Raw genomic sequence first — 43570 nt, 5'->3', positions numbered from 1 at the left:
CGAAGACGAAGAAGTCCGGATCGGCGTCGTTGTCAGTGAAACCTCCGCCCGAGGCATTCCACTTGAGACTAAGAATGCCACCCGACTGCGAAGAGGCTAGACTCCCGGCCACACCAGTCAGGAGATCGTTGTCGATAGCCGCTCCCTGGTGGACGTCTGAAGCCGATGAGACGGTGCCGGTCGGGGCGACCGCCCCGACGGTGAGCGTCATGTTATTGGCACGGTTGTCCGCTGCCGCGTCCGCGATCACGCCTCCCGAGTAGGCGGTGCCTCCCACGGTTGCGGTGAGCAACTCGTTCGAACCCCCGAGAGTGACACTGTCGATCCCCACGACTCCGGCATGGGATGGGCCAAGGAGGGCCAGGTGGAGGGCCAAAAAGGGTGAAATATGCGAGGCCTTGAGGTTCATGATTGTTTGGGGTGGGCGGATTTTCCGGGGGCCACTGTTTCGCTTCAACTTCGACGCGAGTCGTAGGCCGTCGGTGAAGAGTGTTCCCGCTGGTCCCGAGTATCACATTTTTCGATTTGGCATTTTGGTGTGGTGATTTGCGTGGCTTGCTACACCAAGAGATTGGTGACCATGCACGACCAACAGGAACCACATCAGGACCCCGGAGGTCAGGAGGATCATTCCGAACCCTTTGGGGAGGTTGTGCGGGAGAACCAGATGTGGGTGCGCGGCTACTTCCGCAGCCGCCTCCGGGACTGGGCGAGCGCCGACGACCTGGCGCAGGATGTCTTCGTGACGGCCTACCTGAACTTCCGCACCTTCCGGGGGGATTCGAGCGTCCGGACTTGGCTCCGCGGCATCGCGCAAAACCACCTCCGCAATTTCATCCGCAAGCATCGCGAAGTGGCCGCCGGGGGCAGCACGGAATTGCAGGCCCTGCTGGAGCAGAGCTGCGCCCACTCGGAGGAGGTCCGACCGACGCATGAAAAGCTGGACGCCCTCCAGGAGTGCCTCCAACGGCTGCCGGACCAGGCAAGGAAACTGCTCGGTCATCGTTACGTGATGGGAAGCAGCGTGCGGGAGATCAGCGAGGAAACCGGCAAGGGCTATTCCGCCCTTAGCATGCAGTTCCACCGGCTGAGAGAATCGCTTGCCGAGTGCATACGGCGTGAACTCCAACGGAGCGAAGCATGAACCGTGGCGAACAACTGATCGCCCGGCTGCTGGCCGGACCACTTGAACCCGGCGAACTGGTCGAGCTCCGGCAATGCCTGGAACGGGAGCCAGTTCTAAGGCAGAAGCTGGCGGACCAAGCCTCGCTGCATGGCTTGCTGGGCGTCGCGATGGAAAAGGAGGCACCCCGGGAGGAATGGATCGACAGGTGCCTGGAAGCGTGTGCCGAGGCGGACCGGGAAAGTTTCGAGGCCGGTGTGCATCGGAAGATCCGGAAGGTTCGCTTCCGGAGGGCCACCCGGTGGGCCGCTGCCGCCGTGGTGATGCTGGCGGCCGGACTCTTGATGTGGAGTCGCATGCCTCGCCCGGTGGCGACCATTTCCAACGTCGTGGCTCTCGGAGAGAACGAAACCTTCGAAGTGGGAGATGGCCTCCTCCGGGGGGATTCGCTTCGCTTCGGGGCGGGCTTGCTGGAACTCGACCTCGCCGGGCGCGGACGCATGATCGCCGAGGGTCCGTTCGAGTTGGAATTCACCGGTGCGGACAGTGCGCGTCTCCTTCGCGGCCGGGTGGTTCTGCGGGTGACCGAGAAGGGCCAAGGCTACCGTCTGGAAACCCCCAAGGGCACCGTGGTGGATTTAGGCACGGAATTCGGCGTTTCCGTCGACGGGAAGACCGGAGAGGTTGAGACCCACGTGCTCGAGGGGGAGGTGGAAGCCCTGCCCAGCAACAGCAGCGAGCGGATTCACTTGGGGAAGAACCAGGCGCTCCGGCAATCAGGGCAGCTCAGCGTCAGGATTCCTATCGATCAGGGTTCCTTCTACTCCTCCCTGCCTCCGCAGCGCGGCAGGGATCTGGGGATGGCGCACTGGTCCTTCGAGCCCGGCAATGACGGGGTGATCCCCGGCCTGAGCCAGGGATTGGGCGAAGAGGGTGCCGATTTGGAATTGCGGTCCGGCACCCGTCTGGTGGACGGGCCCTTTGGCACCGCCATTCATTTTGACGGCGAAGGTGGCCATGGGGAAAGCAGCTATCGCGGCATCGGAGGCAACAGGCCCCGCACCGTGGCGCTCTGGGTGAGGGTTCCGCGGGACTTCGACCTCCAGCAGGGCTTCGCCATGATTTCCTGGGGTGAGTTTGACGAGGAGGACCCGGGGCGGGTCTGGCAGGTCTCCGCCAATCCACTGGAGAGGGACGGCTTGGTCGGCCGACTGCGGGTGGGCGCGCACGGGGGCATGGCGATCGGCACCACCGATTTGCGCGACGACCAGTGGCACCATGTCGCGGTGGTTCTCTATCCTGCTGCCGATCCGAGCTTCGGCCAGCACGTCCTGCTTTTCATCGACGGATCTCTGGAGCCGATTTCGAGACGGGTCCTAGGGGTGATCGACACCCAAGTCCAGGAGGCCTCTCACGGTGTCCTGCTGGGCAAGGACGTCACCTCGAATGCGCATGGGGTCCGATTCTTCCGCGGAGCCGTCGATGAAGTCTACATCTTCGATGCCGCCCTGTCCCAGGACGAGATCCGGGTGCTCATGGAGCGCAACGAGCCGCCGAGGTAGGGGATGTCGGAGGGCCGTCGAACCGACAGTGGAGCATCTTCTTGATCCAAGACCCTCGAACTGGCACCGTGCTGGCTTGCGGAAAGCGGGGTAGGGCTGGACGGGGTGGGCTTTCTGCCCGCAGTCTCCATTCGTGAAGATCAAATCTGCCGAGTTCGCCACCAGCGCGCCGGATCTCGAAAGCTGTCCGCCGGAGAGATTCCAGGAGTTCGCCTTCATCGGGCGATCGAATGTCGGCAAGTCGTCGCTGATCAACATGCTGGTCGGGCGGAAGGGGCTGGCCCGGGTGTCGTCGACCCCCGGGGCGACCCGGCTGATCAACTTTTTCACGATCAACAACGAGTGGTCGCTGGTCGACCTGCCGGGCTACGGCTACGCCAAGATTCCCGTAAAGATGCGCGAGGGCTTCCAACGCGCGGTCTCCGAGTATCTGGCGCAGCGGGAGGCCTTGTCCTGCGTCTTCGTCCTGATCGACGCCCGGCACACTCCGCAGCAGCTCGACCTCGACTTCTGCGACTGGCTGGCGGTCAACGGCATTCCCTTCGTCCTCGTCTTCACCAAGGCCGACAAGGTGAAGGCGGGTCGCCTGAAAAAGAACGTCGACGCGTTTCTCGCGGCCCTCGCCGAGCGGGTCGAGGGAGAGCCCCGGGTCCACGTGACTTCCATCACCGATGGGCGGGGCCGCGACGAGCTGCTCCGGTTCATCGGCGAGGCGCTCGAGTGATCCGGGCGTCGATTCTTGAAATGCCCGGCGGTTGTGGAATGTAATGCCGCTGATGAAGACACTTTGGCTGTTTTTCGCGGCGACCTTGATGGTCGAGGGTCGGACCTGGACCGAGGCCGATTCGGGCCGGACGGTCGAGGCGGAGTTCGTCGGCCGCTCCGGCGACCAGGTGAAGCTGCGACGCGCGGACGGGCGGGAATTCGAGATCGCCCTGTCCCAGCTGGTTCCCGACGACCGGGAATTTGTGGCAAATCAGGGATCCGCCGACTGGCCCTCTTGGCAGGGTCCCAACCGCGACAACCGTTCACCGGACACAGGACTCCTGAAGGAGTGGCCGGAGGGTGGACCGGAGTTGCTCTGGACTTTCGAGAACGGCGGCAAGGGCTACAGCTCGCCCTCGATCACCGGCGGGCGGATCTACTTCAGCGGCACGCGCGACGGCGAGGCCGAGATCATCTGCCTCGACGAAGCCACCGGCAAGGAGCTGTGGAGCACCCCGATCGGCGATGACGAGGGGCAGGGTTACAACACCGGTTGGGGCGGGGGGCCGCGTGGGGCACCGACGATTAGTGATGGAAGGCTCTACGTGATGTCCGCAAACGGCTCGGTGGCCTGCGTGGACATCAAGGATGGTTCCAAGCTCTGGGGTGTGGAGCTGGTGAAGGACTTCGGTGGCAAGGTCCCGGCCTGGGGCTACTCCGAGTCGCCGCTGGTGGATGGTGAGAAACTGATCGTCACGCCGGGCGGCAAGGGAGGTGCCATCGTCGCGCTGAACAAGGAGACCGGGGACGTGATCTGGAAAAGCGAGGGCCTCACCGACGACGCGCAGTATTCATCGGTCATCATCGCCGAGGCGGATGGCGGGAAGCAGTATGTCCAACTCTTCATGAAGCAGTTTGCCGGGGTCGATGCCGGGACCGGGAAACTGCTCTGGACCTCGGATTGGAAGCAGGGACGGACCGCGGTGATTCCGACACCGGTTTACCACGACGGCCACGTTTACATCACCGCCGGCTACGGCGCCGGCAGCAAGCTGGTGAAGATCGGCAAGGACTCCGCCGAGGAGGTCTGGGAGAACAAGGTGATGAAGAACCATCATGGCGGCGTGGTGCTGGTGGACGGGCACATTTACGGATTCTCCGACGGAGCCGGCCTGCTCTGTCAGGACTGGAAGACCGGCGAGCGTGTCTGGTCGGAGAAGGGCGAAGGCCTGCAGAAGGGAGCGGTCCACTACGCCGACGGCATGATCTACGGTCTCGACGAGCACGAGGGCTCCACCTTCCTCGCCGAAGCGACACCCGACGGCTACCGTGAGAAGGGCCGGTTCGACCTGCCGAAGAAGACCAAGCTGCGTGAGGGAACCAACGGCAAGGTCTGGACCCGGCCCGTGGTCATCGGCGGCCGGCTCTACCTGCGCGACCAGGACCTGCTTTTCTGCTACGATGTGAAGGGGTAGGGGCGGGCGCTTTTCAGTCGTCTTGATGAGAGCCGACGGCTTCCGTTCGTATCGGTCGGGTGCGATCAGGTCTGCAATGCGGCAGCCTGCCGAGGTGTGCGAGAGCCGGTCACTCGGTCTTCTCGTGTTGAGAGCGACCTCACCGATCGAGAAAAAGGGTCCCAGCGACACGGGAAGAGGGCTTGGGCGGTCGGGAAGGGTGCCGGAGCGTTTGGAAAAGGGGTTCGGCCGGTTTTGAAGGAGGTCCGGGCCGTTGGGAGCGCCTCTTACCTCCCGGGCCAGGGCGTTCACCCATTTTTAGAAGGCGCTTTGCGGGTTCGGTAGAAAGATTTCGGGATGGATTCTTTAATAAAGTTCCCAAATATGGAATTTTGGCTTGCTTAACTAATGGCAACCAGGGCATGTTCCGCTGCATGGTTTTAGTTGGAAAGACGAGCGCCCTGCTAGCCGACGCGCAACGTCATTGCGCACAGCCTTTTCGGGCCTGGGCCAACGAAGTCCGGAAGGCTCGATGGGAGGGAGTGGACGAGGTCCGGCGGCGCTATCCCCGATCATGGGTTCTGGAGGATGATAGCTTTCACGTTTCACTCACCGGGGCCGACATCGGCATCCGCTTCTCGGTTTCCTTCGAGGTCGGGACGGTTCGGGCGATTGCCATTGCTCCAGCTCCCGAGACCTATCGCTTTCCCCCGAATACCCCCCACGCCATGAACACAGCAACCCCATGACCACGCGAACCGAATATGAAACCGATCAACACTCCCAAACGGCACGAGGAGGCGCTGGAGCGCTTCGACGTGCTGGTGGCCCGCGGCGTTGAGCTGACGGAGCCCGAACGGGATGAGTTGGAGATCCTGAGCGTCCTGCTCGCCGACTACGAAGAAAAGCACCACCCCGTCCCGCCACCCGATCCCATCGAAGCCATCAAGTTCCGGATGATGCAGTGCGACTACAAAGCCAAGGACCTCGGCCGACTCGTCGGCGGGGCCAACCGCGCCTCGGAGATCCTCTCCGGGAAACGGGGGCTCACACCCGACATGATGCGCGCCTTGTACCGTGAGTGGGGAATCCCCACCGATTCGCTGCTGGGCGTCGCGGTGCCTGAACCCGAACCTGCTCCCGAGCGGGAATTCGACCCCGGGGACTACCCGATCAAGCAGATGTACGATCGCGGCTATTTCCCCGGTCGCGAGAGAAACTGGAAGCGGGACTCCAGGGACAAGCCCGACCTGCTGCGACGTTTTTTCACCGTCGGAACCGCCCCTCTGGTTCCCGCCCTGCCTCGGAAAGCCACGGGCAAGAAGGCGATCAACGTCCACGCACTCGAGGCTTGGGCGCACCGCGTGAGGACGCGGGTCGCGGAGGAGGAAGACCTCCCGAAATGGGATCGCAAGGCCTTTGACGGGGCCTTCGTCCACTGGCTGGCCAGCCTGAGCTACTTCGACGACGGCCTGGTCAAGGCCATCGACGAGCTTCGCGAGCGCGGCCTGCCGGTGGTCGTCGAGCCACGCCTCGATGGCACCCGGCTGGACGGCGCGGCGCTGCTCGCGGACGATGGCCGACCGATCATCGGGCTCACCCTGCGCCTCGACCGGCTCGACAACTTCTGGTTCACCCTCTTCCACGAGCTGGGCCACGTGCTCAACCACCTCGATCCCGGCGGGCGGCCACTGTTCGACTGCGATTTCGACTCCGCGCGCAGCGGCCGGGTCGAGCAGGAGGCCGACCGCTTCGCCCTCGACACCCTGATCCCGCCTCCGAAATGGGAGGTGGTCAGGACGCTGAAGCTTGCCGGCCAGATCCGCCGTGCCGCCCGCGACCTGCGCATCGGGGTAGCGGTGATCGCCGGCCGCCTTCGCCGCGAGGCCAACGACTACCGCAAACACCGCACCCTCGTCGGCCAGGGAATGGCCCGCGAGGCTCTCGGATTCACCGACGACCAATGGCCCAAGTAATCGATTTCCCAAGCGGAGGACCCCGCGCGGACCTCCGTTCCGGAAAAAGCCGGAGACCCAACCACGGCCCGCCCGCGAGTGCGGGGTCGGGACAACCAACGGCGGTCTCCACCCAACATTGAATCCAAGATGGATACCAATGCCACCACCACCAAACGGCGTCGGCCTGCCAGAAAGGCCGAAGACTTCCACTCGGCGTGGAAGGAGCTGGCCCCGGACGCGGCGTTCGGGGGATTGACCCTCGCGGAACTCGAGACGGCCATGGGGCCCCTTGAAGCCGCGCTGGACGAATTGCGGACGCTCACCGTGAGCCGCTCGGCGGCTCTCAAGGTGCGCAATCAGGAAGAGAAGGCGCTCAATGCCCTCCTCATCCGGGTCGCCCACGGCGTCCGCAGCCACCCGGACCACGGCGAGGACAGCCCGCTGTATCGCGCCATGGGCTTCGTGCCCAAGAGCGAGCGGGCCACCGGCCTCACCCGCCGGTCCGACGAAGAAAACGAGGAAGCCGCCGCTTGATCGATTCCTGCAAGAATCACGCGATCAAGACGACGGCTTCCGTCGAAGAGTGCCACCGGTCCGGAAGGGCCGGTGGCCATTTCTTGAGAAAGGAGAGCACTTCGCCAGCACCGGTGCAAGGCGGTAGTTTGGAATGCCAAACGATGAATCGACCACACAAGAGAGTGTTCGGGTGAACATTTCCTTGATTTGGTCAAGCTCCTTCATGCAAATTGGAATTCGGAGAGCGTCGACTGGTGGCGAGCGTAGCTTCTCCAATCCGCTGATCCGCAATTTCTTGAGCAATTATCCTCCAGCCATGAATTCCCATCCCGTTGCCCGCACCGGAGTACTCCTTCGCCGGCTGAAATCGGTCGAAACCCGCACGAAGCTCCAGAAGATCGTCCATATCCTCCAAGTCATGGGTGGTCCTTTCCCGGAGCGCTTCGACTTCCAGTACCGCGGCACCCATTCGGACGAGTTCGCGCGCGAAATCGAAGCCTTCATAGCTGAAGAACTTGTGGTCGAGACGGCTGGTAGTGTCGGCCGACCTTCGATCCTGCGGCCCACTGGAAACCTCCTGGATCTTCTGGAGCTGGATCCTTCGTTGGCCGAGGAGCCGGCGTGGCTCGCGTGGGCCGACGATTTGAATGCCCAGAGCGTTGGACGGCTGGATGGGGTCTCCGCGCTCCTGTATTTCCACCAGCACCGCTGGCCCCGAGCCGCCTGGAGAAAGAAGTTTTTCGAGGTGAAGCCGCAGCGGGCAGGGGATTTTGAGCCGTGCGAAGCACTGGCGCTGCAATTACTCGGGGGAGCCTCAGAGGTGTTGGCGTGACGGATGACTTCCAAGGCGCTCTCGCGTCCGATTTCCAGGTTGGCTCCCGATGCGGCCCCGGGCCACGGAGCCTGCTGCATTGACCTTGCACCGCCTTTGCAAGCATCCTGTGCCCCGTTAGGCAGACCGACCCGTCATCCCTCTCACCATTGCATCGCCCATGTCGTTCAAACTCGAAGATCTTCCCTACCAGCGGCAGGCGATCGAGGCTGCCGTGCGGATCTTCGAGGGCCAGCAGCGGAGCTACTTCAGCCTGGAGTTCGAGGGCGACTGCTACCCGAACCGTCTCGACCTGGCCCCGCGGGAAATCGTCCGCAACGTCGAGGCGATCGCCGCCGACAACGGCATCGGCCCGGGGGAGGCGAATTTCAATATCGAGCCCGACTACTGCATCGAGATGGAGACCGGAACGGGCAAGACGCTCGTTTACCTCCGGACCATCTACGAGCTGTGCCGCGAATACGGCTTTACCAAGTTCATCATCCTCGTCCCCTCCGTGCCCATCCGCGAGGGCGTGCTCGACACCATCGAGTCCTTCCGTCCCCAGCTCGAGCGCCTCTACAACATCCCGCTCCACGCCTTCGAATACAACAGCAAGCGCCTCACCAAGGTGAAGCGCTTCATCGAGGGCACCGACCTCCAGGTCATGATCATGACCACCCACTCGTTCAGCGCGGACGACAACATCATCAACCGCGGCGGTGAGAAGCTGGAGGACGCGCCCGATGGCGGCACCTACTGGCAGGCCCTCGCCAAGGTCCGGCCCATCGTCATTATGGACGAGCCGCAGGAGGGCATGGACACCGACAACCTGCGCCCCCGGCTCCTCGAGCTGAATCCCGTCGCCCGCCTGCGCTACTCCGCCACCCACAAGGTCGTCCGCAACCTCCTCTACCGGCTCTCGCCCTTCGATGCCTACAACCAGCGGCTCGTGAAGAAAATCGAGGTGCTTTCCGTCGCGGAAATCAACGACGAGGCCACGCTCAAGCTCGAACTCCTCGAAATCCAAACCGGGAAGGGAAGACCCAAGGCCAAGTTCAAGGCCTGGCGGCAGATGGCGGGCGGCTTCAAGTCCGCGCCCACCAAATGGCTCAAGGACGGCGACTCCCTGGAGGATGCCACCAACAATCTCTCCTACCGCGGCTTCCGCATCGAGCACATCCGTGCCCAGGGCCTGCGCGGTGGCGGGGCCATGGTGAAATTCAGCAACGGCATCGAGCTGTCTCCGAACGCCGCCACCGGCGACGTGAGGGGCATCTTCCGCCAGCAACTCTACTGGCTCTGCTACCGGCACTTCGAGAAGGTCGAGAAGCTCAAGCCCCTCGGAATCAAGCCGCTCGCCCTCGTCTTCATCGACCGCGTCGCCAATTACATGGCCGACGACGGCAAGATCAAGACGCTCTTCGTCGAGGAATTCCCGAAAGCCTACCGCGATCACTACAAGGAAGACCCGCCCGACGGCATGGTCCACGAGGTCCAGGCCTATTATTTCGCGAAGACCAACGCCGGGGAGTTCACCGACAACGAGAACTCCATGGCCAAGCAGCGCGAGATCTACGACGAGATCCTGCGCGACAAGGAGGCCCTGCTCGCCTTCGACAACCCCCGGCAGTTCATCTTCTCCCACTCCGCCCTCGGCGTCGGCTGGGACAATCCGAACGTCTTCACCATCGCCACGCTCAACGAGACCTACTCCGACATCAAGAAGCGCCAGGAGATCGGCCGGGGTCTCCGCATCTGCCGCAACCAGGCGGGCCAGCGGGTGTATGACGAGGACTCCACGCCCGAGGGCGAGGAAATCAACCTCCTCACCGTCATCCCCAACGAAACCTACGAAACCTTCGTCACCCAGTACCAGGACGAGCTGCACCAGCGGGTGCCGGTCCGTCACAGCCCCAAGGGCAGGCGGAAGGGAATGAAGAAGGTCCGCCTCAACCGCGACCTCTTCGACAGCGCGCCCTTCCGCCGCTTCTGGGAGCGGCTTTCCCGCCGCACCGACTACGCCGTGACCTTCGACGAGGCCGACCTGGTGGCGAAGTGCGCCGAAAAGCTCAACGCCATCGATCTCCAGCGCTACGAGGCCGAGGTTTCGCTCACTCGCATCGACGCGCTTTCCGCCGATGAGGGCGCCCGCTCCGCCGACCTGGGGCGGGAAACGGTGGTGCTCGCCGCCGATTTCGCCGCCATCGACCTGATCGAGGAGCTGTCCGAAAACACCGCGCTCGCCTACGGCACGGTGATCCGGATCGTGAAGGAGATCACCAACTTCGATCAGCTCGTCCGGAACCCGCCGCGCTACCTTCACCTCGCCACCGAGCACATCAACCGGCTCGCCGTCGATGAGATGGTCCGCACGATCAGCTACACGCCCACCGGCGAGAAGTGGGAGCGGGAGGAGTTCGAGGAAGTCATCGAAACCTACCGCGCCACCGAGGCCACGCCGAACCACGGCATCTACGACCACGTCATCATCGATTCCGATTCGGGGCCGGAGATCCGCTTCGCCAAGGAGGCCGACGCTCATCCGCGCGTCCTCGCCCTGCTCAAGCTCCCGGATTTCTACAAGATCCCCGTGCCCTCGTTGAAGGGCGGCACCAGCACCTACACGCCCGACTTCGGCGTCGTCGTCTCCCACAAGGCGCTGCGGGAGGATGAGGAAATCGAACTCCACCTCGTGGTCGAAACCAAATCGACCGACAACATCGACCAGCTCACGCCCGAGGAGCAGGTGAAGATCAAGTGCGCCATCAAGCACTTCGCCGCCCTCGGCATCACCGCCAACACCACCCTTCTCTACAAGGCACCCGTCACCCGCTTCGATCCGAACGTGCGGGAGGACGAGGTCGAGTACGGTGCGAAGCAGCCCGCCGGCTTCTTCGCGCCGCGCCAGAACTTCGGGGCCACCCTGCAGGCCGCCACCGCCACACCCGACACCCACCCGTCCTGTGACTCCGAATCTCGGGCCTGAATCGACGCCGGCTTCCTTTAATATGATTGAAAAACGTCAAATTTCTGACATTTTCGATCGGTCATGATCATTCGCTACACCTTCAGGAATTTCTACTCGTTCGCGGAAGAGACCGAGGTGGACTTCACCGTCGGTCTTCGCGCCGGCGACCGTCCAGGAATCGTGGAGACTGAAGCTGGCTACCGCGTGAACCATGTGACCGGGGTTTTCGGGGCCAATGCCTCGGGCAAGACCAACCTCCTCAAGCCGCTGGGTTTCCTCGCCTGGTTCGTCCTCGATTCAGCGCGGGCCAAGCCCGGTTCCGAAATCCTTTTCGAGGCTTTTGCGTTCGGTGATGGCGACGGCGAGCGGCCGACCGAAATTGCCGTCGAGTTCGAGTTCGGCGGAGGTCACTATCTGTATGAGGCGACCTTCCGCCGGGACCGGGTGCTGAGCGAGTCGCTTCACCGCAAGAAGACCCGCTTTTCCTACCTTTTCGAGCGGATTTGGGACGAAGAGGCAGGTGAATATGAATTCAAGGCTCAGGATATCGGCCCCGCTGCCCAGGTGCCCCTGCGGGCCAATGCCTCTTGGTTGTCCTCCGCGCTCCTCCAGGAGCACGAACTGGCCCTGCGCCTGCACCCGTTCTTTCTCTCGCTGCACGGCAACCTCGGGCCGGACGGTCGCACCCCGCTCCACGACGCGGAGTTCACCAATCTCGTGAGCGCCGCCGAGTTTTTCGACGCTGACCCCGAGACCCTACGCCGTGCTTCATCCTTGATGGCGGGCTTTGACCTCGGGCTGACCAAGGTACGGACCGAACGGATCAAGAACACCGGGCCGGATGGCAAGGAATACGAGTTTACTTTCCCGGTCGCCGAGCATCAGGTCGCCGGTCGGAACCATCTCCGCGCCTTGATGCAGGAATCTCGTGGCACTCAGGCGCTGTTCGTCTTGCTCCGCTACCTGCTTCCCGTTCTGGAGTCCGGCGGAGTCGCCTTTATCGACGAGTTCGAGTCCGGGCTCCACCCCCACATGGTCCGCGCCATTGTCGATCTGTTCTTCAACCCCGCCACCAATCCGAAGGACGCGCAGCTGATCGCCACCTTCCACACCGACTTTCTGCTCCGTGATACCCTCCACAAATACCAGGTCTACTTGGTCGAAAAGGGCGATGACCTCGTCTCACGAGCCTACCGTTTGGACTCCTTCCGCAAAGCAAAAGGAGGGAAGGCGCCGCGCAATGTCGAAAACCTCTTCGAGAAATACCACGCCGGCAGCTACGGCGGGGTTCCCGAGTTTTCCTGAGATTCGACGACAATGTCCCGCAGCCAACCTCAGAAACGAAAGCCGCGATGCGCACGGCGCACGGCGCAGATCGTGGTTGAGGGCTTTACCGAGGAAGCCTTCTGCAAACATCTGAAGGCTCTCTACGCACGGGACTGCGGCGTGCGGGTGGAGATTCACAATGCCCGGGGCGGATCGCCACAGGATGTCATCAGATCCGCCATCAAACGCCGGGGCTTCGACCGCACGCTGGTTTTGTTCGACACCGACCGGCCTCTTCCGGCGGTTTGGCACCGCAAGGCCTTGGCGAACGGGTATCAACTGGTTACCCCGTCGCCCTGTATCGAGGCCTTTTTGCTCGAACTGCTGGGCCATCCGCTACCCGGCGACACAGCGGCCTGCAAGCGCGCGTTCGATGCCGTCCTGCCCCCGCCCGGAAAGTATCTGCCGGAGCCCTACGCCGAGCATTTCCCCGATACACTCCTCCGCCACGCCCAATCCCCGCTCCTCAAGCAACTCCTCTCCGCCTTCCGACCATGAGCGACGACACCACCGACTCCGTCACGCTGGATGACCTGCTGCCCACCACGCCCGACCTCCGCGCGGAGCGCCTGGCGGAACTCAAGCGCCTCTTCCCCGACCTCTTCACCAACGAGGGCCGGCTGAATCCCGACGAACTCAAGCGCCTCGTCGAGCCCAACGAGGTCCACGAGACCGAGCGCTACGAGTTCAAGTGGTACGGCAAGGCCGCCTCCAAGCGGGAAGCGTTCACGCCGACGACCGCGACCCTGGTCTATGACGAGGAGCGCTCCGTGAATCCGGACAAAGCGGACGGGAACATGATCATCGAGGGAGAGAACCTCGAGACGCTCAAGCTGCTGCTGAATGCCTACAGGGAGCAGGTGAAGTGCATTTACATCGACCCGCCCTACAACACCGGAAGTGACTTCATCTACAAAGACGACTACGCCCGAGAAGTCGCCCGATATTGGGAAGATACAGGTGAAACGGCAGGCGGCGTAAAACTAACGTCAAACCCGGATACTTCGGGTCGCTATCATTCCGACTGGCTTTCAATGATCCACACTAGGCTCCTCGTAGCACGGAGTCTCCTGAGTGAGGCTGGCGCAATTTTCATCAGTATTGACGATCACGAAGTGGCAAATCTCCGAAGGGTCGCTGACGAAGTGTTCGGGCGCGAAAATTTCGTTGCCCAGTTCATTTGGCAGAAGATGGATAGCCCGAGTCGAAACGAGGAGGATCGCTTTCATTCAAACTATCACGAGTATTTGCTGGTGTATCAGCGGACGGAAAAATGCCATTTCTCGCGAATGGCTAAGGAAAAGATCCTTGATGCCTATCCGCTTACGCTTGCGGACGGACGGAAGGCTCGCAGACGCCAACTTAGAAAGAATGGAAAAAATGCGCGCCGAAAGGATCGCCCCACCATGTGGTATGCGTTGGAATCTCCCGATAAAGAGGAAATCTGGCCAATTCACCCTAAGGAGGGGTGGGAGGGCCGCTGGGTACTGAGCAAAGGCGAGTGGAAGAATCGAAGCGATGCGGGGCTCACGGAGTGGATCAAACGCGATTACGGCTGGGCTCCATATTACATTGAGATTGCACCGCAGGAACCGACGATTCCATGGCCGTCGATCATGGACTATGTCGAGCAGAACCGGCAGGCCAAGGCGGAATTCACTGAGATTATGGGGTCATCGATAGAGTTCGAGACTCCCAAGCCTGCCTCCTTACTAAAGGCCATTATCGAGATGGCCTCGAACGATGACGATCTGGTTATGGATTTTTTTGCCGGCAGCGGAACATTCGCCCAAGCGGTTCTACAGCGCCCAGACGATCTCCTTAGGCGGAAGTTTATTGTCGTCCAAGTTCCGGACTCTATTCCAGCTGACGATCCTATTCACGATCTCGGCTTCAAGGCGATCTCTTCAATTACCATCGAGCGCATCAAACGCGTAATCGAAGGCTACGGCGATGATCCGCAGCCGATTCCCGACGCCGGGTTCAAGGTCTATCGGCTGGCCAAATCGAACTTCCCGCGCTGCGAGTTCAAGCCCGATCCCGAAGCCACCGACGAAGAGAACGTGGAATCGCTCCGTCGCTACATTGAGGAGAAGGAGGCGGCGTTCTTCCTGACGCTCGACGAGGCGGGCGAGCGGGCGGTGTTCGACGAGGTGCTGCTCAAGAACGGTTTCCAGCTCCACTACAGCCGCGAGCGCCGCGACGACTTCGCCGACAACACCGTCTGGGAAATCGCCGACCCGCGCCGCAAGGCGCTCGTCTGCCTCGCCTGGAGCGAGAACATCCAGGACGCCACCATCGCCCGCCTCCGCGAGCTGGCCGAGACCGGCGACAAGCCCTTCTTCATCTGCCTCGAACGCTCTCTCTCCACCACCGCCAAGTGGAACCTCAAGCACCTCCTCGGCAACCACTTCAACGCGTTCTAGGATGCACCATCCGGCATTCGAGAAATCCCAACGTCATCCACAGGCAGGGTTCGCGACAGCAGCCACGAGCCCGCCCGCCAAGCCATGAATCCACTCGACCAACTCACCATCCGGGGATTCAAGTCGATCCGGGAACTGGAAGATTTCAAACTTCGATCCCTCAATCTCTTCATCGGTGCGAATGGAGCGGGTAAGAGTAATCTGATCGGCTTCTTTCGCCTCCTGAACGCCTTCATGGACGGTCGTTTGAACGATTTCGTGATCGATAGCGGAGGGGTGAGCGACCTTCTCTTCAACGGGCGGAAGGTCACCGGGGAGATGTATTTTGAAACCCGGTTTGGGGATCGGGGTCACCGCTTCACCTTGAAGCCCGGACCCGATGAGGAGCCCGCCATCGTCGATGAAGCTCGCTACTACCGCCATTCGCAGAGTGGCTGGTGGGAGATGGGCGACAATTTGCAGGGTCGCTCCAAGGTCGCGGCGGAAGCACAAGGAGACAGCGAGGATTCCGCGTACAGCAGGCCGGTCGTCAATGCGATCCGTTCCTGGCAGATCTACCACTTCCACGACACCAGCCGCAGCGCCCGGATGCGTCTCTATGAGATTGTCGAGGATGACGATGAACTGCGCACGGATGGGGCCAACCTCGCTCCGTTTCTGAAACGGCTCCGGGATCGGGAAAAGCCCTGTTACACGGCGATCCTCGATGCCGTGAGGTTGGTTTCCCCATTCTTCGACGATTTCGTACTCGAACCCAGGGCGATGGGGGCGGCGAAGAAGATCAATCTTTCATGGCGACAGAAAGGCTCGGATTATCCGATGCAGCCCTACCACCTTTCCGATGGGACGATCCGCTTCATCGCGCTCGCGACCGCGCTGCTGCAGCCGGAGCCGCCGTCCTCGATCATCATCGACGAGCCGGAACTGGGCCTGCATCCGCACGCACTTTCGATTTTGGCCGAACTGATCCAGGACGCCGCCAAGCGCACCCAGTTGATCATTGCGACCCAGTCGGCCACCTTGCTTGACCAGTTCGGGGTCGAGGACATCGTGGTGGTCAAGAGGGAGGACGGCGCCTCGACCTTCAGCCGGTTGGAAGAGAAGGACTACAAGGCCTGGCTGGAGTCCTACACGGTCGGCGAACTCTGGACGAAGAACGTGATCGCGGGAGGCCCGAGCCATGAGTGAGCCGGTTTACGTCGCCGTGATCTGCGAGGGTCCCACGGAGCGGATGTTTGTCGAGGAGATCCTTGCACCCCATTTCCAGACGCTTGGCATTTACATGACGCCGACGATCCTCACGAAGAAGGGCGAAAACGGGGGTGATGTGAAGTACAGTCGCCTTTATCACGATCTTCAAACCCACCTCCGTCAGGGTCACAATCGATGCGTCACCACGCTTCTTGATTTCTATGGGCTGAAGGATCATTGGCCAGGCTACGAGGAGGCGAAGCGGGAAACCGCTCCGAGTGCGAAGCAGACGATGCTTTCGGATGCGGTGAAGGAGACGGCGAACAGGACTCTCGAGGAGTGGCGTTCGTTCGAGCGATTCCTGCCCCACTTCGTGATGCACGAGATCGAGGCCCTGTATTTCAGCTGCCCGGAGACCTTGGCCGACAAGCTCGGTGTCGAACCCGGAGTGGTGCAGGCGATTGTTACGGAATGTGGGGAGCCCGAGGCGATCAATCATGAGCGGGACACATCGCCGAGCCATCGTCTGGATGGCCTGGCCAGCGGGCACTTCCGGAAGACTTCGACCGGCATCGCCATCGCCAAGGAAATCGGGCTGTCCAAGATGCGGGAGGTCTGCCCATTGTTCAACCAGTGGGTCACAACCATCGAGGGATTGGCATGAGGGCCGGGTATCTACCTGACACCGATAGCCGAGCTGGAGTAGAGACCCCCGGTTGGAGATGAGTGCAAGTGAAGCGATTGAAGCGGCCTACAGCGCCGGCCTTCAGGTCTTCGATGGTGAGATCCGGAAGAAGGAGGCTCTTGAAAGCCTCAGTCGCGCGGCTTTGGCACCGAGTTCCGCGTCGAGCCTGGTGTGGATCGTCGGCAAGATGCTCAAGGGGGAGAAATACACCCGGGCGCTGAACATCCGGGACACCGACTCATATCTGACATGGATTCGGCGAGACAAGGGGGACGCGGGTCTTCGGCTGGCGCTTGAGGCGCTGCGGAAGCACATCGCCTACTACGAGAAGGTGAGGGGCACGACCCGAACCGGATTGCGCGAGGTGCTCGAAAAGCACAAGAAGTTCCTCGGAGCGGCTGGCGCGGGCGGCATCCTGCTGGAGTATCTGGATCGCGAGTCGCGGGGCTTCGTGGATCTCCTGCCCTTGGAGTGGTTCGCGGAGGAGGGGACGACGCGGGGGCTGGTGCATGAGGTTCGTGGGTGCAAGGGTGGGGTCTTTCAGGCGAAGTGCGATGTCACGGTGACCGGCGACCGGGCGGATCTTGATTACACGCGATACCCCCGCTTCAACCGGGCACAGGGCATGTGGCTTGGCATTGCGCGGATCGAGTTCGGGGATTTGGATCGGACCTCGGTCGCCGGACTTTCGTGGCAGGGTGAGGGAGAAAAGGATTTCCAGAAGGTGCCCTTCCGGACCGGCGGCTTCGAAGTCCCTCCGGTCGGCAGCTATCAACCGCCAACGGGTCGAGGAAAGAAGGTCATCCGCGAGGTTCGGGAGCGCGAAGGCCAGGGCAAGTTCCGGCGTAGCCTGCGGGCGATCTACGACAACCGCTGCTGCATCACCGGCTGCCGGGTCGTGCAGGTTCTGGAGAGTGCCCACATCGATCCGTATCAAAGTGAGGAATCCAATCACGTGGCGAACGGCCTGTTGCTGCGGGCGGATCTCCACACGCTTTTTGACAACCATTTGATCGCGGTGAAGCCCGGAACCTTGGTCGTGTATCTGGCCAAGGAACTTCGCGAGGATCCGAGCTATGCGGAGTTGCACGGGAAGCGGCTCGAACTGCCCAAGGAGCCGTCCCATCACCCGGACCGAGGAGCCTTGGAAAGGCGCTGGTGCGAGTTTTGTTCCGCAGGCTTGTCGAACTGATCATGGTGGCACTGGTTAAGGACGGGAATGGTGCGCTCGCCGTCATCGGAGTCGTGGCGGCGACCTGGTTGGTGGGAGGCGGAATGCTTTGGGGGCTGCGAAGGTCTCGGGACTGGTGGCGGAAGCGGTATCGGGAGCCGTTCCACCAAGGTATCCTGCGACCGCCGGGATGGGGGTGCTTGGAGCGGCGGCAGGATGCGCTGTTTGATTTCGCCTCGCTGGTGGGTGTCCTGCCGGTATTTGCGGCGGGTCTGGCGTATGTCGCGATCACGGCTTCGTGGGAGGTAAAGCTCGGATGCGCGCTGACGGGAGTCCCGTTGGGGGTGATTGGCGTGAGGCACCTCCTTCAGTCGTATCGGTCGGCTCGAATCGCACGGCTTGGCTTCCTAGGCGAGTGCGCGGTGGCGGAGGCGCTGCTTCCGCTGGCGGCGAAGGGGTGGCGGGTATTCCACGATTTGCCGATGGAGGTGGAGGGGCGGGTAATCGACGAGGCGGCCGTGGAGAAGGTCGCCGCGAAGCTGGAGGAATGGTGCCGCGTCCTAAGGTTTGAGCAGGAGGATGAAGATGCGGGCTGAAGCCCGCGGTCCGTCCCGCGCAGCCGCTTGGAATGGCACTTCAGCAGAACTTGTCGTGGAGGATGTGGAGGCCGAGGAGGTGGTTGAGCAGCGCGTCCTTGCGGACGAGTGAGGTGGGGTCGGTGTCGGCGTCGTAGTCGCGCAGGAAACCCTCGACCCGGTCGGGCGAGAGGATGCCGCAGCGACTCACGGCGTCGCGGTTGAGGAAGGAGTGGATGAGTTCCCGGACGCGGGCCTTCTTCTTCTCGTCGGTGTGCGCGGGAGGGGCCATGAAGGCGAACTTCTCCCGCTTGTAGAGAACCTCGGGCAGCACGCCCTTCACCGCTTCGCGCAGCACGTATTTCTCGATGTTGCCCTTGATCCGGTAATGCGGCGGCACCTTGAAGGCGGCCTCGGCGAGGTGGTGGTCGAGGAAGGCCGGGCGGCTTTCCATCGAGTTGGCCATGTCGACGCGGTCGCCGCCCCAGTTGAGGATCTGGCCTTCGAGCTGGCACTTGGCCCAGGTGTACTGGGCGCGGTCGAGCGGGTGGCGGCCGGCCATCATCGAGCCGTCGATGCGCGAGGCGATCTCCTCGATCGGGTCGTAGTCCGCCAGTTCCCGGGCAACGTCGTCGGCGAGCAGGGGACGGGCAAGGTCGAGGGTTTCCATCCACGGCTGGAGCCATGAGGGGGTGAATCCGCAGATGGCGTCGAAGGCCGGGTGATGGCGCTCGTTCTCGGAAAGGATCGCCCCCTTGAAGAGCTGGTTGGTCTTCTCCAGCGCGGCCTGGTATTCGGCCCGGATGTGTTCGGGTTCATGGTCGATGCCGTGGAGGAACATGTCGCGCTTGAAACCCGGGTAGCCGGCAAAGATCTCATCGGAGCCCTCGCCGGTGACCACGCAACGGTAGCCACAGTCCCAGACGCGCTTCGACATCAGGTTCTTCGCCACGCCGAGGGTGTTGTAGAAGGTGCGTTCGGCGTGCCACACTGTGTCGATGTAGTTCTGGCCGTAGAGGTCGTCCGCCGCGAGGGTGATCATCTCCTGGTCGGCATTCATCGACGCCGCCATTTCCTTCGCGATGCTGCTTTCGTCGTAGTCGACGTTGTCGAAGGCGATGGTGAAGGCCTTGACCGGTGACTGCATGGCACCCGTGGCGAGGCCGAGAATGCAGCAGGAATCGATGCCTCCGGAGAGGTAGCAGCCGACCGGGACGTCGGCCTCGAGGCGGTGGACGACGGCGCGGGTGAGTTCCTCGCGGACGCGTTCGACATGGTGGTTCTCGTCGTCGGGGTGGTCGTGGCCGCCCTCCTCCGGGAAATCGAGGTCCCAGTAGCGGATCTTCTCGATCGAGAGCCGGTCACCGTTCTTGCGGATGCGCAGCAGGTGGCCGGGCGAGAGCGATTCGATGTTCCGGAAGGCGCTCATGCCGGGCGCGATGGTTTGCATGAGCTGGTGCAGGGCAGCCTTTTCGTCGAGTTCCGCGGGGATGTCCGGGTGGGCGAGCAGGGCCTTCACTTCCGAACCCCAGTGGATCGTATGATCGTCCTGAACGTGGATGAAGAGCGGCCGGATGCCCCAGCGGTCGCGTATCAGAAGCAGTTCATCCTTTTCCTGGTCGTAGAGCGAAAAGGCGAACTCGCCCCGGAGGTATCGGGTGAAGTCGAGTCCGTGCTTGCGATAGAGTCCGAGCGCGATTTCGGAGTCCGACTTGGTGCGGAAGCGCTGGCCCTCGGCCATGAGGACCGAGCGGTGGAACTTGAAGTCGTAGAACTCGCCGTTGACGGTCGAGACAAAGCGGTCGTCGTGGGACCGGATGGGCTGCACGCCTCCCTCGAGGTCGTTGATCGACAACCGGGTGTGCCCGAAGGCGACGCCCTTGTTTCTTTCGAGCCAGGTCGTCTGGGCATCCGGTCCGCGGTGGAGGATGGCCTGCAGTTGTTCGTGGAGGATGGGTTCCCGGTTGTCGGGAAGAGGTCGGGCTGAGAAGGATCCGGCGATTCCGCACATGGTACAAGTTCAGAGTTCAGAGTTTTGAGTTCAGGTGGATGGGGCGGGTTGCTCGATGAATTTCGTATGGATGAGAGGACAAGGGCTTTGAGGGAGAGGTTGATGCGGTTCTCGCTGAGGTGTCTGAAACTGTTCCGGGCTTTGCCGAGGGTCGACGAGGCGCGGGTGTATGGAAGGCAGTTGCTCCGGAGCAGTTCTTCGGTGGGCGCAAATCATCGGGAAGCTTGTCGGTCGAGGTCGAAGGTCGAGTTCCGAGCGAAGCTGGGAGATTCCCTGAAGGAGATGGATGAAACCTGTTATTGGCTGGAGTTGATTCGCAAAGCGGAGCTGATGGATCCGGACAAGATGGCCGATCTGGAAAAGGAGGCCGACCAGTTGACCGGGATTCTCGTAACCATTCTCAAAAACTCTAAACTCTAAACTCTGAACTCTAAACTCTGAACTCCGAACTCTGAACTCTGAACTCTGAACTCACAACTCGGGCAGCCGGTCGAGGCGGCCGAGGACGGCGAGGAGGAGGGCCTGGCGGATGAAGACGGCGCCGTGGGCCTGGGAGAAATAGAGGTTGTGGGGGGTCTTGTCCAAGGAGGTGTCGAGCTCGTCGAGACGCGCGAGCGGGTGGAGGATGACCGCGTCCTGTTTCAGCGGGCTGTCGGCGTCGAGCTTGTAGCGCGAGTCGAGCGCCTTGTAGGAGTCGCCGAGGAAGGCGATGGAATTCATGTAGATGATGTCGAGCTGGGGAAGGCTTTCGCGGATGTCGTTGGTGACTTCGTAGTCGATGTCGGCCTGATTGAGGCTTTCGATCACGTCCGGACCGAAAGGATCGGCCATCTCGGAAATGACGGTGACCTTGCTGATATGCTCGTGGAAGAGCAGCGACATCAGGAGGAATGACTTCACCGCACGCATCGAGCCGGGGGTGCCGAGGATGCCGAGTTTCAGCTTCTGGTCACCGGTTTCGAACGGGGCGGCGAGGCGCGGTTTCCATTTGAGCAGCGCGTACCAGTCGGCGAGGGCCTGGGTGGGGTGCTCGCCGGATCCGTTGCCGGCATTGATCAGCGGGATCCGCAGGTTCTCCAGGATTTCCTTGGGTGCGCTGGTCTCGGTGTGCCGCATGACCACGCAATCGCAGTAGGCATTGAACATCTCGCCGATGTCCTGGATCGATTCGCCCTTCTTGGCACCGGTGATGGATCCATCGGGGATCGAGATCACCCGTCCGCCGAGGCGGTGGGCGGCACTCTCGAAGCTGGTGCGGGTGCGGGTGGATGCCTCGAAGAAGGCGGTGGTGATGATCTTGCCGTCGAGGGGGTGGTAGGGCCAGATCTCGATCTCCTCGAGGACCGCCGCGAGTTTGCAGAGTTCGGCGACGAGTTCGAAGCTGAACTGCCGGGCGTAGAGCACGTTCTGGCCGCTGAGTTGGGCGAGCACGTCGAGGTTCGGCGGGGCGGACTCGAAGAGGTTCAGGGGCTCGGGCCGGGTGGCCTTGGATCCCTCGGGAGGTTCCAGGTAGGCGGCGGCGGGATTCGGTTCGGGCTGATCGGACATGGCTCGGGGCGGGTGTCTTGCGTTTACCAGAGTTGGCCTCGCTTCCAGTCGACGACCAGCAGCACGGTGAGTGCGATCGCCGCCAGGGCGGTCCACGACAGGCCGCCGAGGATCAGGAGCTTGAGGAAGACGGGGCTGAACATGGTTCAGGAGGCGGGAGGGAGGGGGTCGGCCATGATCCACCGGGCGGCGATGGTTGCAACCATGGAAACGGCGGCGCCGACGAGCGAGGCGGTGAACCAGCCGAAGTCGGGGTGGTAGTAGGCGATCACCCCGAGGACCGATCCGGCGACGATTCCGGCGATGACCAGCGGGCGATTGAGCTTGCGCCAGTAAAGGCCGGCGACCACCGGCCAGATCAGCGAGGCGACCAGGGGGCCGGAGGAATAGAGGACGTTGACGATGGGCAGGCGCTTGATGGCGATGCTCCAGGCGATGATGCCGATCCCGATGATCACCACCGCGGCGATGCGGCGGAAGTTGGCCTCCGAAGGGTGGCGCTTGAAGATGCGGTTGGCGGCGTCGTTGAGCACCAGGTCGGAGGTCGCGGCGAGCAGGGAGTCGATCGAGGAGGCGATCGAGCAGAACAGCACGATGAGGATCAGGTAGCCGGACACCGGGCCGAGCCAGGTGCCGGCGAGGACGAACTCGGCGACGGCGGGGCCGGTCTGGTTGGGGTCGGTGATGTTGACCCCGAGCGGGCCGGCGGCGAGGGCCGCGAAGCCGGCGGCGATCGGAATGGGAAACCAGAACAAGCCGGAAAGGAGGAAGGCCTTCGGGGCGACCTTTTCTTTCATGGCGAAGGCGCGGGACCACCAGACGTTGTTGTGGAAGACCTCGCCGAAGCCGAACAGCATGATGTTGAAGAACGAAAGCAGGGCCACGGGCATCAGCGGGTTGAGCAGCTCCGGCTGCACCTCGGCGATCTGGCGATGCGCGGTCTCGAAGTCGAGACGGGTGAGGACCAGTACCCCGATGAGGACGATCCCGACGAGGATGATGAGGCTCTGGATGAAGTCGGTACCGACCACCGCGTAGAGACCGCCGAAGAGGGTGTAGAGGACGCAGACGACCAGGATCAGTGTCATGCCCCGGCCGTATTCGATGCCGGTGAGGACGTTGAGAAGCTCCCCGCCGGCGATCGCCATGGTGACCAGCCAGGCAAGCGAGTAGACCATGGTGATGATGAAGAAGACGACCCATCCGCTCTGGCCGAAGCGGTGGTGGAAGAAGTCGCCGGCAGTGACGCCCTTCGGCAGCAAGTGGCGGATGCGGATGGCCAGCGGAGCGAAAAGCATGAGCCCGAAGGCGGCGGTGGAGTAGCCGATCATGCCCCAGATGCCCTGGGTGAAGGCCAGCTTGGGCGCGACCATGACGGTGTTTGAAGTGACCCATGTGGCCATGGCGGTGGCGGATCCGAGGGCGAGGCCGATGTTGCGGCCGGCGAGCATGAAACCTTCCGAGCCCTGGGCGCGACGTCCCCACCAGACACCGAGGCCCACCCAGACCACGCCGAGGACCAGCACGACGGCCCAGGCGCTTTGCTGACTCATGGACACGGCGAGCGTCATCGGGCGGGGTTGCGTTGGTGGGTGAAGTGGCCGTGGAGGATGACCACCACCGTGGAGGTCACGACCAGTGCCCCGAGGATCAACAGCAGGCGAACCTTGCCGGCGTCCATGTAGGTCACCTCCAGTGCGAGGGGAGGAGACCAGGGGCCAGCTTCGCCGTCTTCGTTCGTGGCGCGCACCCGGAACCGGTGCCGCCCTGCGCCGAGCCCGCTGCGCACCGAGGAGGCTTGCGTGCCGTCGTAGCGCACCTGCGGCGTCGACCCGGGGGGCTGATGCTCGAGTTCGAAACGGGTGCCCCCGGCCCGGGTCCACTCGAGGTCGACCACTCCGTCGGACGATTGATGGATGCCGTCGGTCTCGGGGAGCGTCGATTTCAGCTCCGGAGCGGAAGGTGTTGCCGTGCCGAGGCTGACAACTGTGCCCCAAAGTATCCCGGCGATGACCGATGGACGGAGTGGGGAATTGGAGCGGTGAAAGCGGATGTCTCCGGCGGGTTGAATCGATATTACTGCCCGGCTGACAGGTCTGAAATGGCGGACAAAGGGTTGGTGAAGAGGGCGGCGATTGCAAATTCTTTCTGGCCGATGGCGGCGTCCGGCCCTTGGGTGGGGCCGATGCCTACGACCGAAGAAAACGTTTCCATCGACCGGATCAGCAGTGACCTCAAGGAGCTGGCGAAGATCGGGCGGGCCGAGGATGGCGGGGTTTACCGGATGGCTTTCAACGAGGCCGACATGCGCGGCAAGGATTGGCTGGAGCAGAAAATGCGCGAAGCCGGTCTGGAAACCCGCCGCGACGGCGCCTGCAACCTGATCGGGCGTCTCCCGGGTCGCGATCCGGAGGCGCCGGCGTTGTTGATCGGATCCCACATCGATACGGTGCCGTGCGCCGGGATTCTCGATGGCACCCTGGGCGTCCTGACCGGCCTCGAGTGCCTGCGGGTGATGAAGGAAAGCGGTCGCCAGCCGGTTCAGGACGTCGAGCTGTTCGCCTTTTCCGACGAGGAGGGTCGCTTCGGGGGCATGTTCGGCTCCCAGGCATTGGCGGGCCTGATCACCCCCGACACCATTCACAGCGCCACGGACCCGGGCGGCGAGCGGCTGGAGGATGTGATGAAGGCCGCGGGCCTGGACCCATGGGAGGCGCTGCAGGCCCGGCGTGATCCGACGACCATCGGCGGCTACCTCGAGTTGCACATCGAGCAGGGCCCGGTGCTCAGTGCGGACGATCTGCAGGTGGGGGTGGTCGAGGCCATCACCGGGCTTTTCAAGTGGAGCGTCACTCTCAGCGGTGAGCCCAACCATGCCGGAACCACGCCCATGATCATGCGCCGGGACGCCTTCATGGGGGTGGCGGACTTCGCCCACGAAGTGCCGCGCATCCTCGACGAGAATGGTTCCGAGCGGTCGCGGGCGACCATCGGGCGGGTTGAATTGTCGCCCGGTTCACCAAATACCGTGCCGGGCGAGGCGATGTTCACCATCGACGTCCGCGATACCGACGAGACCGTGATGAACGAGCTGGCGCAGGCGACCCGCAGGGCGCTGGAGGCGATCGCCCGGCGTCGCGGATTGCGCTTCAGCTACCATGTCGACAGCTGGATCAAGCCGGTCACCTGCGATCCGGAGTTGGTTTGGTGCGTCGAGAATGCGGCGGAGGAGGAGGGCCTGCGCTATCGCCGGATGGAGTCCGGCGCGGCGCACGATGCCCAGATCATCGCCTCGATCTGTCCCGTGGGGATGATCTTCGTTCCCTCGTTGAACGGGAAATCGCACTCGCCAGCCGAGTGGACCGCGTGGGATGACATCGAGGCCGGTGCCAAGGTCATGCTCGGTGCCATCGATCGACTGGCATTCCGCTCGTGAACGAGGGTTGCCCGGCGTGGCCGGTGCCCGTAGCTTCCTGCCCGATGGACGTGACGCCGATTCAGGACCCGCTGCGCAACACGTATCGCGAGGCGTTCATCACGAACCCCTCCCGGAGCGCCCATCTCGCCGACGGCAAGGTCGCGCTGATGTGCATTGATGTTCAGTATCTCGATGCGGCCGAGGGCTACGGGGTGTTCTCCGATCCCGAAAAGAGCGGCGTGCCCGAGAAGGGCCGGCGATACTATTTCGATCGCCTCGAAACGACGGTCCTGCCGGGGATCCGGCAGCTCCAGGATGCCTTCCGTGGGAGCGGACTGGAAGTGATCCACTGCCGCATCTGCGCGCTCACCAAGGACGGGCGCGACCGGGGGGCGGGCCATCGCCGGCTGGGACTTCTGGCGGCCAAGGGAAGCAAGGAGGCGGAGTTCATCGAGCAGGTGGCCCCGGTCGGCGACGAGATCATCATCGACAAGACGGCGAGCGGCGTTTTCTCGTCGACCAACCTGCACTACATCCTGGGGAATCTCGGCATCCGCTCGCTTTACTTGTGCGGGGTGTACACCAACGAGTGCGTCGAGACGGCGGCCCGGGACGCCTGCGACCTCGGGTATTTCGTGACCGTGGTCGACAACGCCTGCGCCACCGTCACGCCGCGGCTTCACGAGGCCTCGCTGGCGACCCTGCGCGATCGCTACGCGCGAATCTGCACGGTCAACGAGGTCTTCCGCGACCTCGACGAACTGCGTGACAGCAGCACCGCCGGCATCATCACCCAACACAGTTGAAAATTCACCGACCACTCGCCGAGGCATGTGTCACCCTCCTGAATTCCGTGCTGGAGGATGGCCGGGTGCTGGATCACGAGGTGGCGGCGGCCTTCCGGGCCAACCGGCGCTGGGGCAAGCGTGACCGCCATTTCATCGCCGACTCGGTGTGGGAGGTCGTGCGCTGGCGCCGGGCGCTGGCTCATGTCGCCGGTTCCGATGAGGTCGAGAAACTGCTCGCCGTCGTCTGGCGGAGGAATGGCTACGCGATCCCCGAATGGTGGGCGACGCTCGATGAGGATGTGGGTGAGCACGAGGCTACCCTCGAAGCCCAGCCCGTTGCGGTGCGCCAGTCCGTGCCGGACTGGCTCGATGCCCGGGGGCGGGAAGAACTCGGGGAGGACTGGTTGCCCATTCTCGAGGCCCTGAACCAGCGGGCACCGGTCTTTCTGCGCGTGAATCGTCTGAAGTCGAACCGTGACACGGTCCTTGCATGGCTGGAGTCGGAGGATGTCGCCGCCTCGGCGGTCGATGGAGTGCCGGATGCAATCCGCCTCGAAGGCATGCTGCCCAAGCGGCTGTCTTACGATTCTCGAATCGAGATTCAGGATGGAGGCAGCCAGATGATCGCGCCCTTCCTCCAGGTCGAGCCGGGAATGAAGGTCATCGATGCCTGCGCGGGGGCCGGGGGCAAGACCCTCCATCTGGCGGCGCTGATGCAGGGGCAGGGGGAAGTGGTGGCGCTCGACGTCAGTCAGCGGCGGCTCGACGAATTGTGGAAGCGGGCGAAGCGGGCCGGGTTGCGGAATCTGAAGATCGAGAGATGGGATGACCAAAGCCTGGCCAAGTGGCGTGGCTGGGCGGATCGGGTGCTCATCGATGCCCCTTGCTCCGGACTGGGAACGCTTCGCCGGCAACCGGATCTGAAGTGGAGTCTGACCGAAGCACGCCTGGCCAAGGTGATCCGAACCCAGCGCCGCCTGCTCGACCACTATCCGGAGATGCTGCGCGAAGGCGGGAAGTTCGTCTATGCGACCTGCTCGGTCCTGCCGTCGGAGAACCGGGGTCAGGTCGAGGCGCTGCGGGAGCGCGACCCCCGGTGGGAGATGGAGGACGACCATGCCGTCGATCCGGGCACCACCGGTTTCGACGGCTTCTACATGGCGCGCTTGTCGAAACGGTAGTCTCCAAATTCGCCATCATCTTGGAGCTGACACCTGCCGGCAATCCTTGTCAGCATGCCGGCGATGAAGGTGAAAGCGGTCTGTTGCCAGAACTGCGGTGCCGACTTGGAAGTCGACGAGTCGATCCGCTTCGTGACCTGCAACTTCTGCGGCTCCAAGCTGGAGATCGTCCACGATTCCACGACGACCCATTCCCGCCTGTTGGAGGAGATCGGAGAGAAGACCGATCGCATGTCGGAGGACCTGAAGGTCATTCGCCTTCAGAACGAACTCGAGCAGATCGACCGGGAGTGGCAGGCGCAGCGAGAGGGGATGATGACGAAGAACAAGGACGGCAGTCGCTCGAAGCCGTCGGTGTTCGCGTCGGTCTTCGGGGCCGGGGTGGTGATGGTGGCCGGGCTGGTCTGGTTCGCCATGATGGCCGGCGTGAGCTCAGCCGGAGGGCCGAGTGGATTCGGCATGTTCGGCTTCGTCATCATCGGCATCGGCGTGGTGATTCTGATCAGCGGCGTGAGCCGGGCAGGCCGGTATCAGCAGGCCGAGGCGGAAATGCTCAGCAAGCGGCGCAAGTTGCAGGCGAAGCTCGACGCCTTGAAGTAGCCACTACGCCTTCTGAAGGTAGCGCCTCTGCGCTTCGGCTTCAGGATTCAGCGCCGCCTCGGCATTCTCGGGCTTGGTGTCCGCCACCAACTCGTCGCGATACTTCGCAATGATCGCCTCGACCGGCCACGAGCAGGCTTCGCCGAAGGCGCAGATGGTCTTGCCGTCGATCTGGTGGGCCACGCTCTCGAGGATGTCGATGTCCCTGGGCGATGCCTTGCCGGCGACGATCCGGTCGGTGATTTTGCGCATCCAGGTCGAACCCTCGCGGCAGGGGGTGCACTGGCCGCAGGACTCGTGGGCGTAGAACTGGTTGATGTTGTTGAGCACCCACGACATCTTGCGCGAGTCGTCCATGACGATCACGCCGCCGGATCCGGCCATCGAGCCGCAGGCGGCGAGCGAATCGAAGTCCATCGGGATGTCCCAGAACGACAGTTCCTTGTCGGTGCCATCCGGACCCTGGCCCTTGAGGGTGAAAGTCTCGTCGCAGCGCAGGATCTTGGCCGAGGAACCGCCGGGAATGACGGCCTTGAACTCGCGCCCGTCCTTCGGGCCACCGCACATGTCGTAGAGCAGTTCGCGCATGGTCACCTTGCCGACCTCGACCTCGAAGTAGCCGGGCTTCTTCACGTCGCCGGAGACGCAAAGGATGCGGGTGCCGGTGTTGCGCGGGGTTCCAAGCTTGGCGTATTCGTCGCCACCCATGCCGATGATGTGCTTCACGTGGCACAGCGACTCGACATTGTTGACGATGGTCGGGCACATGTAGAGCCCGAGGGCGGCCGGGAAGTAGGGGGGCTTGATGCGCGGGTAGGGCCGCTTTCCTTCGAGGGACTCGATCAACCCGGTTTCCTCGCCGCAGATGTAGGCTGCGGCCCCGCGGTGGACGTGGATCTCGACGTCGAAGTCCGAACCGAGCACTCCCTTGCCGACAAAGTTCTTCCCCTTCGCTTCGGCGATGGCGGTTTCGAGGGTTTTCGCCGCCTCGGGAAACTCCTCACGGATGTAGATGTAGGCGACGTGCGCACCCACGGCGAGGCAGGTGATCACCATGCCCTCGATCAGCTGGTGGGGGTCCTGGTGGAGGATGTAGCGGTCCTTGAAGGTGCCGGGTTCCGATTCGTCCGCATTGCAGATGAGATAGACCGGCTTGGTGTTTTTCGGAGGGATGAAGCCCCACTTCACCCCGGTCGGGAACCCCGCTCCGCCGCGCCCGCGCAGGCCGGATTTCTTCACCTCATCGGTGATGACCTGCGGGTCCATGTCCATCGCCTTGCGCAGCTGCTCGTAGCCCCCGTCCTCAAGGTAGCGGTCGATCGACGGGTTCCAGCCGACGCGATCCACGTTCCGGAAGATCATCCGGTGTTCGCGCGGGTCGGGCTGCTTGCCTTCGAGGTATTGGATTTCGCTCATGGTCTGCTCAGGCCTTGGCGTATTGATCGAGGAGTTGCCGGGACTTGTCCGCATCGACGCCTTCGTGGAAGTCGTCGTTGACCAGGCACACCGGCGCGGTGCCGCAGGAGGCGAGGCACTCGGCGAATTCCACCGACCAGGTGCCGCACGGGGACACGGCGATCGGATGGTGATGCGGATCGAGTGAGCTGCGGTCGATGCCGGTGATCTCGCAAAGCCGGTCCATCAGCTCGTAGGAGCCGCCCATCGCGCAGGAAAGGGTGCGGCAGACGCGGATGTGGAACTTGCCCGGCGCCGACTGTCGGAAGCCCGGGTAGAAGGTGACGACCTCGGCGACCTTGATCGGCTCGATCCCGAGGCGGTCGGCGGTCCACTGGATGGCTTCGGCGCTGATGAAACCGTGGTGATGCTGGATGTGGTGCAGGATGGGGAGCACCGCCGAGCGCTTGTGGTCATCCGGAAACTGCGCCAGACGACGGGTGGCCTCGGCCTCCAGTTCGTCGGTCGGCTTGAACGGGGGAAAATGCTTGGTGCCCGGGGTCTCCGGGGACGCGACCAGTTCCTTGAGGACGGCTTCGGACATGGCTTACTTCACGAGCTGGCCGAGTTCGGCCAGGGATTCGGTTCTGCTGACGATCTTGCCATCCAGCCCGCAGGTGATGACGGAGGGAATCCCGGAAACCTGATGGGGGAACTTTTTCTGGAAGTCGTCGGCCTTGCTTTGCTTCAGAATGGTCCAGGGCATCTTCTTGGAAACGGCGTAATCCTTCATTTCCCTGGTGTTCTGGTCCCATGTGATCACGACGATTTCAAAATGGTCGTTCTTGTTCTCGTTGTACCATTTCACCAGCGACGGGGTGTAGCGCTGGCAGGGGCCGCACCATGAGGCCGTGTAGTAGAAAATGTAGTATTTCTCCGGTTCTGGAACGTCACAGCTCTCAAGGGTCTTGCCGTCGAGTCGCAGCAGGTTGCCTTCGAAGAAGTCGTCGAAGACGCTGTCACCCCCGGTGCCGCGGGCTCCGACCCGGTCCGGCTTCCACTCGGTCAGGCGTTTCGCGTCCTCGGCGGAAAGATCGCCGGCCTTCAATTCCACCACCTTGCCCGAACGCAGGGAAAAGCGCCCGACCAGCTCGCCGCCAACCTCCGTCACGGAGAGGAGGTTCATCGTGGCGGTGCGTCCATCGGCGCTGGTCCATTGCTCGAAGGCGGCTGTCGCCAGCGAGGAGAGCAACAGGGTGATGAGAAGGATGCGGAGCTTCATGTTCTTGGATGGTTGGCGTGTGGTTGGAGGTCACCGGTCACACTCGCCCATCACGAAGTCGAGCGACCCGAGGATGGCGGGGATGTCCGAAACCATGTGACCCGGGAGAAGCCTGGAGCAAAGCGAGAGGTTGCAGAAGGAGGGGCTGCGGATCTTCAGGCGGTTCGGCACGCCGCCGCCGGTCGAGTGGATGTAGAAACCGAGTTCACCCTTCGGGTTCTCCGCACCGAAATAGACCTCGCCGGGCGGCGCATCGATGCCCTGGGTGGCGACGATGAAGTGGTGGATGAGCTCCTCCATCGACATCATGACCCGCTCCTTGTCCGGGAGGATGCCCTTGTCGTGGGCGAGGTTGACCGGGCCGTCGGGCATCGTGTCGAGCACCTGGCGACAGATCCGGATCGACTGCCGCATTTCCTCCATCCGGATCTGGTAGCGGGAGTAGCAGTCGCCTTCATCGGCGACGGGGACGTCGAAATCGTAGGTTTCGTAACCGAGATACGGATTGTCCTTCCGCAGGTCGCGCGCGACCCCCGAGCCCCGGAGGTTCGGCCCGGTGATGCCCCAGGCGATCGCGTCCTTCTTCGGGATCACGCCGACGTCGGCCATCCGCTCGATGAAGATCCGGTTCTTGTCGAGAAGCTTGGCAACCTCGTCGATGGTCACCGAGCACTCGTCGAGGAACTTGCGCACGGCCGCCGCGAAGCCATCGGGCATGTCGCGGACCTGGCCGCCGACGCGGGTGTAGGAGGTGGTGAAGCGGGCGCCGGTGAGTTGTTCGCAGAGGTTGTAGACCTTCTCGCGCTCGGTGAAGGTGTAAAGGAACACGGTCATCGCCCCGACGTCCATGGCGCAGACCCCCACGCCGAGCATGTGCGAGGAGATGCGGGCCAGTTCACAGCACAGCACCCGCAGTGCCTGGCCGCGGGGAGGGAGCTCCCAGCCCATCAGCTTCTCGACCGCACAGGCGTAGGCGACATTGTTGGCGAGCGGGGCCAGGTAGTCGAGCCGGTCGGTGTAGGGCACGAACTGGTTGTAGTGCATCGACTCGGCGATCTTCTCATCGCCGCGGTGGAGGAAGCCGACATCCGGGTCCGCCTTTTCGATCACCTCGCCATCGAGTTCGAGGACGAGGCGCAGCACCCCGTGGGTCGCCGGGTGCGAGGGGCCCATGTTGAGCACCATCTTTTCGCCCATCATGTCGGTGGTCTCGGCATGATAATCGGCGGCCTTGCTGCCGACATCCGGGGCCTCGTATTCGGTGGTCTTGGGGCTGCTCATGAAAAATCCGGCTGGAGAATCAGGACGCAAGACCGGGACACGGGCAAGGGGTTTGTGAAATTTTTCACAAAGTCACTCCAACGCCCGAAAAGGCCTCCGGCGGGCGTGCGATCGGGGGGGCTACTGCTTCCGCAACTCGTCCTCGAGGCGCTCGGCGAGCCACTGCTTCATCATCGACTGGTAGTTGAGGAAGCGGGAGCGGGCGATGCGCTTGATGCGCGACAGCATGCGGGGGTCGAAGCGGAGGGTGATGGTGGTCGATTCGCGTGAGTCCGGCTGGTGGATCGAGCCGGCCATCAGGCGCCCATCCAGCTCGTGTTCGAGCCAGAATTCCGCCTCGTCCTTCTCGTCGTCGAAATCCGGGATGTCATCCCAATTGGTGATTGTTTTCATCTCGGCTACTTGAATTCGGCGTATTTCCGCTCGTAGAAGCGTTGTTCTCCCTCGCTCGCCTCCCGGGCGGCGACCACGCGGGCGACCTTGCCGTCCGTCCAGAAGCACAGGAACAGATGCCGGTCGCCGACGGTCCGCCCGAGCGCATAGAAACGGGTTTCGGAGTCCGGCCGGTCGATTTCCGGAAGAAAGCGGATGGCGAAAGGGTCCTCCATCGCCTCTTCGACCTCCTTGGGAGTGAAGGCCTTGAGGTCGAAGTGGACGTCGATGAGGTCGAGTTCCATGAGTGCGTGCCCGGAGGGAACAACGGGAAGCCGACCGGGGGAAGCGGATTCTACGGAGTTCCCTGCGGGATGCCGGGCTCGGTGAAGAAACTTCCCTCGTGGAAGAAGGGCTCTTCGGTGGGGATCGTCGGCTGCCGGACGTCGGTCTTGCTGGTGCTGCCCCGGACGCCGGGCCCGGTGACCACCTGCCGGGTCGGCAGGAGACCGCCCTCGCGCTTCTGCTGACGCTGCTGGTTCATCGTCCGGGCAATGGCACTCTTCGAATTTTGAGGGAGCGGACCAAAGACCTTGTTACCCGCGAGAATCGAGGTGGCGACGAGCTTGGCGATGTCGATGGTGACCGGTTGGGGAACAACCCGCGCGTTTGGCCGCATCACGATCATCTGACCGGCGGGGACCAGCACCGGGTCCTTCTGGCCGTTGATGTAGAGTTTCTGGGTGCCTTCGAGGGTGAGCAGCTTGACCCACTGGCCGGGGCTGTACTCGAACATCGAGGTGGTGCCGGTGATGGCCGCGGTGACGGTGGCGGTGCGGATCGTGGCACCGCCCGCCGACTTCGGCACCTGGAGCAGCACCGAGCCGCGCTCGAGTTCGACGTCGCGGGTGCCGTTGCGGAAACGGAAAACGGAATTCTGTCCGAGGCGGGTGACGGTCTCGTCGGTGAAGACCAGCTCCGCGCGCGAATCGCGTCCGGTGCGGACCGAGTTCGAGCCGCCGATGGTTTCGCCGACGTTGGCGGGCCGGGGATCGCGCGAGCTGGTGTAGATGCTGACGTCGTTGACGGCCTGGGTGACTTTCGCCGACTTGAGCGGGGCGGCGATCGCCGGGGCGGCGAGGAGGAGCAGGAGTGCGGTCGTTTTCATGGCGGATCAGAAGCTGAGGTTGAGGCCGATGCCGACGCCGGCGGTCCACGCTTCGAAGTCGTTGATGCCGAGCGGGCTGTTGGAGTCGTTGGTGCTGTAGAAAACCTGAGTGTAGGCGGTGGCGTAGGGGCACAGGCGCCAGGCGAGCTCGAGGCCGGCGGTGTGGTTCCAGTCTTCCCGGCCGCCGTTGTCGAAGTCCCAGTAGGCGGCACGCCACGAGGCGGTCGCACTGAGGTCGCTGAGGATCCAGTAGGTGTAGCTCAGGTCGGCGGCGTACTCGATGCGCTCGAGTCGTTCCGGATTGGCATCGATGTCGTAGGCGATGCTGATTCCGCCGGCGAACTGCTGGCGGGCGCGGGTGAAGAGCGCCTTCTGGAGGCCGGTCCGGATCCTCTGGGCCGAGTAGTCGGTTTCCGAAATGCTGCCCGAGGTGAGCCGCTGGTACTCGTAGCGGGCGTAGAACACGGTGTCGTCCAGGTCGACCAGGGTCTTCACCACGCCGGCGTGGGTCTGGAAATTCTCGAAATCAAGGGCGTCACCCTGCTCGAAGCGGTAGATTTCCTGATACAGCCCGACGTCGGCAAACCAGCCTCCGGCGAGGCGCGGCCGCCAGTCCGCCCCCAGCAGGGCCGAAAAGTAGTAGGAGCCGTCTTCCAGGGCCCGGGTTGGTGCCGGTGCGTTGTCGGTGTAGTTGAAGTCGAGAAAGCCGAAGACGTTGACCGGAGGCGGGCCGTCGTAGGTGCCGAGGATCTGCTGCACGCCGAAATCGGAGTCGGCCGGGGAAAGGGGGGCCAGCACGGGCTCGTCGCCTGCTTGCGTGGGAACGAACTCCCCGGCATCGTAGTCCGGCGCGGGGGATCCGATGAAGGGAGCGGAGTCGGAGAGGATGTCGGCTCTCGCGGCCAGAGGCGCGAGCAGAAGGAAGAGGCTCAAGGCTTTCATCGTTGGTGGGGTGTGTTAGACCTTGGCCAGCGTAAGAAATGCGGAATGGGATGACAAGCCGGTCCTTTCGGAATCGTCGGCGGGCGTTTTGGCTCGGTGCGGCGGGTGCGGTGAGCGTGTGGCTGCTGCTCTGGGTGCTGCCCGGAGGCGGCGGAATCGCCGGGCGGATCGACCGCATGGTCTTCGACGAGTTGATCTGGTGGAGCGGGGGACCGGCGGAGCGGGAGGATCTGGTGCTGCTGGGGATCGACGAGGGGTCGATGACGACCGCCGAGGCGGGGCAGTCCGACCTGAATGCCAGTGAGGCGCTGTGGTTGATGGATGGCCGGTGGCCGTGGGATCGCCGGGTGTGGGCGGCCGTGGTGGACCGTCTGGCGGACGCCGGGGCGCGGCTGATCGTGATCGACCTGGTCTTCGTCGGTCCGAGCGATCCGGAGGCCGATCAGGCGTTCATCGATGCCGTGGCGCGGCACGCCGACAAGGTGGTGCTGACTTCGACCTTCGCGCCGGCCGGGACGACCGAAGGGGAGCGGGAGATGTTCATGCTGAGCGAACCCATGGCGGCGTTGCGCGAGACCGGTGCCCGGGTGGGGTTTGCAAATTTTCCGATCGACCCGCTCGACGGGGTCCGCCGCGAGGCGCGCTTCCGCTCGACCGTGGGACTCGAGAATGGCGAGCCGCTCGAGGGGGAGCCGGTGGAATTCTCGCTCGCCGCCCGCATTGTCGAGGAGCTGGGCGGCGAGGTCCCGTGGGGTGATCACGAGCTTCGCTGGGCATCGAGGGCCGAGACCGGAGGCACCGCCATCTATGAACCGAAAAGCCTGCACGGGATCTTCGTCGATCGCCTCTGGCAGTCGAACCACCGCGAGGGCCGGGCCTTCGAGGGAAAGGTCGTCATGATCGGGCCGACTGCTCCGCGCCTGGGAGACATCCATCCGACACCGGTCGGGCCGCTCACCGGGCCGCAGCTGCACCTGCAGGCCGCGGCCTGTGCCCTGGCCAATGCCTTTCTAACGCCGGTGGGTTGGGGCGGCTGGCTGGCGCTGGGTTCGGGGCTTTTGTCGGCGTGGTTGGCGGCCCGGATCCGCCAGCCGCTGTGGGCCGTGCTGTGGCTGCTTGGACTGGTGCTGGCGCTGACGGGGGTGGTCGTCGGTGGCCTTCTTTGGGCCTCGCTCCTGATTCCCGGCACCACCGCGGTGCTGGCGGTGGCCGCCGCGTGGCTGGGTGCCCAGAGCTACCGGCTGGTGGTCGAGCGGCTCGAGCGGCTCCGCCTGCGCAACGAGTTCCGACGGTTTGTTTCGCGGGACGTGGCGGACCGGCTGGCGGGGGATCCCGCCGAATGGGCGAGGCTTTCCCAGGGCACGCGACGGCGTGTCGTGGTCCTGTTCTCCGATGTCCGCGGCTTCACCTCGCGCTCCGAACGCGAGGGGGCGGAGGCGGTGGTCGCCCAGCTCAACGAGTATCTCACCGCCATGGTGGCGGTGGTTTTCCGCCACGGCGGGACGCTCGACAAGTTCATCGGCGATGCGGTGATGGCGCATTGGGGCGCGTTGGGAGATGGGAATGAGGAGGACCACGCCAGGGCCGCGCTGGCGACGGCGCGCGGGATGCTCGAAGAGCTTGAGCGGCTGAACCGGAACTGGCGGGAGGAGGGACGCGAGCCCTTGAGGATCGGCATCGGACTCCATCTCGGGGAAGTGATCGCCGGCGAGCTGGGTTCCGCCCAACGGATCGAATTCGGAGTGATCGGGGACGCGGTGAACCTGGCTTCGAGGATCGAGGGCCTGACCAAGGTCTTCGGCGCGGACCTGATCTACTCGGCCAGCGTGCGGGAAGCGGCTGGCGACGAGTCGGGACGGCCTCTCGGGCCGGTCCGGGTCAAGGGCCGCACCGGTGCGGTGGAACTTTTCGCCGAAGGCGATCCGGGGGTGATCGAGGCCGCCGCCGCGAAGGTGCCGCGGGACCAAAGCGGCGTCGCGGTCATCGAGTCGAAGTGACCGCTCAGGGTGACCACATCGCCCACGGGCATTCGCACCACAGAAGGCCGGCCCACGCGATCTTGCAGAGGATGTGCAGGGTCTGGTCGGTGCGGAACGAAGTCCAGCCCTCGCACTTCGCGAAGTCGATGAACCAGTGCAGGACGAATTCGATGAAGCCGAGCACCACCGAACCGGTGATCAGCCAGACCGCTCCGGCGTGGATCATCGAGTGGGCGCCAAGCGCGTGGATCCAGAGACCTTTCGGCGTGCCCTCGTCGCCGAAGAAGGACTTCAGCTGGGCGTGACGGTTCTTCGCGCTGGAAAGGAAATCGCCCTGCAGGGCGAAGTCGGCGATGGCGTGGCCGATCAGCAGGGCGAAGAGCACGACGGCGGCTCCAGCCAGGTTGGTCGGGGGCTCGAGGGCGGCGAGCAGGGAGGGCATCGGCTCAGGACCAGAAACTTTGGAATGCGGCTTCCGCCTCGCGGGTGGCGAGCTTCTCGTTCATGCGGCGCAGCCGCTTGCTCATCTCCGAAAGCAGGCCGGCCATCAGGCGCGCTGCAGCGGCCGGATAGCCCTTCGCAAACTCCTCGAGATCGGCGCGGTTGGCTTTCCATACCTGACTGAACTCCTTGGCCGTGACCGATGCGGAAGCGGCGGCCGGATCGAAGAGATTCACCTCGCCGAGGGTCTCACCGGCGCCGACCCGGGCGACGAAGGTGCGCTTGTCCTTGGTGTCGGTGTGGACGTGAAGCAGCCCGGAAATGACGAAGTAGAGGGAGTCCTGCTCACCTCCCTCGCGGATGAGGAGCTGATCGGGATGCACCGGGAGAAACTCGCCGTAGTCCCCGAGCAACCGGCGGTCTTCTTCGTCGAGATCGGCCATGATGCCGGTGGCGGGGATTTCCGGACGGTCGAATGAACTGCTCATGACCCGCAAAGTCTGGCGACCGGCGGGGAAGTGCCAAGTGAGAAGTTCCAAGTTCCAAACTCCGAGCTCCGGGGGGCGGATCGGAAGATGATCCGTCATTTGGATTGATTCTCCGGCGTCGGATGCGGAGTTTGTTGGAGTGTTCGCCGCTGGGTTCCGGGATCTGGTCAAACCGCACTGGGTGCGGATCGTCGAGGAGTTGAAGCTTTCCGGAGGCCTGCCGGTGCCCGAATTGCAGCGCCGGCTCGGTGGCAGCTACATGGGGATCAAGGACCAGTGCGAGGCGCTGACCAAGCGCGGCTACCTGGAAACCTGGCGGGTGCCGCGGCAAAAGATCGGGCGTCCGCAGATCATGTACCGGCTCACCGAAAAAGCCGATCCGCTCTTCCCCGGGGCCGGCGCGCTCTCACTGGAGTTGCTCGATGCGGCCAGGCAGCTTTTCGGCGACACCGCGCCGGAGCGGATGCTGCTGCATCATTTCCAACAGCTCCGGGAGACCTGGCGGCCGCGGCTCGCCAAGGCGAAGTCGCTGGTCGAGAAGGCCACGCTGCTTTCGGCCCTGCGCGAGAAGGAGGGGTGTTTCGGGCGCTGCAAGTACGACCCGCAGCAGGGTTTCCGGATCGAGGAGTACCACCATCCCCTGCAGGAGGTTTTCGAAATCTATCCGAACGCGATTCAGTTCGAACTGCGGGTGATGGAGGAGCTTCTCGGCTCGAAGGTCGTGCGGCGCGAAGTGCCCGGCGGTCGCGGCGGCCCGGCGCGCGTCGACTACGAGGTCGCGACCCTCGGCCTCAAGGAAGAGTGAGGGCGGGAGACGCGAGGCGCGTCACCCGGGGTACGAGAAACGTCGTAGAATGTCCCGCCGGAGCTTGCGCGAGCGGGTCATCATCGGATGCAGGGGGCAGGGGATCTCGATGTTCTCGGCCCGGTCCCAGAGGGAGCTCTCGCAGGGAACGATGACCGCGTCGAAAGGCGTGCGGTAGGAAATGATGGGCATCTCGCCGAGGATCGTCTCACCGAGCCTCAGCTCGTGGAGAAAGACGCTGTTCGGACGCATCTCGGCGGCTCCCTGACCGTAGTGGAACTTCGCCATCTCGGTACCGTGGTGGGGCGTCGAGATGGTGATCAAGGTGTCGCAGCGTGCGGCACCGCCGAGATCCTGGAGGTAGAGGCGGCTGACGAGTCCGCCCATGCTGAACGCGATCAGCACGAAGTGCTGGTCGGGGCCGAAGGTGTCGTCGATCTCCTTGCGCAGCTGGAAGGCCAGAGTGGCGATTCCTTCGCGCCCGTCGGCGGGCTTCAGGCTGGGGACGAGGCAGGTCACGCCGCGCTTTTCGAGATCCTTGCGCAGCAGTCCGAAGCACCGGCCTTCGTTCTGCCAGATGCCATGCACCAGAACCGCGTGGGTCATGGGCTTCACCGCCTCGCCGCCCTGAAGGGGAGCGGCAAGGCACAATAGCGAAAGAATGCGGCGGAACATGGAAACTCTAAACTCTAAACTCTGAACTTCCCTACCCCGGCGGCCACTCGAGCCGGCGGCCAGCGAGCAGGTGGAGGTGAAGGTGGGGGACCTCCTCGCCGCCGTCGGGTCCGTTGTTGATGACCACCCGGTAGCCGGATTCGGCGAAGCCCTGTTCGCGGGCGACGGTGGCGGATGCCAGCATCAGGTGACCGAGGAGTTCGCCGTCCGCCTGGCCTGCCGCGGTGAGTCTGGCCACGCGGCGCTTCGGCACCAGTAGCAGATGGGTGGGGGCCTGCGGTGAAATGTCGCGGAAGCAGAGGCAGTGCTCGTCCTCGTGAACGATCTCCGCCGGGATCTCCCCGTCGCGGATTTTCTCGAAGATGGTTTTGTCATCAGCCATGGCGCACCGGGAAGCTGGCACGGGGATCCCGCGGCGGCAAGGCGCGCTATTCCGGCAGCCACGAGTCGATTTCGATCTCGCTCAGGCCGAAGCGGAACTCGCGGTGCTGGCGCATCAGGAAGGCGCGGATTTCCTCGAGCGACTGCTGGCAGGCATCGTTCCAGCCGCCGTCACAGCGGCGGAGCACGCGCACCGCCTCGCGCAGGCCGTCGAAGTACAGCTGCTCGACGCCCTGCTGCCGGAGATCGGAGATCTCGGTCCGCAGCTGCTCGTAGAAGGCGAGTTCGAAGCCGTCGCCGATCTCGCGGGCGATCTGGTCGAGCGAGAGGGTGACCGGTGGAGCGACGGGCTCGAGGTTCTCGGCGATGAGGCCGCAGCCGACCTTCCGCAGCATGCGCCGGACGCGGTCGAAGAGGGTGGGCAGGGGGATGACCTGCAGCTTGCAGCGGGTTTCCAGATACTCCTCGATGCCGAGGCGGATCTCGTCGAGGAAGGGGAAATTCTCGCTTTCGGCCGCGGTGGCTGCGCGCCGGAGGGCGTCGCCGAGCCAGCGGGTGTCGTATTGATGGACCTGGTGCCTGCCAACCTGGATGGCGGGGCGGTTTCCGATGAGGGCAATCACGAAGGGGGTTGAGAAGGCATGGGGATGGGCCGGGGGAGATGGCGGGTTATTCCTTGAAAAGTCGTCGCTGCATCGGATCGCGGGCCGCGCGGGTTTCGAGCGCCTGGATCTCGCGGATGAATTCGCCGACGTCCTCGAACTGCCGGTAGACCGACACGTAGCGGACGTAGGCGACCGGATCGATCTGGTGAAGCTTGTCCATGACCTTGGCACCGATGCCGGAGGAGGGGACTTCGGAAAGGTGGTCGCGGTGCAGCTCGGTAAGGATTTCGTCGACGGCGCGATCGATCCGGTCCATCGACACCGGGCGCTTTTCGCAGGCCTTGATCAGTCCGTTGCGCAGCTTCTCGCGGTTGATCGCCTCGCGGGTGCCGTCGCGCTTGACCACCCGCAGCTCGGTCCGCTCGATCTGCTCGTAGGTCGTGTAGCGGTAGCCGCAGGCCACGCACTCGCGGCGGCGACGAATGGTCGTGCCGTCCTTCGACATCCGGGAGTCGAGGACCTTGTCTTTGAAGGAGGCACATTGGACGCAACGCATCGTATCGAATGAGAAGCAGCTACCCCAAGATCCGGTGGTGTTGAAAGCAAAAACCCACCTGATTTAGTGGTCCTTTGCGAGTATTGCGACTCCCTGAAAGAGTCTTTTTGGAAATGCGGGGAGGCGGTGCCGGGAAGGATCCGATCCGTTTCAAAGTTGGGGGTTGCCGGGGCCGGAGTGGTCATGGTGCGCGCCGGAATTCGCTGGAACGGGGGACCCCGGTGGTGATTGTCTCATGAATCATGAGACCCGTCCTTGTCCTCGCCTGCTCGTTGGTTTTCCCGCACGCCGCCCTCCACTCCGGCGAAGAGCCGCCCTACGACATGGAGGCGCGGCGGCAGTCGGTCGTGAACCTCGAGCGGCACATCGGACAGCGGGAAGCCCGCCTCGCCGACCTGCGTGAGGACACCAAGAGGCTCGATGCCCGTGTCGAGAAGCGGGCCGAGGAATTGGTGACGATGCTGACCGAGATTCGCGATTCGCAGGAGTCGAAGACGCGGGTCGCGCAGATGAAGATGCGGGCGATCACGGGACTGAGGAACTGGATCGAGCACTACCAGCGCCGTCGGTCGCGCATCCTTGAAACGCTGCGCCAGGGGAAAGGGCACCTCCCGACCGAGGACCTTGAACGATCGATCGAGGCATTCGACAAGCGCATCGACAAGCGGGTCTCGCAGATCATGGAGCTGACCGCTTCGATGGGAGATCGCCAGGAAGTGGAAAAGTACGAGAGCGATGGCGGCCACTACTGGGACGGCTACTACTATGAATCGAGCCGGATCAGCGAGAACCTCGAAGCCCGCAAGGCGTGGCTCAAGGAGCACGACCAGTGATGGATCGGGCGGAGCGGCAATCTGCTTGCCAGTCCGCCATCCGAACTGCTAGCCCCCTTGGTCATGCACCGTTCTCTGCTCCTTCCGCTCGTTGCCCTGGCGCTTTCCGCATGCTCGGGAAAAATCGACATGCCGAGGGGCACGGGTGAGGGATACTCGTCCGCCCGGTTGATTCAGCGGAGTCCGAACTCGACCATTTCCGATGCGACCGAGCGCAAGGTCCACGGGATGATCCAGAACTCGCTGAAGAAGCAGTTCACGGCGAACGGCAAGAGCTGGGGCTCGGGCAGTGCGGACCTGATCGTGGCCTACATGGTGATCTATCAGGAGCCGGCGATGACCGCGAGCTACGACGACTACTTCGGCTACGGACGGGACGGCACGCAGATCTCCGAGCGGGCGCACGACGTGGGCGTGCTTGAGAGCAAGCGCCCCGACTATTTCCGGAGCGCCGCCATTGTGGTCGATGTGATCGACGCGAGGACCAACGAGTTGATCTATCGAAACTACGCGCAGGGCGACGTCGTGAGCGGCGTGTCGGACGGGGCGCGGGCCGGCCGGATCGATGCGGCGGTCGCCCAGGCACTGGGCGAGTTCTTCAAAGGTTGAGCGGCAGGCGGGAGCCGCGGCTCAGAAATCGGCTTCGAGGCCGATCGAGACGTAGTTTGATCCGCCCTGGATGTCCTGCCCGGTATTGTCGGTGCCGTAGGTGCCCCAGGCACCGGAGCGGTGCGGCACGCCGATGGTGAGCCAGAGGTTGTCGATGCCGGAGGCGCTGTTGCCCGGGAAAAGGCGCTCGATCCGGGTCAGGCGGCTGATGTCGGCGCAGTTGAAGGCCAGGGAAACGTCGAGGAAATGGAGCAGGTGCGAGCTGGATGGCGTGCCGCGGTTCACTTGTTCGGTGATGGGGATCTGGTTGGCGTAGGAGATCCCGGAGGTGATCCCGAAGCGGGTGCGGAGGTGGTCGCTCCAGGGAAACTCGTCCCACTCGAACTTCAGGCCGAGGTTGTACTGGAAGGTGTTGCTCTGCTTGCCCTTCTCGTCGTGGTACATGATGCCGCCGTGGAGAAGGACATCGATCGGGGTCGACCAGAGGTCGCGGGTGAGGACCCGGGCGGCGGTGAAGCGGATGCCGTTCTGGGCGAGGGTGGAGACGTCTCCCGAAATGACTTCGAAGAGTTCATTCGAGGTGCCCTGGAAGTAATGGACACCAAAGCGCCAGTTCGGATCCGCCTGCTGCTCCTCGACAATCGGGGCGACCTCGACGCCCTTGGCCGACTGGGTCGCGATCCTCACCCGTTCGGCCTCCCACGAGGCGGCGTCAAGCGAGGGGAGGGGGGTGGCCGCTCCCGCCGGAAGCCCGGACACGAACGCGAGGACGAGGATTTTCGTTCGGACCCGTTTCATACGACTGCGCTTGAGCTAATCGGGGCGGGGGATATGGGCAACCCAAAACGGATTCCGGGGGGCGGGAATTGTGGCAAGCGGTGCGGATTGCCCTCAGCGGCGGCACTTGGCCAGCAACGAGTCGAGGAAGCGGACGATCTGGTGGAGGGCTTGGGTCGACTCGTTGTCGGGCAGTCCGGAAAGGTCGTCCCGGCACTGGTTGAGCATGCCGGAGGCGGTGTCCACGGCCGACTCGATCGCGCCCTCGTACTCGGCGATGCCGACGAGCACCGAGAGATCGAGCGGCTCCTGTTCGATGATCCGCTTGTTGAGCTTGGTCCGCTGGCTTTCCGAGGCGGATTCCAGCAGGTTGAGGATGGGCAGGGTGAGTTTGCCCTTCTCGAGGTCGGTCCGCAGCGTCTTGCCGACATGGTCCTCGCTGCCGACGATGTCGAGGCAGTCGTCGTAGATCTGGTAAACGGTGCCCAACCGCATGCCGAAATCGTAGAGCTGGCGTTCGGTTTCCTCGTCGGTCTCCGAGAGTGCTGCCGAAATCCCGGTGGCGGCGGCGAAGAGCGCCCCGGTCTTCATTTCGATGATGCGGAAGTAGTCGGCCTTGGTCAGGCCGAGGTCGAAACGTCGCTGGGTCTGGACGATTTCCCCCTCGCAGACCTCGCGGGAGGCGCGGCCGACTTTGCGGCAGATGGAGATGTCGTCGAACTCGGTGGCGAGGGCCAGGGCGTGGGAAAAAAGCGCGTCGCCGAGGAGGACCGACAGGCCGTTGCCCCACTTGGCGTTGGCGGTGGGGACCATTCGGCGGGTCACCGCACCATCGATGATGTCGTCGTGGACCAGCGTCGCCATGTGGATGAGCTCGAGGACGACGCCGATCTTGCGGTGGTCGTCACCGACTTCGCCGAGCGCGCCGCCGACCAGGACGGCGAGGGCCGGGCGGATCCGC

44 protein-coding genes and 1 pseudogene (1 of these 45 only partly in view) are annotated in these 43570 nt (G+C 63.6%); 24 read left to right on the top strand and 21 right to left on the bottom strand.

All coding sequences use genetic code 11. The features are described from left to right. Positions 1-409: pseudogene (locus ACG2LG_RS06015) on the bottom strand (hypothetical protein); the annotation flags it as partial. A 171-nt stretch (positions 410-580) separates the two neighbouring features. On the opposite strand from ACG2LG_RS06015, the gene ACG2LG_RS06010 reads away from it, so the two are divergent. The 15 genes from ACG2LG_RS06010 to ACG2LG_RS05940 all read left to right on the top strand — a co-directional run bounded on the left by ACG2LG_RS06010 (position 581) and on the right by ACG2LG_RS05940 (position 18495). Next, on the top strand, positions 581-1144 hold the full coding sequence (locus ACG2LG_RS06010; protein WP_396257237.1) for an RNA polymerase sigma factor: 564 nt from the start codon (positions 581-583) through the stop codon (positions 1142-1144). Next, a complete protein-coding gene (locus tag ACG2LG_RS06005; RefSeq protein ID WP_396257235.1) occupies positions 1141-2685 on the top strand; it encodes a LamG-like jellyroll fold domain-containing protein in 1545 nt (514 codons plus the stop codon). The genes ACG2LG_RS06010 and ACG2LG_RS06005 overlap by 4 nt, the downstream gene beginning before the upstream one ends. A 133-nt stretch (positions 2686-2818) precedes the next feature. Next, on the top strand, positions 2819-3409 hold the full coding sequence (gene yihA, locus ACG2LG_RS06000) for a ribosome biogenesis GTP-binding protein YihA/YsxC (RefSeq protein WP_396257233.1): 591 nt from the start codon (positions 2819-2821) through the stop codon (positions 3407-3409). Positions 3410-3461: 52 nt separating this feature from the next. Then, on the top strand, positions 3462-4865 hold the full coding sequence (locus tag ACG2LG_RS05995; protein ID WP_396257231.1) for a PQQ-binding-like beta-propeller repeat protein: 1404 nt from the start codon (positions 3462-3464) through the stop codon (positions 4863-4865). A gap of 743 nt (positions 4866-5608) precedes the next feature. After that, positions 5609-6820: an ImmA/IrrE family metallo-endopeptidase gene (locus ACG2LG_RS05990; RefSeq protein WP_396257229.1), complete on the top strand. Its 1212-nt coding sequence runs from the start codon at positions 5609-5611 to the stop codon at positions 6818-6820. A 129-nt stretch (positions 6821-6949) separates the two neighbouring features. Further along, positions 6950-7336, top strand: coding sequence for a hypothetical protein (locus ACG2LG_RS05985; protein ID WP_396257227.1), 387 nt, complete (start codon positions 6950-6952; stop codon positions 7334-7336). 298 nt (positions 7337-7634) lie between these two features. Further along, entirely contained in the window at positions 7635-8150 is a 516-nt protein-coding gene (locus ACG2LG_RS05980) for a hypothetical protein (RefSeq protein WP_396257225.1), read from the top strand. A gap of 160 nt (positions 8151-8310) precedes the next feature. Further along, positions 8311-11118 (top strand): DEAD/DEAH box helicase family protein, encoded by a 2808-nt coding sequence (locus ACG2LG_RS05975; RefSeq protein ID WP_396257224.1) that lies wholly within the window; start codon positions 8311-8313, stop codon positions 11116-11118. Between the two features lie 63 nt (positions 11119-11181). Continuing rightward, positions 11182-12405 carry an ATP/GTP-binding protein gene (locus tag ACG2LG_RS05970; RefSeq protein ID WP_396257223.1) on the top strand — a complete coding sequence of 408 codons (1224 nt, stop codon included), beginning with the start codon at positions 11182-11184 and terminating at the stop codon, positions 12403-12405. 12 nt (positions 12406-12417) lie between these two features. Then, positions 12418-12924: a hypothetical protein gene (locus tag ACG2LG_RS05965; protein ID WP_396257221.1), complete on the top strand. Its 507-nt coding sequence runs from the start codon at positions 12418-12420 to the stop codon at positions 12922-12924. Beyond that, positions 12921-14852, top strand: coding sequence for a site-specific DNA-methyltransferase (locus ACG2LG_RS05960; RefSeq protein ID WP_396257219.1), 1932 nt, complete (start codon positions 12921-12923; stop codon positions 14850-14852). The genes ACG2LG_RS05965 and ACG2LG_RS05960 overlap by 4 nt, the downstream gene beginning before the upstream one ends. A gap of 84 nt (positions 14853-14936) precedes the next feature. Then, positions 14937-16040 (top strand): AAA family ATPase, encoded by a 1104-nt coding sequence (locus ACG2LG_RS05955; RefSeq protein ID WP_396257217.1) that lies wholly within the window; start codon positions 14937-14939, stop codon positions 16038-16040. Then, positions 16033-16707, top strand: a complete 675-nt coding sequence (locus tag ACG2LG_RS05950; protein ID WP_396257215.1) for a DUF4276 family protein — start codon at positions 16033-16035, stop codon at positions 16705-16707. The genes ACG2LG_RS05955 and ACG2LG_RS05950 overlap by 8 nt, the downstream gene beginning before the upstream one ends. 58 nt (positions 16708-16765) lie before the next feature. After that, positions 16766-17920, top strand: coding sequence for an HNH endonuclease (locus ACG2LG_RS05945; protein ID WP_396257214.1), 1155 nt, complete (start codon positions 16766-16768; stop codon positions 17918-17920). Positions 17921-17922: 2 nt separating this feature from the next. Further along, positions 17923-18495: a hypothetical protein gene (locus ACG2LG_RS05940; protein ID WP_396257212.1), complete on the top strand. Its 573-nt coding sequence runs from the start codon at positions 17923-17925 to the stop codon at positions 18493-18495. Between the two features lie 40 nt (positions 18496-18535). Here the strand turns inward: ACG2LG_RS05940 and asnB are convergent, their stop codons facing one another. Next, positions 18536-20485 (bottom strand): asparagine synthase (glutamine-hydrolyzing), encoded by a 1950-nt coding sequence (gene asnB, locus ACG2LG_RS05935; RefSeq protein WP_396257210.1) that lies wholly within the window; start codon positions 20483-20485, stop codon positions 18536-18538. Between the two features lie 66 nt (positions 20486-20551). Here asnB and ACG2LG_RS05930 point away from each other — a divergent pair, with 66 nt between their 5' ends. Further along, on the top strand, positions 20552-20905 hold the full coding sequence (locus ACG2LG_RS05930; protein ID WP_396257208.1) for a four helix bundle protein: 354 nt from the start codon (positions 20552-20554) through the stop codon (positions 20903-20905). Positions 20906-20956: 51 nt separating this feature from the next. On the opposite strand, the gene ACG2LG_RS05925 is transcribed toward ACG2LG_RS05930, so the two are convergent. The 3 genes from ACG2LG_RS05925 to ACG2LG_RS05915 form a co-directional block, all read right to left on the bottom strand. Then, the gene (locus tag ACG2LG_RS05925; RefSeq protein WP_396257207.1) at positions 20957-22033 is read right to left on the bottom strand and encodes an aspartate carbamoyltransferase; all 1077 of its coding nucleotides are present in this window, start codon (positions 22031-22033) and stop codon (positions 20957-20959) included. Between the two features lie 146 nt (positions 22034-22179). Continuing rightward, positions 22180-23586 carry an urea transporter gene (locus ACG2LG_RS05920; RefSeq protein WP_396257205.1) on the bottom strand — a complete coding sequence of 469 codons (1407 nt, stop codon included), beginning with the start codon at positions 23584-23586 and terminating at the stop codon, positions 22180-22182. 14 nt (positions 23587-23600) lie between these two features. Next, positions 23601-23930: a hypothetical protein gene (locus ACG2LG_RS05915; protein ID WP_396257203.1), complete on the bottom strand. Its 330-nt coding sequence runs from the start codon at positions 23928-23930 to the stop codon at positions 23601-23603. Positions 23931-24218: 288 nt separating this feature from the next. Here ACG2LG_RS05915 and ACG2LG_RS05910 point away from each other — a divergent pair, with 288 nt between their 5' ends. The 4 genes from ACG2LG_RS05910 to ACG2LG_RS05895 all read left to right on the top strand — a co-directional run bounded on the left by ACG2LG_RS05910 (position 24219) and on the right by ACG2LG_RS05895 (position 28020). Continuing rightward, entirely contained in the window at positions 24219-25469 is a 1251-nt protein-coding gene (locus ACG2LG_RS05910) for a Zn-dependent hydrolase (RefSeq protein WP_396257201.1), read from the top strand. Between the two features lie 44 nt (positions 25470-25513). Beyond that, positions 25514-26257 (top strand): cysteine hydrolase family protein, encoded by a 744-nt coding sequence (locus ACG2LG_RS05905; protein ID WP_396257199.1) that lies wholly within the window; start codon positions 25514-25516, stop codon positions 26255-26257. After that, a complete protein-coding gene (locus ACG2LG_RS05900) occupies positions 26254-27420 on the top strand; it encodes an RsmB/NOP family class I SAM-dependent RNA methyltransferase (protein WP_396257197.1) in 1167 nt (388 codons plus the stop codon). Before ACG2LG_RS05905 ends, ACG2LG_RS05900 begins: the two co-directional genes overlap by 4 nt. A gap of 63 nt (positions 27421-27483) precedes the next feature. Beyond that, entirely contained in the window at positions 27484-28020 is a 537-nt protein-coding gene (locus tag ACG2LG_RS05895) for a hypothetical protein (protein WP_396257196.1), read from the top strand. 3 nt (positions 28021-28023) lie between these two features. Here ACG2LG_RS05895 and nuoF read toward each other — a convergent pair whose 3' ends face one another. The 8 genes from nuoF to ACG2LG_RS05855 form a co-directional block, all read right to left on the bottom strand. Next, on the bottom strand, positions 28024-29436 hold the full coding sequence (nuoF, locus tag ACG2LG_RS05890) for an NADH-quinone oxidoreductase subunit NuoF (protein WP_396257194.1): 1413 nt from the start codon (positions 29434-29436) through the stop codon (positions 28024-28026). A 7-nt stretch (positions 29437-29443) separates the two neighbouring features. Then, on the bottom strand, positions 29444-30019 hold the full coding sequence (locus tag ACG2LG_RS05885; protein ID WP_396257192.1) for an NAD(P)H-dependent oxidoreductase subunit E: 576 nt from the start codon (positions 30017-30019) through the stop codon (positions 29444-29446). Between the two features lie 3 nt (positions 30020-30022). Continuing rightward, positions 30023-30697, bottom strand: a complete 675-nt coding sequence (locus ACG2LG_RS05880; protein ID WP_396257190.1) for a thioredoxin-like domain-containing protein — start codon at positions 30695-30697, stop codon at positions 30023-30025. A gap of 30 nt (positions 30698-30727) precedes the next feature. Then, on the bottom strand, positions 30728-31978 hold the full coding sequence (gene nuoD / locus ACG2LG_RS05875; RefSeq protein ID WP_396257188.1) for an NADH dehydrogenase (quinone) subunit D: 1251 nt from the start codon (positions 31976-31978) through the stop codon (positions 30728-30730). 120 nt (positions 31979-32098) lie between these two features. Continuing rightward, positions 32099-32371, bottom strand: coding sequence for a CopG family antitoxin (locus ACG2LG_RS05870; protein WP_396257186.1), 273 nt, complete (start codon positions 32369-32371; stop codon positions 32099-32101). Positions 32372-32376: 5 nt separating this feature from the next. Continuing rightward, on the bottom strand, positions 32377-32655 hold the full coding sequence (locus tag ACG2LG_RS05865) for a BrnT family toxin (protein WP_396257184.1): 279 nt from the start codon (positions 32653-32655) through the stop codon (positions 32377-32379). Positions 32656-32705: 50 nt separating this feature from the next. Beyond that, entirely contained in the window at positions 32706-33518 is an 813-nt protein-coding gene (locus tag ACG2LG_RS05860) for a FecR domain-containing protein (RefSeq protein WP_396257182.1), read from the bottom strand. 6 nt (positions 33519-33524) lie between these two features. Beyond that, on the bottom strand, positions 33525-34451 hold the full coding sequence (locus ACG2LG_RS05855) for a hypothetical protein (RefSeq protein WP_396257180.1): 927 nt from the start codon (positions 34449-34451) through the stop codon (positions 33525-33527). A gap of 59 nt (positions 34452-34510) precedes the next feature. On the opposite strand from ACG2LG_RS05855, the gene ACG2LG_RS05850 reads away from it, so the two are divergent. Continuing rightward, on the top strand, positions 34511-36457 hold the full coding sequence (locus ACG2LG_RS05850; RefSeq protein ID WP_396257178.1) for a CHASE2 domain-containing protein: 1947 nt from the start codon (positions 34511-34513) through the stop codon (positions 36455-36457). 4 nt (positions 36458-36461) lie between these two features. On the opposite strand, the gene ACG2LG_RS05845 is transcribed toward ACG2LG_RS05850, so the two are convergent. Further along, positions 36462-36881, bottom strand: coding sequence for a DUF3307 domain-containing protein (locus ACG2LG_RS05845; RefSeq protein ID WP_396257176.1), 420 nt, complete (start codon positions 36879-36881; stop codon positions 36462-36464). 4 nt (positions 36882-36885) lie between these two features. Beyond that, complete coding sequence (locus ACG2LG_RS05840; RefSeq protein ID WP_396257174.1) at positions 36886-37368, bottom strand: Crp/Fnr family transcriptional regulator; 483 nt, start codon at positions 37366-37368, stop codon at positions 36886-36888. A gap of 139 nt (positions 37369-37507) precedes the next feature. Between ACG2LG_RS05840 and ACG2LG_RS05835 the strand changes: the two genes are divergently transcribed. Continuing rightward, on the top strand, positions 37508-38173 hold the full coding sequence (locus ACG2LG_RS05835) for a helix-turn-helix transcriptional regulator (protein WP_396257172.1): 666 nt from the start codon (positions 37508-37510) through the stop codon (positions 38171-38173). Positions 38174-38194: 21 nt separating this feature from the next. Here the strand turns inward: ACG2LG_RS05835 and ACG2LG_RS05830 are convergent, their stop codons facing one another. From ACG2LG_RS05830 to nrdR, 4 genes are read right to left on the bottom strand one after another with little or no spacing between them, the layout of a single operon-like run. After that, entirely contained in the window at positions 38195-38848 is a 654-nt protein-coding gene (locus ACG2LG_RS05830) for an esterase/lipase family protein (RefSeq protein ID WP_396257170.1), read from the bottom strand. Between the two features lie 31 nt (positions 38849-38879). Next, complete coding sequence (locus tag ACG2LG_RS05825; RefSeq protein ID WP_396257168.1) at positions 38880-39230, bottom strand: histidine triad nucleotide-binding protein; 351 nt, start codon at positions 39228-39230, stop codon at positions 38880-38882. A 46-nt stretch (positions 39231-39276) separates the two neighbouring features. After that, positions 39277-39852: a hypothetical protein gene (locus ACG2LG_RS05820; protein WP_396257166.1), complete on the bottom strand. Its 576-nt coding sequence runs from the start codon at positions 39850-39852 to the stop codon at positions 39277-39279. Positions 39853-39898: 46 nt separating this feature from the next. Next, a complete protein-coding gene (gene nrdR, locus ACG2LG_RS05815; RefSeq protein ID WP_396257165.1) occupies positions 39899-40390 on the bottom strand; it encodes a transcriptional regulator NrdR in 492 nt (163 codons plus the stop codon). 242 nt (positions 40391-40632) lie between these two features. Here nrdR and ACG2LG_RS05810 point away from each other — a divergent pair, with 242 nt between their 5' ends. Both ACG2LG_RS05810 and ACG2LG_RS05805 read left to right on the top strand, forming a co-directional pair. Then, complete coding sequence (locus ACG2LG_RS05810) at positions 40633-41223, top strand: hypothetical protein (RefSeq protein ID WP_396257163.1); 591 nt, start codon at positions 40633-40635, stop codon at positions 41221-41223. 63 nt (positions 41224-41286) lie between these two features. Next, positions 41287-41832 (top strand): DUF4136 domain-containing protein, encoded by a 546-nt coding sequence (locus ACG2LG_RS05805; RefSeq protein ID WP_396257161.1) that lies wholly within the window; start codon positions 41287-41289, stop codon positions 41830-41832. A gap of 21 nt (positions 41833-41853) precedes the next feature. Here ACG2LG_RS05805 and ACG2LG_RS05800 read toward each other — a convergent pair whose 3' ends face one another. Together ACG2LG_RS05800 and ACG2LG_RS05795 are read right to left on the bottom strand one after the other, a co-directional pair. Beyond that, positions 41854-42630 (bottom strand): hypothetical protein, encoded by a 777-nt coding sequence (locus ACG2LG_RS05800; RefSeq protein ID WP_396257159.1) that lies wholly within the window; start codon positions 42628-42630, stop codon positions 41854-41856. A gap of 93 nt (positions 42631-42723) precedes the next feature. Continuing rightward, positions 42724-43570: the 3' portion of a polyprenyl synthetase family protein gene (locus ACG2LG_RS05795; protein WP_396257158.1), read on the bottom strand. The gene runs 161 nt beyond the window's last position; 847 of the gene's 1008 nt are visible here — the last part of the coding sequence; its start codon lies beyond the right edge, outside the window; its stop codon occupies positions 42724-42726.

Source organism: Haloferula sp. A504 (assembly GCF_044385805.1).
GTDB lineage: Bacteria > Verrucomicrobiota > Verrucomicrobiia > Verrucomicrobiales > Akkermansiaceae > Haloferula.
The sequence above is the reverse complement of the archived record's forward strand: the minus strand, read 5'-3'. Positions and strand labels throughout refer to the sequence as shown.

What these genes read in the sequence shown, in the direction of transcription:
- ACG2LG_RS05830 (WP_396257170.1), bottom strand. Translation starts at nt 38,848, where the DNA reads ATGTTCCGCCGCATTCTTTCGCTATTGTGCCTTGCCGCTCCCCTTCAG.
- ACG2LG_RS05995 (WP_396257231.1), top strand. Translation starts at nt 3,462, where the DNA reads ATGAAGACACTTTGGCTGTTTTTCGCGGCGACCTTGATGGTCGAGGGT.
- ACG2LG_RS05840 (WP_396257174.1), bottom strand. Translation starts at nt 37,368, where the DNA reads ATGAGCAGTTCATTCGACCGTCCGGAAATCCCCGCCACCGGCATCATG.
- ACG2LG_RS06005 (WP_396257235.1), top strand. Translation starts at nt 1,141, where the DNA reads ATGAACCGTGGCGAACAACTGATCGCCCGGCTGCTGGCCGGACCACTT.
- ACG2LG_RS05975 (WP_396257224.1), top strand. Translation starts at nt 8,311, where the DNA reads ATGTCGTTCAAACTCGAAGATCTTCCCTACCAGCGGCAGGCGATCGAG.
- ACG2LG_RS05825 (WP_396257168.1), bottom strand. Translation starts at nt 39,230, where the DNA reads ATGGCTGATGACAAAACCATCTTCGAGAAAATCCGCGACGGGGAGATC.
- nrdR (WP_396257165.1), bottom strand. Translation starts at nt 40,390, where the DNA reads ATGCGTTGCGTCCAATGTGCCTCCTTCAAAGACAAGGTCCTCGACTCC.
- ACG2LG_RS05870 (WP_396257186.1), bottom strand. Translation starts at nt 32,371, where the DNA reads ATGAAAACAATCACCAATTGGGATGACATCCCGGATTTCGACGACGAG.
- ACG2LG_RS05860 (WP_396257182.1), bottom strand. Translation starts at nt 33,518, where the DNA reads ATGAAAACGACCGCACTCCTGCTCCTCCTCGCCGCCCCGGCGATCGCC.
- ACG2LG_RS05880 (WP_396257190.1), bottom strand. Translation starts at nt 30,697, where the DNA reads ATGAAGCTCCGCATCCTTCTCATCACCCTGTTGCTCTCCTCGCTGGCG.
- ACG2LG_RS05985 (WP_396257227.1), top strand. Translation starts at nt 6,950, where the DNA reads ATGGATACCAATGCCACCACCACCAAACGGCGTCGGCCTGCCAGAAAG.
- nuoF (WP_396257194.1), bottom strand. Translation starts at nt 29,436, where the DNA reads ATGAGCGAAATCCAATACCTCGAAGGCAAGCAGCCCGACCCGCGCGAA.
- ACG2LG_RS05895 (WP_396257196.1), top strand. Translation starts at nt 27,484, where the DNA reads ATGAAGGTGAAAGCGGTCTGTTGCCAGAACTGCGGTGCCGACTTGGAA.
- ACG2LG_RS05800 (WP_396257159.1), bottom strand. Translation starts at nt 42,630, where the DNA reads ATGAAACGGGTCCGAACGAAAATCCTCGTCCTCGCGTTCGTGTCCGGG.
- ACG2LG_RS05865 (WP_396257184.1), bottom strand. Translation starts at nt 32,655, where the DNA reads ATGGAACTCGACCTCATCGACGTCCACTTCGACCTCAAGGCCTTCACT.
- ACG2LG_RS05965 (WP_396257221.1), top strand. Translation starts at nt 12,418, where the DNA reads ATGTCCCGCAGCCAACCTCAGAAACGAAAGCCGCGATGCGCACGGCGC.
- ACG2LG_RS05810 (WP_396257163.1), top strand. Translation starts at nt 40,633, where the DNA reads ATGAGACCCGTCCTTGTCCTCGCCTGCTCGTTGGTTTTCCCGCACGCC.
- ACG2LG_RS05955 (WP_396257217.1), top strand. Translation starts at nt 14,937, where the DNA reads ATGAATCCACTCGACCAACTCACCATCCGGGGATTCAAGTCGATCCGG.
- ACG2LG_RS05920 (WP_396257205.1), bottom strand. Translation starts at nt 23,586, where the DNA reads ATGAGTCAGCAAAGCGCCTGGGCCGTCGTGCTGGTCCTCGGCGTGGTC.
- asnB (WP_396257210.1), bottom strand. Translation starts at nt 20,485, where the DNA reads ATGTGCGGAATCGCCGGATCCTTCTCAGCCCGACCTCTTCCCGACAAC.
- ACG2LG_RS05845 (WP_396257176.1), bottom strand. Translation starts at nt 36,881, where the DNA reads ATGCCCTCCCTGCTCGCCGCCCTCGAGCCCCCGACCAACCTGGCTGGA.
- ACG2LG_RS05990 (WP_396257229.1), top strand. Translation starts at nt 5,609, where the DNA reads ATGAAACCGATCAACACTCCCAAACGGCACGAGGAGGCGCTGGAGCGC.
- ACG2LG_RS05950 (WP_396257215.1), top strand. Translation starts at nt 16,033, where the DNA reads ATGAGTGAGCCGGTTTACGTCGCCGTGATCTGCGAGGGTCCCACGGAG.
- ACG2LG_RS05940 (WP_396257212.1), top strand. Translation starts at nt 17,923, where the DNA reads ATGGTGGCACTGGTTAAGGACGGGAATGGTGCGCTCGCCGTCATCGGA.
- nuoD (WP_396257188.1), bottom strand. Translation starts at nt 31,978, where the DNA reads ATGAGCAGCCCCAAGACCACCGAATACGAGGCCCCGGATGTCGGCAGC.
- ACG2LG_RS05850 (WP_396257178.1), top strand. Translation starts at nt 34,511, where the DNA reads ATGACAAGCCGGTCCTTTCGGAATCGTCGGCGGGCGTTTTGGCTCGGT.
- ACG2LG_RS05980 (WP_396257225.1), top strand. Translation starts at nt 7,635, where the DNA reads ATGAATTCCCATCCCGTTGCCCGCACCGGAGTACTCCTTCGCCGGCTG.
- ACG2LG_RS05805 (WP_396257161.1), top strand. Translation starts at nt 41,287, where the DNA reads ATGCACCGTTCTCTGCTCCTTCCGCTCGTTGCCCTGGCGCTTTCCGCA.
- ACG2LG_RS05930 (WP_396257208.1), top strand. Translation starts at nt 20,552, where the DNA reads ATGGATGAGAGGACAAGGGCTTTGAGGGAGAGGTTGATGCGGTTCTCG.
- ACG2LG_RS05910 (WP_396257201.1), top strand. Translation starts at nt 24,219, where the DNA reads ATGCCTACGACCGAAGAAAACGTTTCCATCGACCGGATCAGCAGTGAC.
- ACG2LG_RS05905 (WP_396257199.1), top strand. Translation starts at nt 25,514, where the DNA reads ATGGACGTGACGCCGATTCAGGACCCGCTGCGCAACACGTATCGCGAG.
- ACG2LG_RS05945 (WP_396257214.1), top strand. Translation starts at nt 16,766, where the DNA reads ATGAGTGCAAGTGAAGCGATTGAAGCGGCCTACAGCGCCGGCCTTCAG.
- ACG2LG_RS06010 (WP_396257237.1), top strand. Translation starts at nt 581, where the DNA reads ATGCACGACCAACAGGAACCACATCAGGACCCCGGAGGTCAGGAGGAT.
- ACG2LG_RS05925 (WP_396257207.1), bottom strand. Translation starts at nt 22,033, where the DNA reads ATGTCCGATCAGCCCGAACCGAATCCCGCCGCCGCCTACCTGGAACCT.
- ACG2LG_RS05885 (WP_396257192.1), bottom strand. Translation starts at nt 30,019, where the DNA reads ATGTCCGAAGCCGTCCTCAAGGAACTGGTCGCGTCCCCGGAGACCCCG.
- ACG2LG_RS05960 (WP_396257219.1), top strand. Translation starts at nt 12,921, where the DNA reads ATGAGCGACGACACCACCGACTCCGTCACGCTGGATGACCTGCTGCCC.
- ACG2LG_RS05970 (WP_396257223.1), top strand. Translation starts at nt 11,182, where the DNA reads ATGATCATTCGCTACACCTTCAGGAATTTCTACTCGTTCGCGGAAGAG.